At 65.2% G+C, this 48,736-nt stretch carries 49 protein-coding genes and 1 pseudogene; 22 read left to right on the top strand and 28 right to left on the bottom strand.

Translation table 11 applies throughout. From position 1 onward, the window contains the following. Positions 1–188, bottom strand: a 188-nt coding sequence (locus DIE15_RS33560; RefSeq protein ID WP_124835551.1) for an SDR family NAD(P)-dependent oxidoreductase, incomplete at its 3' end; no start/stop codon positions are given. Between the two features lie 51 nt (positions 189–239). Then, a complete protein-coding gene (locus DIE15_RS33555; RefSeq protein WP_057929476.1) occupies positions 240–980 on the bottom strand; it encodes an acetoacetate decarboxylase in 741 nt (246 codons plus the stop codon). 448 nt (positions 981–1,428) lie between these two features. Here DIE15_RS33555 and DIE15_RS33545 point away from each other — a divergent pair, with 448 nt between their 5' ends. Further along, positions 1,429–2,010: an undecaprenyl-diphosphatase gene (locus tag DIE15_RS33545; RefSeq protein ID WP_124835550.1), complete on the top strand. Its 582-nt coding sequence runs from the start codon at positions 1,429–1,431 to the stop codon at positions 2,008–2,010. A gap of 39 nt (positions 2,011–2,049) precedes the next feature. Here the strand turns inward: DIE15_RS33545 and DIE15_RS33540 are convergent, their stop codons facing one another. The 3 genes from DIE15_RS33540 to DIE15_RS33530 all read right to left on the bottom strand — a co-directional run bounded on the left by DIE15_RS33540 (position 2,050) and on the right by DIE15_RS33530 (position 3,967). Further along, positions 2,050–2,274 carry a hypothetical protein gene (locus tag DIE15_RS33540; RefSeq protein ID WP_057929519.1) on the bottom strand — a complete coding sequence of 75 codons (225 nt, stop codon included), beginning with the start codon at positions 2,272–2,274 and terminating at the stop codon, positions 2,050–2,052. 119 nt (positions 2,275–2,393) lie between these two features. Beyond that, positions 2,394–3,215, bottom strand: coding sequence for a siderophore-interacting protein (locus DIE15_RS33535; RefSeq protein WP_124835549.1), 822 nt, complete (start codon positions 3,213–3,215; stop codon positions 2,394–2,396). 38 nt (positions 3,216–3,253) lie between these two features. Beyond that, positions 3,254–3,967 (bottom strand): PadR family transcriptional regulator, encoded by a 714-nt coding sequence (locus DIE15_RS33530; RefSeq protein ID WP_057929520.1) that lies wholly within the window; start codon positions 3,965–3,967, stop codon positions 3,254–3,256. A 184-nt stretch (positions 3,968–4,151) separates the two neighbouring features. Here DIE15_RS33530 and DIE15_RS33525 point away from each other — a divergent pair, with 184 nt between their 5' ends. After that, positions 4,152–4,349 carry a UvrD-helicase domain-containing protein gene (locus tag DIE15_RS33525; protein WP_057929479.1) on the top strand — a complete coding sequence of 66 codons (198 nt, stop codon included), beginning with the start codon at positions 4,152–4,154 and terminating at the stop codon, positions 4,347–4,349. 69 nt (positions 4,350–4,418) lie between these two features. After that, positions 4,419–4,676 (top strand): DUF2875 family protein, encoded by a 258-nt coding sequence (locus DIE15_RS33520; protein WP_260428415.1) that lies wholly within the window; start codon positions 4,419–4,421, stop codon positions 4,674–4,676. Here the strand turns inward: DIE15_RS33520 and DIE15_RS33515 are convergent. Continuing rightward, a complete protein-coding gene (locus DIE15_RS33515) occupies positions 4,673–5,656 on the bottom strand; it encodes a helix-turn-helix domain-containing protein (protein ID WP_124835548.1) in 984 nt (327 codons plus the stop codon). The genes DIE15_RS33520 and DIE15_RS33515 overlap by 4 nt on opposite strands. A 422-nt stretch (positions 5,657–6,078) precedes the next feature. Here DIE15_RS33515 and DIE15_RS33510 point away from each other — a divergent pair, with 422 nt between their 5' ends. Both DIE15_RS33510 and DIE15_RS33505 read left to right on the top strand, forming a co-directional pair. Continuing rightward, positions 6,079–7,677, top strand: a complete 1,599-nt coding sequence (locus DIE15_RS33510) for a GMC family oxidoreductase (protein WP_057929482.1) — start codon at positions 6,079–6,081, stop codon at positions 7,675–7,677. 41 nt (positions 7,678–7,718) lie between these two features. Then, positions 7,719–9,206, top strand: a complete 1,488-nt coding sequence (locus DIE15_RS33505) for an NAD-dependent phenylacetaldehyde dehydrogenase (protein WP_124835547.1) — start codon at positions 7,719–7,721, stop codon at positions 9,204–9,206. A gap of 201 nt (positions 9,207–9,407) precedes the next feature. On the opposite strand, the gene DIE15_RS33500 is transcribed toward DIE15_RS33505, so the two are convergent. Together DIE15_RS33500 and DIE15_RS33495 are read right to left on the bottom strand one after the other, a co-directional pair. After that, the gene (locus DIE15_RS33500; protein WP_057929484.1) at positions 9,408–10,355 is read right to left on the bottom strand and encodes an aldo/keto reductase; all 948 of its coding nucleotides are present in this window, start codon (positions 10,353–10,355) and stop codon (positions 9,408–9,410) included. A gap of 377 nt (positions 10,356–10,732) precedes the next feature. Continuing rightward, positions 10,733–11,353, bottom strand: a complete 621-nt coding sequence (locus tag DIE15_RS33495; RefSeq protein ID WP_124835546.1) for a LysE/ArgO family amino acid transporter — start codon at positions 11,351–11,353, stop codon at positions 10,733–10,735. 106 nt (positions 11,354–11,459) lie between these two features. On the opposite strand from DIE15_RS33495, the gene DIE15_RS33490 reads away from it, so the two are divergent. After that, entirely contained in the window at positions 11,460–12,353 is an 894-nt protein-coding gene (locus tag DIE15_RS33490; protein ID WP_124835545.1) for a LysR family transcriptional regulator ArgP, read from the top strand. Positions 12,354–12,402: 49 nt separating this feature from the next. Here the strand turns inward: DIE15_RS33490 and fnr are convergent, their stop codons facing one another. The 3 genes from fnr to DIE15_RS33475 form a co-directional block, all read right to left on the bottom strand. After that, positions 12,403–13,149, bottom strand: a complete 747-nt coding sequence (gene fnr / locus DIE15_RS33485) for a fumarate/nitrate reduction transcriptional regulator Fnr (protein WP_057929487.1) — start codon at positions 13,147–13,149, stop codon at positions 12,403–12,405. 158 nt (positions 13,150–13,307) lie between these two features. Next, complete coding sequence (locus tag DIE15_RS33480) at positions 13,308–13,775, bottom strand: universal stress protein (RefSeq protein ID WP_057929488.1); 468 nt, start codon at positions 13,773–13,775, stop codon at positions 13,308–13,310. A 629-nt stretch (positions 13,776–14,404) separates the two neighbouring features. Next, positions 14,405–14,815, bottom strand: a complete 411-nt coding sequence (locus DIE15_RS33475) for a DUF3005 domain-containing protein (protein ID WP_057929490.1) — start codon at positions 14,813–14,815, stop codon at positions 14,405–14,407. A gap of 279 nt (positions 14,816–15,094) precedes the next feature. On the opposite strand from DIE15_RS33475, the gene DIE15_RS33470 reads away from it, so the two are divergent. Both DIE15_RS33470 and epsC read left to right on the top strand, forming a co-directional pair. Continuing rightward, entirely contained in the window at positions 15,095–15,328 is a 234-nt protein-coding gene (locus tag DIE15_RS33470) for a hypothetical protein (RefSeq protein WP_011659947.1), read from the top strand. A 137-nt stretch (positions 15,329–15,465) separates the two neighbouring features. Then, positions 15,466–16,386 carry a serine O-acetyltransferase EpsC gene (gene epsC, locus DIE15_RS33465; protein WP_057929491.1) on the top strand — a complete coding sequence of 307 codons (921 nt, stop codon included), beginning with the start codon at positions 15,466–15,468 and terminating at the stop codon, positions 16,384–16,386. 102 nt (positions 16,387–16,488) lie between these two features. Here epsC and DIE15_RS33455 read toward each other — a convergent pair whose 3' ends face one another. The 3 genes from DIE15_RS33455 to DIE15_RS33445 all read right to left on the bottom strand — a co-directional run bounded on the left by DIE15_RS33455 (position 16,489) and on the right by DIE15_RS33445 (position 18,955). Continuing rightward, on the bottom strand, positions 16,489–17,292 hold the full coding sequence (locus tag DIE15_RS33455) for an SDR family oxidoreductase (RefSeq protein ID WP_057929492.1): 804 nt from the start codon (positions 17,290–17,292) through the stop codon (positions 16,489–16,491). Then, positions 17,292–17,927 (bottom strand): GTP cyclohydrolase I FolE, encoded by a 636-nt coding sequence (gene folE / locus DIE15_RS33450; protein WP_057929493.1) that lies wholly within the window; start codon positions 17,925–17,927, stop codon positions 17,292–17,294. Before folE ends, DIE15_RS33455 begins: the two co-directional genes overlap by 1 nt. A 101-nt stretch (positions 17,928–18,028) precedes the next feature. Then, positions 18,029–18,955 (bottom strand): LysR family transcriptional regulator, encoded by a 927-nt coding sequence (locus tag DIE15_RS33445; RefSeq protein ID WP_124835544.1) that lies wholly within the window; start codon positions 18,953–18,955, stop codon positions 18,029–18,031. Between the two features lie 164 nt (positions 18,956–19,119). Between DIE15_RS33445 and pobA the strand changes: the two genes are divergently transcribed. From pobA to DIE15_RS33410, 7 genes are all read left to right on the top strand, one after another. Continuing rightward, a complete protein-coding gene (pobA, locus tag DIE15_RS33440) occupies positions 19,120–20,352 on the top strand; it encodes a 4-hydroxybenzoate 3-monooxygenase (RefSeq protein ID WP_124835543.1) in 1,233 nt (410 codons plus the stop codon). Positions 20,353–20,496: 144 nt separating this feature from the next. Next, positions 20,497–21,210: a 3-oxoacid CoA-transferase subunit A gene (locus tag DIE15_RS33435; protein ID WP_057929496.1), complete on the top strand. Its 714-nt coding sequence runs from the start codon at positions 20,497–20,499 to the stop codon at positions 21,208–21,210. Positions 21,211–21,229: 19 nt separating this feature from the next. After that, positions 21,230–21,886, top strand: coding sequence for a CoA transferase subunit B (locus DIE15_RS33430; RefSeq protein WP_124835542.1), 657 nt, complete (start codon positions 21,230–21,232; stop codon positions 21,884–21,886). 88 nt (positions 21,887–21,974) lie between these two features. Continuing rightward, positions 21,975–23,333, top strand: coding sequence for a 3-carboxy-cis,cis-muconate cycloisomerase (locus DIE15_RS33425; RefSeq protein WP_124835541.1), 1,359 nt, complete (start codon positions 21,975–21,977; stop codon positions 23,331–23,333). Positions 23,334–23,346: 13 nt separating this feature from the next. Next, complete coding sequence (gene pcaD / locus DIE15_RS33420) at positions 23,347–24,132, top strand: 3-oxoadipate enol-lactonase (protein WP_124835540.1); 786 nt, start codon at positions 23,347–23,349, stop codon at positions 24,130–24,132. A 10-nt stretch (positions 24,133–24,142) separates the two neighbouring features. Next, positions 24,143–24,529 (top strand): 4-carboxymuconolactone decarboxylase, encoded by a 387-nt coding sequence (gene pcaC, locus DIE15_RS33415; RefSeq protein WP_057929499.1) that lies wholly within the window; start codon positions 24,143–24,145, stop codon positions 24,527–24,529. A gap of 194 nt (positions 24,530–24,723) precedes the next feature. Further along, positions 24,724–26,082, top strand: a complete 1,359-nt coding sequence (locus DIE15_RS33410; protein WP_057929500.1) for an MFS transporter — start codon at positions 24,724–24,726, stop codon at positions 26,080–26,082. Positions 26,083–26,205: 123 nt separating this feature from the next. Here DIE15_RS33410 and DIE15_RS33405 read toward each other — a convergent pair whose 3' ends face one another. The 3 genes from DIE15_RS33405 to DIE15_RS33395 form a co-directional block, all read right to left on the bottom strand. Beyond that, positions 26,206–26,454, bottom strand: a complete 249-nt coding sequence (locus DIE15_RS33405) for a hypothetical protein (protein WP_057929522.1) — start codon at positions 26,452–26,454, stop codon at positions 26,206–26,208. A 110-nt stretch (positions 26,455–26,564) separates the two neighbouring features. Continuing rightward, positions 26,565–27,182, bottom strand: coding sequence for a LysE family translocator (locus DIE15_RS33400; protein WP_124835539.1), 618 nt, complete (start codon positions 27,180–27,182; stop codon positions 26,565–26,567). 174 nt (positions 27,183–27,356) lie between these two features. Continuing rightward, a complete protein-coding gene (locus tag DIE15_RS33395) occupies positions 27,357–28,289 on the bottom strand; it encodes a LysR family transcriptional regulator (RefSeq protein WP_124835538.1) in 933 nt (310 codons plus the stop codon). Between the two features lie 120 nt (positions 28,290–28,409). Between DIE15_RS33395 and DIE15_RS33390 the strand changes: the two genes are divergently transcribed. The 6 genes from DIE15_RS33390 (at position 28,410) to DIE15_RS33365 (ending at position 33,422) form a co-directional block, all read left to right on the top strand. Then, positions 28,410–29,123, top strand: coding sequence for a type 1 glutamine amidotransferase domain-containing protein (locus tag DIE15_RS33390; RefSeq protein ID WP_124835537.1), 714 nt, complete (start codon positions 28,410–28,412; stop codon positions 29,121–29,123). A 9-nt stretch (positions 29,124–29,132) separates the two neighbouring features. Beyond that, positions 29,133–29,987 carry a type 1 glutamine amidotransferase domain-containing protein gene (locus DIE15_RS33385; RefSeq protein ID WP_244104975.1) on the top strand — a complete coding sequence of 285 codons (855 nt, stop codon included), beginning with the start codon at positions 29,133–29,135 and terminating at the stop codon, positions 29,985–29,987. A gap of 56 nt (positions 29,988–30,043) precedes the next feature. After that, positions 30,044–30,838 (top strand): SDR family NAD(P)-dependent oxidoreductase, encoded by a 795-nt coding sequence (locus tag DIE15_RS33380; protein WP_057929505.1) that lies wholly within the window; start codon positions 30,044–30,046, stop codon positions 30,836–30,838. A 100-nt stretch (positions 30,839–30,938) separates the two neighbouring features. Continuing rightward, positions 30,939–31,142, top strand: a complete 204-nt coding sequence (locus DIE15_RS33375) for a putative quinol monooxygenase (protein WP_242431922.1) — start codon at positions 30,939–30,941, stop codon at positions 31,140–31,142. Between the two features lie 30 nt (positions 31,143–31,172). Further along, positions 31,173–32,423, top strand: a complete 1,251-nt coding sequence (locus tag DIE15_RS33370) for an L-dopachrome tautomerase-related protein (RefSeq protein ID WP_260428411.1) — start codon at positions 31,173–31,175, stop codon at positions 32,421–32,423. 96 nt (positions 32,424–32,519) lie between these two features. Further along, a complete protein-coding gene (locus tag DIE15_RS33365) occupies positions 32,520–33,422 on the top strand; it encodes a LysR substrate-binding domain-containing protein (RefSeq protein WP_124835553.1) in 903 nt (300 codons plus the stop codon). A gap of 123 nt (positions 33,423–33,545) precedes the next feature. Here the strand turns inward: DIE15_RS33365 and DIE15_RS33360 are convergent, their stop codons facing one another. The 5 genes from DIE15_RS33360 to DIE15_RS37260 all read right to left on the bottom strand — a co-directional run bounded on the left by DIE15_RS33360 (position 33,546) and on the right by DIE15_RS37260 (position 40,349). Further along, positions 33,546–34,940 (bottom strand): efflux transporter outer membrane subunit, encoded by a 1,395-nt coding sequence (locus DIE15_RS33360; protein WP_124835536.1) that lies wholly within the window; start codon positions 34,938–34,940, stop codon positions 33,546–33,548. Continuing rightward, positions 34,937–38,128 carry an efflux RND transporter permease subunit gene (locus DIE15_RS33355; RefSeq protein WP_057929509.1) on the bottom strand — a complete coding sequence of 1,064 codons (3,192 nt, stop codon included), beginning with the start codon at positions 38,126–38,128 and terminating at the stop codon, positions 34,937–34,939. The genes DIE15_RS33360 and DIE15_RS33355 overlap by 4 nt, the downstream gene beginning before the upstream one ends. Continuing rightward, positions 38,125–39,324, bottom strand: a complete 1,200-nt coding sequence (locus DIE15_RS33350; protein ID WP_124835535.1) for an efflux RND transporter periplasmic adaptor subunit — start codon at positions 39,322–39,324, stop codon at positions 38,125–38,127. The genes DIE15_RS33355 and DIE15_RS33350 overlap by 4 nt, the downstream gene beginning before the upstream one ends. Before the next feature lie 294 nt (positions 39,325–39,618). Beyond that, complete coding sequence (locus tag DIE15_RS33345) at positions 39,619–39,960, bottom strand: DUF4148 domain-containing protein (RefSeq protein WP_124835534.1); 342 nt, start codon at positions 39,958–39,960, stop codon at positions 39,619–39,621. A gap of 215 nt (positions 39,961–40,175) precedes the next feature. Further along, the gene (locus DIE15_RS37260) at positions 40,176–40,349 is read right to left on the bottom strand and encodes a hypothetical protein (RefSeq protein WP_175827231.1); all 174 of its coding nucleotides are present in this window, start codon (positions 40,347–40,349) and stop codon (positions 40,176–40,178) included. 297 nt (positions 40,350–40,646) lie between these two features. Between DIE15_RS37260 and DIE15_RS33335 the strand changes: the two genes are divergently transcribed. Beyond that, positions 40,647–41,762, top strand: a complete 1,116-nt coding sequence (locus DIE15_RS33335) for a branched-chain amino acid ABC transporter substrate-binding protein (protein ID WP_260428410.1) — start codon at positions 40,647–40,649, stop codon at positions 41,760–41,762. Between the two features lie 249 nt (positions 41,763–42,011). Here DIE15_RS33335 and DIE15_RS33330 read toward each other — a convergent pair whose 3' ends face one another. The 6 genes and pseudogenes from DIE15_RS33330 to DIE15_RS33305 form a co-directional block, all read right to left on the bottom strand. After that, positions 42,012–43,115: a porin gene (locus tag DIE15_RS33330; protein ID WP_057929514.1), complete on the bottom strand. Its 1,104-nt coding sequence runs from the start codon at positions 43,113–43,115 to the stop codon at positions 42,012–42,014. A gap of 346 nt (positions 43,116–43,461) precedes the next feature. After that, positions 43,462–44,580: a hypothetical protein gene (locus DIE15_RS33325; protein ID WP_260428409.1), complete on the bottom strand. Its 1,119-nt coding sequence runs from the start codon at positions 44,578–44,580 to the stop codon at positions 43,462–43,464. Continuing rightward, on the bottom strand, positions 44,556–46,028 hold the full coding sequence (gene zwf / locus DIE15_RS33320; RefSeq protein ID WP_124835532.1) for a glucose-6-phosphate dehydrogenase: 1,473 nt from the start codon (positions 46,026–46,028) through the stop codon (positions 44,556–44,558). Before zwf ends, DIE15_RS33325 begins: the two co-directional genes overlap by 25 nt. Then, positions 46,025–46,960 carry a carbohydrate kinase gene (locus DIE15_RS33315; RefSeq protein ID WP_057929516.1) on the bottom strand — a complete coding sequence of 312 codons (936 nt, stop codon included), beginning with the start codon at positions 46,958–46,960 and terminating at the stop codon, positions 46,025–46,027. Before DIE15_RS33315 ends, zwf begins: the two co-directional genes overlap by 4 nt. Positions 46,961–46,973: 13 nt before the next feature. Next, on the bottom strand, positions 46,974–48,572 hold the full coding sequence (gene pgi, locus DIE15_RS33310; protein WP_124835531.1) for a glucose-6-phosphate isomerase: 1,599 nt from the start codon (positions 48,570–48,572) through the stop codon (positions 46,974–46,976). 33 nt (positions 48,573–48,605) lie between these two features. Then, positions 48,606–48,736 (bottom strand): annotated as a pseudogene (locus DIE15_RS33305) (ABC transporter); the annotation flags it as partial.

The raw sequence follows: 48,736 nt of genomic DNA, 5'->3' as shown, positions 1-48,736 counted from the left end.
TCCATCGCGACGCCGATCGCCTTGCCGCCCGCCTTGTTGATCTCGTCGGCAACCGCATTCGCGCCATCCTGGTTCAGGTCGGCGATCGCGACGGCCGCACCCGCCTTCGCGAGCTCCAGTGCGATTTCCTTGCCGATGCCGCTTGCGGCGCCCGTGACGACTGCGGTCTTGCCATTCAGGTTGCTCATTTCGAATTTCCCGTGGTGAAAGGATTGACAGGAGAAAGGACTGCGGACGTGTTACTGAGCCAGGTAATCGTAGACGACTTCGCCGAGGCCGAGTGTCAAATCCGCGACGATATGGCGGGCTTCGACGATCTCCAGCACCGGCAGGTCGGCTACCGGCGCTAGTGCGTGCGGTGCCAGTTCGAGCGAGGCAGGGCCCGTCCACGCGCCCTTCATCTTGATGTCCTGCATGTAGTAGCGCACCAGTTCGCATACGCGCGCGGTGCCGTCGACGTGCGGGATGATCTTCAGCAGGAAGTTCGGGCCGGCGAGGCGCTTCGTCTGCTCGTCGATGTCGAGTTCCTTGTGCTTGTAGCCCATCGTGCCGGTCGCGACGCGCACCTTGCCGTAGTCGAGCGTGCCCAGGATGTGATCGGTGTTCACGTGCAGCGTGGGCGACGCGAGCTTCTTCGGGAAGCCCCACAGCTCGCGGCCGCCGGCGATCGGCGGGTGATCGTCGAGATACATCGCGAGTGTGTAGCCGCCGGCCTGGCCGTTGTATTCGACGGGGATCACCTGGCCGCTCTCGGTGTAGTCGCCGAAGCCGGTCGAATCGGCCATGCGAATGAATTCGTAATGCACGAGCGGCTCGGTGATCTGCAGCGGCTCGGGGACTATCTCGCGCAGACGGTCCGGATCGGTGCGATACGTGATGATCAGGAACTCACGATCGACGAAACGGTACGGGCCCATCGGGAACGCAGGGCTGGTCAACGGCATCGCAAACGCTTTCGATCGGACATCGCTCGGTTTCATGCGGACTCCTTGTTGTTGATCGCTTCGTGGATGAGTGCTCGTAAGCTCGTAATCCTATGCCTGTGCGTTGCCGTTGTGCGATGCCGCATATGGAATTAATTGTTGCCGATTTCGAATCGTTTGCCGCGTAAATATTGAGGCGACCGGCACAAACGACGTCGACGGCGCCCGGCGGCCCGATGCTCGCACGTGCCGATGACGCCACGATGTGAAAAAGGTGAGCCTTTACAGGACGGGTGGTGAGCTTTTACGGGAGGCAGTCGCGCTGGAATGTGACAATTGTGTGAACTTGTGTTGCAGTGCAGGTTCTAAGTGCGTTCGCGCGCGACGCACGGGGGCGGTTCGGATCACCGTCGCCCCCCGTATTAAGCAACGCTTAAGCGAGTGAGCACTAACATCGTTCGCATCCGACCGGCCTGCCCGGTCCAATCATTAGGCCCCCGGATTCATGCAGAACCTCAATCTCACCCTGTTTTCCGCCATCAATGCCGGCGCTGCACCGCACCCCGGCGTTGCCCACCTCGCGGTCCTCGCCGCCGACTGGCTCGTCTATGCGCTGCCCGTGATGCTGCTGCTGACCTGGATCTTCGGCGAGCGCTCGACGCGGCGACAGGCGATCGAAGCCGGCGTCGGCACGTGCGTGGCGCTCGCGCTCGCGCAGGTGCTCGGGCATTTCTGGTTCTCGCCACGGCCGTTCATGGCCGGCGTCGGCACGCAACTGATCCCGCATGCGCCGGACAGCTCGTTTCCGAGCGATCACATGACGTTCGCGTGGAGTCTCGCGGTCGGCATGATGCTCGCCGGCACCACGCGGCTGACCGGATTCGTGATGGCCGCGATGGCTGTCGCGATTGCCTGGGGTCGTGTGTATGCGGGTGTGCACTGGCCGTTCGACATGGCCGGCGGCGTGCTGGTCGGCACTGCCGGCGCGCTGGCAGTGCACCTGTACGGGCAACGCGTGGTCGAGCTGCTCGAACGGATCGGCGACGTGGTGCACGCGGTGATGATGGGACATGAGCGCACGCCCTGAGCGGGAGAGCGACTCGGGTAAAACTTCGGCCGGACGCCGTCAACCAGGCGTCTTGGCCGTTTCGGCCGATCCCGACGTGCCGCCGCCTGCTTCATGCAGTTCAGGCGTTTCGCCTGGGTGCTGGGCGGTGTCGCGTTCGAGAGAACTTTCCTTCAGGATCGCGCACATCGCGACGAACAACGCGAGCGCGACGGCCGCCAGGCCGCAATAGCCGGCGATCTTCAGGTTGCGAAGGAAAGGCGAAGCGTGGCTTTCTTTTGTCATGACCGGGCGCTCCTGGGCGGGCTGCGGTGGCTGTCGTCCGACAGCGGCGTCGCAGACATACATATATACCAGCCACGCCGCCGATGCCAAGCCCGCCGATGCGCGGGCGCCCATTCGCGTCAGTCTTCCAGCGTTTCATGCACGGCCGCCGCGCCGCGCTTCCAGTATGCCGCCGCGCGGATGCGCGATTTGTCCACGCCGCGCTCGCCGGTCAGGTGCAGGCGCACCGCGCGCATCGACTGCGCTTCACCCGCCGCCCAGACGTAGCCGTCGCCGGAGGACGGCAGCGGCAGCTCGCGTATCGCATTGAGCAGCATGTCGCCGTCCGCCGTGTCGGCTTCGGCGCGAAAGCGCCAGATTTCATGCACGTCTGCGCGCGTATCGAATGCGATCTGCGCGGTGCGATCCGCGACTTCCAGCACGACCGCCGCACGCGCGCCGGCCGGCAATTGCCCGAGACGCCGCGCGACCGCCGGCAGCGCCGTATCGTCGCCGATCAGCAGGTGCCAGTCGAAATCGATTGGGACCACGAATGAACCGCGCGGGCCGCCGATGCCGAGCCACTGGCCGACGCGCGCCTGCGCCGCCCACTGCGATGCGGGACCCGGATGGTTCAGCACGAATTCCAGATCGAGTTCGCAGGCGGCGCGGTCGAAGCGACGCGGCGTGAAATCGCGTGCGATCGGCTTCGGTTCGCCTTCGGGAAACTCGGGGCCGTTCGTGCCGAGCGTCGGCATTGCGGGCCGCTCGGTGCCGGGCGGCGGGAAAAACACCTTCACGTGATCGTCGAACGAAGACGATTCGAAATCCGCGAGGTCGGGGCCGCCGAGCGTGACACGCAGCAGATGCGGCGTCACGGCGTGCACGCGCACGACCTGCAGCAGGCGGAACTTGAGGGTATGGCGCACGCGGGTGACGGCGCGTTCGGATGTGTTCTGCATCAATCCGTTCTCCTATGGTTTCGACGGAGCGGCGCGCGTTACGCGCCCGCGCCGCCTTCGATTTCGGCCGTCGCGCGGCGCATGATCGCCGCGATGCGCCGCTGTTCGTCGGCATCGGCGGCGCTCTTGTGGAGCAGCGCCCGCTTCAGCGCGAGGCGGGCTTCGACGAACTCCGGCAGCCAGCCGGGTTGCGCTTCGTCCGGTGCCTCGCTGCCCGCCGATTCGCCGGCGAACGCGCGGCGCATGAATTCCATCTTGCGTGCGAGGTGCGTGAGGCGCGCGAACAAGGTATCGACGCGTTCGCGCTGCGCATCGAGATGCGCGCGGCCGGCGTCGGTCAGCGCATAGCGCTTGCGGTTGCCTTCCGCCTGCGACGCGACGAAGCCGACTTCCTCGAGATACGTGAGCGCCGGGTACACCATGCCGGGGCTCGGGCTGTAGAAACCGCTCGAGCGGGTGTCGAGCGCCTTGATCAGTTCGTAGCCGTGGCTCGGCTGCTCGGCGACCAGCGCAAGCAGCAGCAGCTGGAGATCGTCGGAGCTGAACTGGCGGCCGCGCGGCATGCCGTCGTCGCCGAAATCGCCAAAGCCGCCGCGTCCGCCACGGCCACCGAACGGACCACCGCCGCCAAACGAGTCGTGGCCGCGACGATGGCGGCCGATCGCGTGCCAGAGGCCGGCGAACCAGTCAGGGCCGGCATGCGCACCATGACCGTCGCATCGGGCATGGCCGCGGGAGGGGATGTGTCGCATGATCGTGTCCTGTATGTCGTAAAACATATCTAAAGATATATATCGAAAGATAGGGTGTCAAGGACGATATTTAGGGGAGGATCGTGACGAGCGTAGCCACTCGCCGGCGCAGCTATTGTGAGGAGCGAGGGGCAGCATCTTTGCGAACGCGTCGCAGATCAGGTACAGATGGTTTGCATTCGCCATGGTATTCATCGACGAGATGCAAGACACATCATGGGACCAGGAATCCTTCCTGAACCGCATTTTCGATGGCAAGTCGGTGATGCAGCGGTTCGGAGATATCGACCAGAAAATTCTCCTGGATGGAGGAGAACGCAGACCAACTCACGTTCCCTCGTCAGGGACACGGATGCATCAGCACGAGCAAAAGATTCGGTGACGCAATTGCGCACGCCGTGGGCAGCGTCGGCATGAGTGAGTGGCGAAGCGGTTATCGGGGAAGGTGCGGATGCTTGAAAGCGGGACCGTCGGCATCGGTGACGATCCCCAAAATACGTTCGATATGCAGCGCCGCATCGGCGGCGATACAGGAACGAGTTCGATTGGGGGCCAATCCGCGCTGGCGTTGATGATGGACTACGGCGACGGCAAGACCAGCGCGTTGATCGACCTGCGCGCTCCGTTGCACGCCACGATCGTCATGCTGACGCCGCCGAATGTCGCGTCCCGGCATACGTATCCGCAGACATTCAGTTGGAGCTTCTAGGGAGCGCCAGCAACCACGTTTGAGTCCGGCCGATCGTCCCCCATGTTCCGATGCGCGCCACGATACGCCCCCGGACTACACCCGAACCGCACCTTGAACGCGCGCCCGAAATGCGTGATGTCCGAAAACCCGCACGCGATCGCCAGTTCCAGCAACGTGCGATTGGTGTCGGCCGGATCTTCCAGCGCGCGGCGGCTTGCCTGAAGCCGATATTCCTGAATCAGGCTCTGCGGTGTCCGCTCGGTTGCCGCCAGCGCGCTGTACAGCGTGCGCCGCGACACGTTCAGCGCGCTTGCCAGCTTGTCCGGCGACAAGTCGGGATCGCTGTAGTGGTGCGACAGGTAGATTTCCGCGTTCATGCGCAGGGTAGCGCTGCGCGCATCCGCGCCGGTCAGCGAATCGCTCGCCTCGCGTCGAATCACCGAATCGAGCAGCATCAGCGTCGACTGCTCGAAGCCGAACAGGCTTTCCGGGTCATTCGGCACCTGCCCATCCATCAGGTAATGGATCGATTGAAGGGCCAATTGTGCATTGCCGACGGTCCTGCGCACCTGCACGCCCGCGCGCTCCACGAACCAGCGCCACATCGTGCCGCTTCTCGGCGGCGTCAGTGCGGCGACGAAGCGCGACGCGTTCGTTGATTCGATCATGTACGGCTGCGTCGCATCGTAGATCACCCACTCGCCGGGATTGACGGTCGACGTCGCGTTACGCTGCGTGACGCGGCTTTGTCCGGCGATCTGGAACAGGATCTTGTAGCAATCGCTGTCGGCGCGCGACGCGAGCGAGCGGTCGCGATCGACGCGGATCGCGGTGGTGTCGACCTCCGCCATGCGCAGGCCGCCAACCGTGGCAACGCGCACCGACATCCGGAACTGCGGGCCGGTATCGTGAAAGACCAGCGGCAGGAAGCTGTCCGCGATCAGGTCGCGCAGATTCGCGCTGCTGTTGCTGGCGTCGACGACGAGTTCGTGTGCCATTGCCGGATGAGGGGGAGAGCCGGGGAACGCGTCAAGGTTAATGCAAATGGCCGGGACGCGCGTTCAGACGCAGCCATTGTCGGGAGCCCGGCCCCGCAACGTCAATCGTGGTTTCTCCACGTTCCCCAAGGTCGCCGCCGCGCGGCACCGATCTGCACGCTGAAGCCAAAAGTATGCACGCAACGCCGATCGGCGCTTGCGGCGCGTCCCTAGAATCGAAAGGCGATCGGCAAGCTGTCCTGTCGAATCGGGTGTGCGCTTGCACGCAGCCCGTCGGCGCGTCGAATCGCACGGGCTGGCTCGCGCCATGAAAAACAACCACCGATTTTCAAGGAGACCCCGCCGAAGGCTGGGCGACGAACGCATGCGGCGGCAGCACGCGCCGGCGAACGTCGTGCGGACGACAGCGGGCGCATACCAGGATGTCCGATAGAACTTTCGACTACATCGTCATTGGCGCCGGCTCGGCGGGCTGCACGATCGCGACCCATCTCGTCGAGCGCCGCAAGGGCACTGTGCTGCTGCTGGAGGCGGGCGGCCACGACAAGGATCTGTTCATCCACATGCCGGGCGGGCTCGCGAAAGCCATTCCGCGCCACACGTGGCCGTATGCGGCCGAGCCGTCGGACGACGTGAAGGGTCGCTCGATCGCGGTGCCGCAGGGGCGCGTGCTCGGCGGCTCGAGCTCCGTCAACGGGATGCTGTACGTGCGCGGGCACCGCAACGACTACGATCGCTGGGAGACCGAGTTCGGCTGCAAGGGCTGGGGCGCGGACGACATGCTGCGCTACTTCGCGAAGGCGGAGAACAACGAATCGCTGACTGCGCCCTATCACGGCAACAACGGGCATCTGCAGGTCACCGAGATCCGCTATCGCCATCCGCTGTCGCAGGCGTTCGTGCGGGCGGGCCAGCAGATGGGGCTCGACTACCTGGTCGACTACAACGGCGAGCGGCAGGAGGGCGTCGGGTTCTATCAGGCGACGATCTTCAACGGCGAGCGCGGCTCGACGGCGGCGACCTACCTGCGCTCGATCCGCAACCGTCCGGAACTCAGCCTCGAAGTCGATGCGCTGGTCGAGCGCGTGGAAATCGAAGGCGGCCGCGCGACCGGCGTCACGTATCGGCAGGGCAACCGTCGCGTGACCGCGCGCGCCCGGGCGGAAATCATCGTGTCGGCCGGCGCGATCGGCTCGCCGAAGATCCTGCAGTTGTCCGGCATCGGGCCGCAAAAGGTGCTCGAGGACGCCGGCGTGCAGGTCCGGCACGTGCTGCCGGTGGGCGAGAACTTTCACGATCACCTGCACATGTCGGTCAATGCGACGATCCGCACGCCGGTGTCGCTCTATGGCCAGGACAAGGGATGGCGTGCGCTGAAGCATGGCATCCAGTGGAAGTGGTTCCGCTCGGGCATCCTGACCTCGCCGGTGCTCGAAGGGTTCGCGTTCGTCGATACCTGCGGGCAGGGGCAGCCGGACGTCCAGTTCCATTTCCTGCCGACGATCGATTCGTTCGACGATCCGATCGGCGTGACGGCGGGTCGCACGCACGGCATCACGATCAAGACCGGCCATCTGCAACCGTATTCGCGCGGCCGCGTGACGATCCGCTCGTCGAACCCGCAGGCGCTGCCGCGCATCGACGGCGGCTACCTGGCCGATCGCCGCGACGTCGACGGCCAGATCCGGGCCGCGAAGCTCGCGCTGAAGATCCTGCGCCAGCCGGCGCTCGCGGATCACGTCGACGAGATCTTCTCGCCGGACTGTCCGCCCGACGACGACGCGCGGATCGAGGACTGGGTGCGTGGCGCGGCGAAGACGGTCTATCACCCGGTCGGCACCTGCCGGATGGGCACGGATGCGGCGTCGTCCGTCGTCGATCCGCAGCTGCGCGTGCACGGTATCGCGGGGCTGCGCGTGGCCGACAGCTCGACGATGCCGAGCATCCCGAGCGGCAACACGAACGCGCCGACCATCGCACTCGCCGAGAAGGCGTCGGACCTGATCGCCAGCGCGGCCTGATTGGGCCTTTCACGTTCAATTCAATTTCGGGAGGAGTACAGATGGCATTGGTTCGGATGCTGGATGAAGTCAACGCGTTTCTCGCGCGCGAACACGGTCATTACATCGACGGCCGCGCAGTGGCCGGCCGCGGCGAACGGATCGACGTGCGCGATCCGGCGACGTGTGCTGTGATCGGCTCCGTCGCGCAGGCGACCGACGACGACGTCGAGGCCGCGATCGCGTCTTCGCATCGCGCGTTCCGCGGCGCGTGGGCAAACCTCATGCCGGCCGATCGCGAGCGCATCCTGCTGCGCTTCGCAGACCTGATCGAAGCACACGGCGAAGAGATCGCACAGATCGAAACCGCGCAGTCGGGCAAGCTGATCGGGCTGTCGCGCGTGATCGAAGTCGGCTGGTCCGCCCGCTGGTTGCGCTATTACGCGGGCTGGGCCACGAAGATCGCGGGCGAAACGCTCGCCCCGTCGTTTCCGAGCATGAACGGCGAGCGCTACACGTCGTTCACGCTGCGCGAGCCGCTGGGCGTCGTGTTCGGGATCATTCCGTGGAATTTCCCGGTGATGATCCCGGTGTGGAAATTCGGTGCGGCGCTCGCGACCGGCAACACGGTGCTCATCAAGTCGTCGGAGTTCACGCCGCTCACGATGCTGCGCATCGCCGAGCTGGCGACGGAAGCGGGGTTGCCGCCCGGCACGCTCAACGTGATCAACGGCACAGGCCGGGTCGGCTCGAAGGTGATCGGCGATCCGCGTGTGGCGAAGGTGTCGTTCACGGGTTCGGTGCCGACTGGCCGCATCATCGGCGAGGAAGCCGTCAACGCGAACTTCACGCGCTTCACGCTCGAGCTGGGCGGCAAGAATGCGGCGGCGTTCCTGCCGGATACGCCGGTCGACAGGATCCTGGACGGCATCGTCGAGGCCGGGTTCCTGCATAGCGGGCAGGTGTGTGCGTCGGCCGAACGGTTCTTCGTGCATCGTTCGAAGTTCGATGAGGTGGTCGAGAAGCTGAAGGCGCGCCTGGACAGCTTCCAGCCGGCCGATCCGATGGACGACGCCGGGATGATCGGCCCCGTCTGCAACGAGCCGCAATTCCGCAAGTGCGTCGACGCGTTCGACCTTGCGCGCTCGGAAGGCGACACGATCGTCACCGGCGGCGGCGCGTATGCGCGTGACGGCTTCTACGTGAAGCCGACGATCGTGCTGCCGCGCTCGCTGGAATCGGCTTCGTATCGCAAGGAGATCTTCGGGCCGGTCGGCGCGTTCGTGCCGTTCGACGACGAGGAAGAACTGATCGCGATGATGAACGACACGCCGTTCGGGCTGACCGCGAGCCTGTGGACGAACGATCTCTCGAAGGCGCTGCGCTACGTGCCGCGCATCGAAGCCGGCACCGTGTGGGTGAACATGCATACGCTGGTCGACCCGGCCGTTCCGTTCGGCGGCGCAAAGGGGTCCGGTGTCGGCCGCGAATACGGATCGTCGTTCATCGACGCTTATACCGAGCCGAAATCGGTGACGATTCGGTTCTGAGGACGCAGCACCCCACGTACAGCCCGCTCGGCGTGGACCGGGCGGGCGTTACCGTCCGAGGTCCAGGTGCCTCGGAGTCGCGAGCCAGGCGCATTTCAGCCGCGCGACGGGCTCGTCGCAGGGCGTGGTCAATCGATGAAGGACCCGGGCGGGCGAACCACCGACTGCGCGATTTCACCGACCGGCCCGTTGCCGGCGACGTCAGACCGCGCTGGCCTCGTCGATCTTGCGGATATCTTCGTCATCGAGCTTCACTCGGATTGCTTCGCCGAGCAGTGCGAGCTGCGAGAGCGACGTCGCACTCGCGATCGGCGCGGTGATCGTCGGCCGCGCGATTTGCCACGCGAGCGCGATCGCGGCCGGTTGCGTGCCGTGCTTCGCCGACACGTCGTCGAGCGCCGCGAGAATGCGCAGGCCGCGTGCGTCGAGATAGCCGGCGACGCGATCGCCGCGCACGCTCTTCTTCAGGTCGGCCTCGCTACGGTATTTGCCCGACAGGAAGCCGCTCGCGAGCGCGTAGTAGTTGACGACGCCAAGCTTCAGGTCGCGCACGACCGGTTCGAGATCGCGCTCGTATTCGGCGCGATCGATCAGGTTGTATTCCGGCTGGATCACCTGGTACGCGGGCAGGCCGTCGCGCTTGCTGATGTCGGCGGCTTCGCGCAGGCGTGCGCCGCTGTAGTTCGACGCGCCGATGATGCGCACCTTGCCCGCGTCGATCAGCGTCTGGTAGGCGGCGAGCGTTTCTTCGAGCGGGGCCGTGTCGGCGAGATCGCGGTGCGAGAAATACAGATCGATGTAGTCGGTCTGCAGGCGGCGCAGCGAATCGTCGGCGGCCGTCAGGATGTTGTCCTTCGTCAGGCCGGCGCGCGCTTCGAGCAGACCGACTTTGGTCGCGATCACGACCTGGTCGCGCTTGCCGGAACGCTTGAGCCACTTGCCGATGATCGTTTCCGATTCGCCGCCGCTGTTGCCGGGCGCCCAGGCCGAATAGACGTCGGCCGTGTCGATGAAGTTGATGCCGGTGTCGGCGAGCGCGTCGAGCAGCGCAAACGATGCGGTCTCGTCGACGGTCCAGCCGAAGACGTTGCCGCCGAAGGCGAGCGGGGAAACCTGGATGTTCGACGTGCCGAGGGTACGTAGTGCCATGTTGCTCTCCGAAATCTGCGGGGTGAGGGGATCGAACGACGGGACCGGCCGAGTTGAGGGTGACGGGACGGGCAGATGGGTGAAGCGCCTTCGCCGTGGTCGCGGGACGCTCGAATATTCTCGCCGATCGATCGGAATCGTGCAGCGGACACGCGGCTGCCTGGACGGAGGACTTGCAGCGGATGGCGGATGCGTCATCCGCTATATCGATGATCCGTGCGGTTGCGTTCGATCGGGAACTGAATTTTGCTGTGGCAGGGCGCGGCAGGGAACGGGGGAGAGGCGAGTGGAAACCAGGCTTGCTGCGACGCTGCGTCGGAGCGGAACGAAAAACGGGCGGCCAGTCGCCGCCCACGATCGGTCGATGACCAAGCGCGTTACCGCAACTGCACGGCCGCCAGAAACAGCACCATGCTGCCGATCGCGCCGTCCAGCACGCGCCACGCGACGGCTTTGCGGAACCACGGCGCGAGCAGTCTCGCACCGTATCCGAGCCCGAGGAACCACACGACGCTGACCGACATCGCGCCGATCGCGAACGCGACGCGTGCGCCTTCCGGCTCGCGCGCGCCGGCCGTGCCGATCAGCAGGAACGTGTCGAGATACACGTGCGGGTTGAGCCACGTGAATGCGAGCGTCATCAGTACGATCGCGACTGCGCCCTGCGGCGGCGGCGCGACGGCGTCGCCGCGGACGTCGAGCGTTTCGTGTCCCGGCTTGAACGCACGGCGCAGCGCGTTCAAGCCGAACCATGCGAGATAGGCGAGGCCGACGTACAGCACCATGTGGACGAAGGTCGGATAGCGTCCGACGAGCACCGATGCGCCGCCTACACCCGCGCCGATCAGGATCATGTCGGACAGCGCGCACAGCAGCACGATCTTGCCGACATGCGAGCGCATGATGCCTTGCCGGAGCACGAAGGCGTTCTGCGCGCCGATGGTGACGATGAGCGACCCGCACAGGGCGGCGCCGTGGGAAAAAGCGATCCAGTTCATGATGGGAAGAGGGGAAGCAGTAGACGGGCGAATCGGTTGGCGCTAGTCTGCGGTCAGCGGCAACATAAGAGAAGCTAATTAAGCTAATGCAGATTAAGGAAATCTAATGCTCGACTACGCGTTGCTCGACGCCCTCGCGGCGGTGATCCGGCACGGTTCGTTCGAACGGGCAGCCAAGGAGCTGAACATCACGCCGTCGGCGGTATCGCAGCGCGTGAAGCTGCTGGAGGAGCGCGTCGGCAGCGTGCTCGTCAAGCGCGGGCAGCCGTGCGTCGCAACGACGTCGGGCGCGCTGCTGTGTCGGCATACCGAACGCGTGCAATTGCTCGAGGCCGAGCTGGGCGGCCGGATGCCGGCATTACCGGGCCAGATTGCGAGTGCGTGGCCGACGTTGCGCGTGGCCGTCAACGACGACAGCGTCGCGACCTGGTTCATCGACGCGGTCGGGCCGTTCTGTACCGAGCGCGAGACCTTGCTCGACCTCGTGATCGACGACCAGGACTACACGGCCGCGCGCATTCGCGACGGCAGCGTGCAGGGCGCGGTGACCGCGCAGGCCGAGCCGATCCAAGGGTGCCGGTCGACGCGGCTCGGGCGCATCCGCTATCGCGCGGTGTGCTCGCCGGCGTTTTACGAACGTTATTTCGGCGCGGGTATCACGCGCGATGCGCTGCGCCGCGCGCCGTGCGTGATGTTCAATCCGAAGGACGGTTTGCAGGCGCGCTTCATCCGGCGCGTGACGCGCGCGGATCTCGATCCGCCGCAACACTGGATTCCGCACGTCGCGGGCTACCTGCGCGCGTGCGAAACGGGATTGGGATGGGGAATGTGCCCGGACCGGATGGTCGATCGCCAGCTGGCGGCGGGCGAACTGGTCGACATGTCGCGCGGGCGGACCGTCGATATCGAGCTGTACTGGCAGAGCTGGCGCCTGTCGATCGGCTGGCTCGACGATTTCAGCGCGGCGCTCAAGACGCGTGCCGCGCTGTTTCTCGACTGATCGAAGCGGGAGAGGCGAGGGCGGCGCGTATCACACGCGCCGCGTGGGGTCAGACGTGGTGCAGGCCGTCGAAGTCGACGATCTGCACGAGGCGGCCGTGCATTTCGATCAGGCCGCGCTTCTGGAACTTCGACAGCGTGCGGCTGACCGTTTCGAGCGTCATGCCGAGATAGCTGCCGATGTCCTCGCGTGTCATCCGCAGGTTGAATTCCGACGGCGAGTAGCCGCGCTTCAGGTAGCGCGACGACACGTCGAGCAGGAACGCGGCGACGCGCTCTTCGGCGTTCAGCGAACCGAGCAGCATGGTTTGCGACGTTTCGCGCACGATCTGCTCACTCATCAGCTTGTGCATGCGCAGCTGCATCGAGCCGGCTTCCGAGCACAGCGACTTGAGCGCGCTGTACGGAATCACGCAGACCGAGCTGTCTTCCAGCGCGACGGCGGTGCGCGGGTGGGTATCGTCGCAGATGCCGTCGAGGCCGAGCGCTTCGCCCGCGAGGTGCAGGCCGGTGACCTGCTCGCGGCCGTCGTGGCGCGTGGCAACGGTTTTCAGCGAACCCGAGCGCACGGCGTACAGGTTGTCGAACGTGTCGCCTTCGCGGAACAGCGCCTCGCCACGCTTGACCGGGCGCGCCGCGCAGATGACCGACTCGAGGCGGCTGAGCGCTTCGGGTGCGAGGCCCTGCGGCATGCACAGGTGCCGCATTGCGCACGACGAGCAGTGCGGGGCCTGACGGGGCGCCCAGTTGCCTGCATGGGACGGGGCGGCGGGGCGCGTGGCGACGGGCGTCAACATGATCGTTTACTCCGGCATTGAATCGACGGAATCATTGTCCCACCGCAAGTTGCGGCTGTCGGGTGACAAAACGTCGCGACCGCGCGCCCATGCCGCGTGGCGTCGCAACGGCATGCGTGCATGCCGCCGCGCATCCACGGTACGCGCGCTAACGCCGCTCAGCCTTCCTGCTCGTCCGTATGCGCGGCGGCCGGGATCAGCAGCACGGGCCGTGTCGCATGCCGCACGCATTGTTCGGCGATGCTGCCGAGCACGAGGCGGCGGAACCCGCGGCGGCCGTGCGTGCCGAGCACGAGCAGGTCGGCGTCGAATGCTTTTGCACCATCGAGTATCAGTGTCGACACGTCGTTGAGCGACGACGCCTCGCTCATCACCGTCTCGCCCTTCACGCCGGCCGCCTGCATCAGCTTCGTGAAATCCGCCGCGAGCGCATTGCCCTGCGCGACGAGCTGGTCGCGCAGCACGGACGGATCGTAGCCCGGCACGTTGTAGTAGATCGCGGCGTTCTCGACGACGTAGAACGGTTGCAGTTCGGCACCGTGCTCCTTCGCGAGTGCGAGGGCCGCATCGAACGCGTGGCGGGACGTGTCGCTGCCGTCGATGGCAACCAGAATGCGCTTGTACATAGTGTCTCCGTGTGGCGGGTTGAACGGAAGTCGGCCGAACGGCCGAGCGGGTCGTGCGTTGTTGGGAGGCAGAGTAAACCAACGGCAGGGGCTTTGCAGCGACGTGCCGGTCGCCGCGACCGCGGCGCTTCAGCCGTCGCCGCGGCGCGCAGCGATCGCCGGCCATGCGCGCGCGGCATGCTGCGTCGGGCGATGTGCACGACGGATCGCGACAGTTGCCGCGTAGTGACGATGCGCGAGCGTCGTGCGGATCCCGGATCGTCGCCGATAACGGTTGCGCGGGCATCGTCCGACGGTGCGGCGCACGAGCGCGCTCGAATCGCGCACTCCGCGTCGTCGACGTATGTCGATGACCGCCCCGCAAACCGCGAGCCTCACCGTCCATTGAATCGCATCCGCGTCGCACCGGCGTGACTTCGATCAACGTCTGTGCATCGACGTCGCTCGGGATCCGACACCGGGCGTTGCGAAACCGTGACGAGTGCAGAACCCGAACCGGTGCCGATATCAATACCGGCGCCGATTCGGAAGATCACGCTGTCGACACACCGATCGAGCAACCGATGCGCATCGGCCGTCGGCCCTGCTTCAACCCGGCAATCGAACGACCGATTCAAACGCCGCGCGCGCTATTTCGGCACCGCCGTGATTTCGATCACCCGTTCCGGCCGGCGTCCGTGGCCGGGCCAGTACGCGCTGCCGTACATCCGGTGAACCGGACCGAACCGCGCGTCGGCGGCGTGCGACGGCGCGTCGAACCCCTTCTCGATCACCATGTAGCCGGCACGCAGCGCGAACGCCGGGTGATTGCCGCCGGGCCGGCTGTCGAAGCCGGCGAAGCCGTCGCCGGCCTCGGGCATCGCGTTGACGAGCGACGCGTTGCTGCGCGTGATCTGGTCGGGCGAGAACGCGCCGCCGCTCGCGAGACGCGCGGCCTCGCGATTCTTGCCGTCGGTGTCGACGGTGCTGTCGTGCGTGTCGTCGTTGTCGAGTTCGATGCTGCGTGGATGCGCGGCGTGCGCTTGAGCTGACGTTTCCATCACGGCTCTCCTCGCGGCGAAGCGCTCCGGATCGAAGCAAATCCCGTTCCGGGCAAGACGGGGAAAACGGCGCGCGGGCGATCGCCGCAGTCGCACGGCGCGAACTGATTTGTCATGATTTATTTAAGCTAGAACACCCGTTTTCTACAGAGTATGATTCTTTTCCTGCGAAGCGGCGACAGGGGAAGCAGTCTCGCCGCCTCTGCCCGCGCCGGGGCGCCGCAGCACCCTTAAGACGGGTAGTGAACAACAAATCAAGGGACTAGAGGTGGCGGATTCATGCAAGCGACTACTGCTTTCACGCACCGCGGATATCTGTTGAATTGCGCGCCCGCGCGCGCCAGTGACGGTTCGTTCAAACCCTACGTCGTGATCTCCCGATCGAGCGATGGGGAGCTCGTTGCGAACCGTTTTTTCCCGACCGAGCTCCAGTTCAACGACGAAGGCGATGCGATCGCGCATGCGCGCGACTGGGCCGTGCGCTGGATCGACGCGAGCAGCATCACGATCTGACGCCGTCGCGTGGCGCCAGCATCGGCCGTCCGGCCGATCCTCCGGCGTGCCGCTGCCGGACGAAAACGCGGTAATCTTGCGGAACCCGTCACTTTATTAGCGGCCGTGCGATCGAGCGCGGCTGCCTGCATTTGCATATGTCGACATCACCCGTCCGTCAGTGGGGCCTCGAAGAAATCGTTGCCGGCTTGCGCGAGTCGCGCGAGGAACTCCATCGCACGCGTCATCCGCGCGGCATCCGCGAGTTGCCGTCGCGCGACGCGATCTGCAAGATTGTTACCGGTCTGCGCGCGTCGATGTTTCCGACGCACTACGGCGCGCCGGATCTCACCGACGAAAGCGTCGACTATTACGTTGGCCATACGCTCGAAAGCACGCTGCGGATCCTGTCCGAACAGATTCGCCGTGCGCTGCCGTTCCTGCCCGAGCATGCGGACACGCCGTTCGCCGAGCTCGACGAACGCGCGTTCGAGATCGCGCGCGAGTTCGGCCGGCAGTTGCCGTCGGTTCGCGCGCTGCTGGTCAGCGACATCCAGGCTGCGTATGCGGGCGATCCTGCCGCGCAGCACATCACCGAGATCCTGCTGTGCTATCCGGGCGTGCTGGCGATGATGCACCATCGGCTTGCGCACGCATTGCACCAGCTCGGCGTGCCGCTGCTCGCACGTTTCATCAATGAAATCGCGCACTCGGCCACCGGCATCGACATCCACCCGGGCGCACAGATCGGCCCGAGCTTCTTCATCGACCACGGCACCGGTGTCGTGATCGGCGAGACCGCGATCATCGGCGAGCGCGTGCGCGTCTACCAGGCCGTCACGCTCGGCGCGAAGAGCTTCCCGGCCGATGGCGAAGGCGCGCTGGTCAAGGGCAATGCGCGGCATCCGATCGTCGAGGACGACGTGGTGATCTATGCGGGTGCGACGATTCTCGGCCGCGTGACGATCGGGCGCGGCTCGGTGATCGGCGGCAACGTGTGGCTCACGCACAGCGTGCCGCCCGGCACGAGCGTCGCGCAGGGCAAGGTCCGCGAAGGCGGCAGCGCCGAGAAGCCGTAACGCGGCGTGTGAACGGCGCGGGGCGTCGTTCGCACAACGCAGGCAACGCAGGCAACGCAGGCGAAGTGGGGCGGCGCGCGGCCGCTCCCGTACAGCCGGCCGTCAGTGCCTGCCGGCCGGCGAGCGATGCTTGTACAGCACGTCCTGGTCGACGCGGATCAGGTTCTGCCCCGCATCGACGACGAAATCCACGCCGTTGTACGCGCTGCCCGTCAGCAGCAGGATCGCGCCTGCGACGTCGTCGGGGCCGGCGATGCGCGCGAGCGGCGTCGATGCGCGGCTCGCGTGTTCGAAGTCGGCTTGCGTCTGGTCGTCGCTTGGCAGCATCAGCCCGGGGAACACCGCATTCACGCGGAGCACCGGCGACGACGACAGCGCGAGCATCTGCGTGAGGTTGCCGAGCGCGGCCTTCGCGACCGTGTAGCTGAAATGGTCGCGGTGGAAGTTTTCCTTGATCTTCTGGTCGACCACGTTGACGACGACGCCCTGCGTGCCGGCCGCGCGGGCCCGTTCGTAGAACGCGCGCGTGAGCAGGATCGGCGCGCGGCAATTGACGGTCCACGCCTGGTCGAACGCCGCGAGGTCGAAGCTCGGGAAATGGTCCTGCCAGAACACCGACGCGTTGTTGACCAGCACGTCGAGGCGGCCGAAGCGCGCATACACCTGGTCGATCAGCGCGGTGATCTGCGCGGCATCCGACAGGTCGGCCTGCAGCGCGGCCGAATCGTGCCCGCGTTCGGCGATCGTACGGGCCGCCGCATGCGCGGCATCGGCGGAGCGATCGTAGTGGACCGCGGTGCGATAGCCGTGCGCGGCGAAATACTCGGCGAACGCGCGTCCGGCCCGGCGCGCGGCGCCGGTCACGAGCACGACCGGTGCGTTCGCCGCTTGCTTCGTGGACTGCATTACGTATTCGTCAGGTTGACTGAGGAAGGATTCGCGACGATCGACAGGAATTCGCGCCGCGTCGATGGATCGGTGCGGAACGTGCCGAGCATGCGCGACGTGACCATTTCGACGCCCGGCTTGTGCACGCCACGTGTCGAGATGCACTGGTGCGCCGCTTCGAGGATCACGCCGACGCCTTTCGGCTGCAGCACGTCGAACAGCGTGTCGGCGATCTGCACGGTCATCTTTTCCTGGATCTGCAGGCGCTTCGCGAACGCATCGACGAGCCGTGCGAGCTTCGAGATGCCGACGACGCGATGGTTCGGCAGATACGCGACGTGCGCGCGGCCGATGATCGGCACCATGTGGTGCTCGCAGTAGCTCTCGAAGCGGATGTCCTTCAGCACGATCATTTCGTCGTAGCCGTCGACTTCGCTGAACGTGCGCGCGAGGATGTCGCGCGGCTCCAGCGCATAGCCGGCGAAGAACTGCTCATAGGCGCGCACGACGCGTGCCGGCGTGTCGATCAGGCCTTCGCGGGCGGGATCGTCGCCGGCCCAGCGCAGCAGCACGCGAACGGCATCCTCGGCTTCTTCCCGGCTAGGCCGGGATGCGGCCGGCTCGGGCCGCGTGTTTTTTTTACCCTTACCCATCTAGTCGCTCCATCGAATGCGCCCGCCCGCGGCGGCGCGGATATCCGGCCATTGTTTCATGCTTTCGCGGGGCGTGCGTGCAGCCCGCCGCTCGCCTGGCTTCACTTCGGCCACTCGTCCTGCTCGTCGTTGAACAGCGACGCGACGACGCCGCGCAGCCATGCCGTGCGCGGATCGTTGTGGAACTTGCGATGCCAGTGCTGCTTCAGGTCGAAGCGCGGCAGCGGCAATGGCGGCTCGACCGGCACGATGAACGCGTGCTCGGCCGCATATGCATAGCCGATCGCATGCGGCACCGTCGCGATCAGGTCGGTGCGGCTCAGGATGAACGGCAGGCTCATGAAATGCGGCGTCTCGAGCACCGCGCGCCGGTGCATGCGCTGCTTCGCGAGGTATTTCTCGAGCACTTCCTGGCTGCGTCCTTCGGCGCGCACCACCGCGTGCCCGCAACCGAGAAACTGCTCGACCGTGAACGGCGGCGCCTGTTCGAACGGATGGCCGCGCCGCATCAGGCAGACGAACCGGTGCGTAAACAGCCGCTGCTGGAAGAAGTTGTTACCGTCCAGATCGGGGAAGTAGCCAACCGCCAGATCGATCGAGCCGGCTTCGAGGCCGCGGCCGACTTCGTCGTGCGCGGGCGAGACCGAGCGCAGGTTCGCATGTGGCGCCTGCGTCGCGAACGCCTGCAGCAGCTTCGGCAGGAACACGATCTCGCCGACATCCGACAGCGCGATCGAGAACGTATGCGTGCTCGCCGCCGGATCGAAGTCGTGCGGCGCGACGAGGCCGCGCTCGATCTGCGCGAGCGCGTCGCGCGCGGCCGGCAGCAGCGCGAGCGCACGCGGCGTCGGCTCCATCCCGCGCGACGTGCGCACGAACAGCGGATCGCCGAAATACTCGCGCAGGCGGCCGAGCGCGGTGCTCACGCGCGGCTGGCTCACGCCGAGCAGGTCACCGGCGCGGCTGACGTTGCGCATGTCGTCGAGCGCGACGAGGTAGGGAATGAGGTTCAGATCGAGCGGATCCATCGCCAGGGCGGTATCTTCAAAACGTATACAAGATATCTCCTGAATCGCGTTGCCGCATAGTCGGGAAAGCGCTCAAATGGGTTCCATTACTCGAACCAATTTGCTTTGCATGGGGCCCGAGTAAGCGCTAAAGCGCTAACTCGGGCCGACACAGGAGACGAACAATGCGCACCCAGGTCGCCATCATCGGCGCCGGTCCGTCCGGCCTTTTGCTTTCCCATCTGTTGCGCCTGCAAGGCGTCGATTCCATCCTCGTCGAAGCGCGTTCGCGCGAATACTGCGAGAACCGCATCCGTGCCGGCGTGCTGGAACAGGGCACCGTCGACACGCTGAACGAAGCCGGCCTCGGCGAGCGGATGCGCCGCGAAGGGCTCGAACATCACGGCATCGAGCTGCTGTTCTCCGGCCAGCGCCACCGCATCGACCTGAGCGGGCTCACCGGCGGGCGCGCGATCACCGTCTACAGCCAGCACGAAGTCGTGCGCGACCTGATCGCAGCCGGCGACGCGCATGGCCACCCGATGCACTTCGAAGTCAGCGACGTCGCGCTGCACGACGTCGAAAGCGAGCACCCGTTCGTCACGTTCAAGCACGCCGACGGTCACGAGGACCGCATCGACTGCGACTACATTGCCGGCTGCGACGGCTTCCACGGCATCGCGCGCCAGACGATTCCCGCCGAGCGGCTGAACACGTTCGAGCGCGTCTATCCGTTCGCCTGGCTCGGCATCCTCGCCGACGCGGCGCCGTCGCTCGACGAGCTCGTCTATGCGCATCACGACAACGGCTTCGCGCTGTTCTCGATGCGCTCGCCGACGGTCACACGCCTCTACCTGCAGTGCAAGCCTGACGAAGACCTCGCCGAATGGTCCGACGCGCGGATCTGGGACGAACTGCACACGCGCTTCTCGAACGACACCGGCTGGACGCCGACCGAGGGCCGGATCACGCAGAAGAGCGTGACGCCGATGCGCAGCTTCGTGTCGGAAACGATGCAGCACGGCCGCCTGTTCCTCGCCGGCGACGCCGCGCACATCGTGCCGCCGACCGGCGCGAAGGGAATGAACCTCGCGGTGGCCGACGTCCGCGCGCTGTCCCGCGCGCTCGGCGAGCGCTACCGCAACGGCGACGCGGCGCCGCTCGAGCGCTACTCGGCGACCTGCCTCGAACGCGTGTGGCGCGCCGAGCATTTCTCGTACTTCATGACGAACATGCTGCATGCGTCGCCGGACGACTCGCCGTTCGTCAATCGCCTGAAGTTTGCCGAACTGAAATACGTCACGCGCTCGCGGGCCGCCGCGCAGTCGCTGGCCGAAAACTACGTCGGCCTGCCGTTCGACGACCAGACGACCCCCGAGGCATCCCGCCTTGACAACGCGCTGTGCACGACTCTATGATCGGCCATCGTTCGCTAATCGAATCTAGGTTCGAATAGCGAACAAATACCGAAGGTCGACAACGGCCTCCGGCGCGGCACGCGACACGCGCGTGCCCCCTCGACAGGCCGCGCATCGTGCCGCGGGTTCGTATCAGGAAGAGACATGGTCAACAAGATTTTCGAATCGCTTCAATCGGCGGTCGCGGACGTCCACGACGGCGCGACCATCATGATCGGCGGCTTCGGCACGGCAGGCATGCCGTCCGAGCTGATCGACGCGCTGATCGAGCAGGGCGCGCGCGGCCTGACGATCGTCAACAACAACGCGGGCAACGGCGAGACGGGTCTCGCGGCGCTGCTCAAGGCGAAGCGGGTGCGCAAGATCATCTGCTCGTTCCCGCGCCAGAGCGACTCGCAGGTGTTCGACGCGCTGTACCGCGCGGGCGAGATCGAGCTCGAGCTCGTGCCGCAGGGCAACCTCGCGGAGCGGATCCGCGCGGCGGGCGCCGGCATCGGCGGCTTCTTCACGCCGACGGGCTTCGGCACGAAGCTCGCGGAAGGCAAGGAAACGCGCGTGATCGACGGCAAGTCGTATGTGTTCGAGACGCCGATCCACGCCGATTTCGCGCTGGTGAAGGCGTACAAGGGCGACCGCTGGGGCAACCTCGTGTATCGCAAGACCGCGCGCAACTTCGGGCCGATCATGGCCAGCGCCGCGAAGGTCGCGATCGTGCAGGTGTCGGAAGTCGTGCCGCTCGGCGGGCTGAATCCGGAACACATCGTGACGCCGGGCATTTTCGTGCAGCGTGTCGTCGAAGTGCCGCAGGCCGCGCATGCGGCCGAGCTGGCCGCCGAACGTGCAGCGCAAGCCGCCTGACCGCCAGAGGAGACCCGAAATGAAACGATTGACCCGCGATGAAATGGCCAAGCGCGTTGCCCTGGACATCCCCGAAGGCGCGTATGTGAACCTCGGCATCGGCGTGCCGACGCTGGTGGCGAACCACCTCGATCCGAGCAAGGAAATCTTCCTGCACAGCGAGAACGGCCTGCTCGGCATGGGCCCGGCGCCCGCGCCCGGGGAGGAAGACGACGAGCTGATCAACGCCGGCAAGCAGCACGTGACGCTGCTCACTGGCGGCGCGTATTTCCACCACTCGGATTCGTTCGCGATGATGCGCGGCGGCCACCTCGACTACTGCGTGCTCGGCGCGTTCCAGGTGTCGGCGAACGGCGATCTCGCGAACTGGCATACGGGCGCGCCCGATGCGATTCCGGCCGTCGGCGGCGCGATGGACCTCGCGATCGGCGCGAAGCAGGTGTTCGTGATGATGGAGCACCTGACGAAACAGGGCGAGAGCAAGATCGTCGCGCAGTGCTCGTATCCGGTGACCGGCGTGCAGTGCGTGAGCCGCATCTATACCGATCTCGCCGTGCTCGACGTGACGGCCGATGGCCTCGCGGTAAGCGAGATCTTCACCGACCTGTCGTTCGACGAGCTGCAGAAGCTGACCGGCATGCCGCTGATCGACGCGACGCGCAAGGCCGCGGCCTGAACGGCAAGCGAGCCGGCGAGCGCGATCGAGCGCACGCCGGCTCGCTTGGGTAGACAATAGGCGCACGCCGTTTCCCCAATCTGACGCCATGCTCGAAGACAGCGCCCGCCTGACCTCCCTCATCTGCGGCACCGAGCCGCTCAACCGGATCTGGTCGCCCCGCGCGACGATCCAGCGCATGCTCGACGTCGAAGCCGCGCTTACGCGCGCGCTTGCCGCGCAGCAGGTGATTCCCGCCGCGGCGGTCGCGCCGATCGAACGCGCGTGCGACGCCGGCCGGCTCGACGCCGACGCGCTCGCGCACGGCGCGGCGCTCGGCGGCAATCTCGCGATTCCGCTCGTCAAGCAGCTCACCGCGCAAGTGAAGGCCGACGACCCCGAGGCCGCGAAGTTCGTGCACTGGGGCGCGACGAGCCAGGACATCATCGATACCGCGACCGTGCTGCAGCTGCGCGACACCCTCGACGTGCTCGAACCGCTGCTCGACGAAGCGTGCGCGTCGCTCGCGACGCTCGCGCGCACGCATCGCGCGACCCCGATGATCGGCCGCACGTGGCTGCAGCAGGCGCTGCCGATCACGCTCGGCCTGAAATTCGCGCAGTGGCTCGATGCGCTGCTGCGCCATCGCGCGCGCTTCGCCGAATTGCGCGAGCGTGCGCTGGTGCTGCAGTTCGGCGGCGCCGCCGGCACGCTGGCGAGCCTGCGCGAGCACGCGACCGGCGTGAGCGCCGCGCTCGCGGCCGACCTGAAGCTCGCGTTGCCGGCCGTGCCGTGGCATACGCAGCGCGACCGCATCGCGGAAGCCGCGTCGTGCTTCGGGATGCTGACCGGCACGCTCGGCAAGATCGCGCGTGACGTGTCGCTGCAGATGCAGACCGAAGTCGGCGAGCTCGGCGAACCGGCGGCTGCCGGCAAGGGCGGCTCGTCGACGATGCCGCACAAGCGCAACCCGGTCGGCTGCGCGGCCGTGCTGACCGCCGCGGTGCGCGCGCCGAACCTCGTTGCGACCGTGTTCGCGGGGATGGTGCAGGAGCACGAGCGCGCGCTCGGCGGCTGGCAGGCCGAATGGGACGCGCTGCCCGAGCTCGCGCGCCTGACCGGCGGCGCGCTCGCGCAGATCGCGCAGATCGTCGCGGGCCTCGACGTGAACACCGAACGCCTCGCCGCGAACCTCGACCTGACGCACGGGCTGATCCTCGGCGAAGCCGTGATGCTCGCGCTCGGTGACCGGATCGGCCGGCTCGACGCGCACCATGTCGTCGAGCATGCGTCGAAGGAAGCCGTGCGCACTGGCGCGACGCTGTTCGACGTGCTCGCCGCCGATCCGACCGTATCGGCCCATCTGTCGCGCGACGCGCTCGCGCGGCTGCTCGATCCCGCACATTACGTCGGCGAGGCGCAGGCCTACGTCGACGCCGTGCTCGCGCTGCACGCGAGCGCGCAATAACCAGGAGAACAAGATGCCTTTCGCCACTGTCAACGGCGTGAAACTGCATTACCGGATCGACCGTGCCGCGCGCGACGACGCGCCGTGGCTCGTCTTCTCGAACTCGCTCGGCGCCGACCTGCAGATGTGGGCGCCGCAGATTCGCCCGCTCACGCAGCACTTCAACATCCTGCGCTACGACACGCGTGGCCACGGTCATTCCGACGCGCCGGCCGGCTCGTACACGGTCGATCAGCTCGCGGGCGACGTGATCGGCCTGCTCGACCACGTCGGCATCGAGCGCGCGTACTTCTGCGGGATCTCGATGGGCGGTCTGACCGGCGCCGCGCTCGCCGCGCGCTTCCCGTCGCGCATCGTGCGCGCCGTGCTGGCGAACACCGCCGCGAAAATCGGTTCGCCCGAAGTGTGGGCGCCGCGCGCGCAGAAGGCGCGTGCCGAAGGGATGGCCGCGCTCGCCGACGCGGTGCTGCCGCGCTGGTTCACCGACGCGTTCGTCGAGCGCGAGCCGCGCCTGTTCGACGCGATCCGCGACACCTTCGTGCATACCGACAAGGACGGTTACGCGGCGAACTGCGACGCGCTGAACGCGGCCGACCTGCGCGAGGAAGTGAAGGGCATCGCGCTGCCGGTGCTCGTCGTGACCGGTGCGAAGGACATGTCGACGCCACCCGACCAGGGTCGTGCGCTGGCTGCCGCGATTCCTGGCGCGCGCCACGTCGAATTCGACGCCGCGCACATTTCGAACATCGAGTGCACCGACGGTTTCAACCGCGCGCTGCTCGACTTCCTGACCGCGTGAGGCATCGACGATGGACGACCAGCAACGTTATGAAGCAGGCATGAAGGTGCGTCGCGCGGTGCTCGGCGACGCGCACGTCGATCGGTCGATCGAGAACCGCACCGAGGTGACCGAGGAATTCCAGAACCTGATCACGCGCTATGCGTGGGGCGAGATCTGGACCCGCGACGGCCTGCCGCGCCACACGCGCAGCCTGCTGACCATCGCGATGATGGTCGCGCTGAACCGCGGCGAGGAGCTCGCGCTGCATCTGCGCGCCGCACGCAACAACGGCGTGACGCGCGACGAGATCAAGGAAGTGCTGCTGCAGACCGCGATCTATTGCGGCGTGCCGGCCGCGAACTCCGCGTTCCATCTCGCGGACAAGATCTTCAAGGAACAGGATGGGGCCGGCTGAGCGCCGGCGGTGATCCGATCGCGCGGCCCGCTGATGCTGGCGGGCCGTGGCGATCAACGAGCGCGCCGGCAGCGAATCGGTGCGTGAACGAAGGAAAGGCGCGGCCACGAGGCCGCGCTTGTTGCATATATCAATGTTGGATGGGACCGGAGCAAGCGCTGCAGCGCCAGCCTCGGCCGACAAGGAGACTAGCGATGAATCGCACACCCGTGGTCGATGTCCAGACCTTCATCAACGAGCAGCCGTTCGGCGGCTTTCAATGGCTCGTATTCCTGATGTGTTTCGTGATCGTGCTGCTCGACGGCTTCGATACGGCCGCGATCGGCTTCATCGCACCGTCGCTGCTCGGTGAATGGAACCTCACCAAGCCCGATCTCGCACCCGTACTCAGCGCCGCGCTGTTCGGCCTTGCCTGCGGCGCGCTCGTGTCGGGCCCGCTGTCCGACCGTCTCGGACGCCGTTGGCTGCTGCTCGGCTCGGTGTTCCTGTTCGGCGTCGCGTGTCTCGTTTCCGCATTCTCGACGACCGTCGGGCATTTGACGGTGCTGCGTTTCGTCACGGGTGTAGGCCTCGGCGCCGCGATGCCGAACGCGGTCACGATGATGGGCGAGTTCTGCCCGGACAAGCGCCGCGCGACCGTCATCAACCTGATGTTCTGCGGCTTCCCGCTCGGCGCCGCGTTCGGCGGTTTTCTCGCCGCGTGGATGATCCCGCATTTTGGCTGGCGCAGCGTGCTGATGCTCGGCGGCGTGACGCCGCTGCTGCTCGGCGTGCTGTTGCTGCTGAAGATGCCCGAATCGGTGCGTTTCATGGTCGCGCAGGGCCAGAGCGTCGACCGGATCCGCACGACGCTCGCACGGATCTCGCGCGACGCGCTGAACGCAACCTCGTTCGCGATGACCGAAGCCGCGCCGCAGACGGGCAGCAAGGGGCTCGGCGTCGTGCTGTCGCGCTCGTACATCGTCGGCTCGGTGATGCTGTGGATCGCGTACTTCATGGGCCTCGTGATCTTCTACGCGTCGATCAACTGGATGCCGATCCTGCTGAAGGATGCCGGTCTCACGCCGAAGAGCGCGACGCTGATCTCCGCGCTGTTCCCGCTCGGTGGCGTCGGCGCGGTGCTGTGCGGCGTGCTGATGGACCGCTTCAACGCGAACCGCGTGATCGCCGTGTGCTATGCGCTGACCGCGATCAGCGTGTATGCGATCGGGCAGGCGGCGGGGAATGTGGGGCTGCTCGTGCTGGTCGTGTTCATCGCCGGCGTGCTGATGAACACCGCGCAATCGTCGATGCCGGCGCTCGCCGCCGCGTTCTATCCGACCGAAGGGCGCGGCACCGGCGTCGCGTGGATGCTGGGAGTCGGCCGCTTCGGCGGGATCGCCGGGTCGTTCCTCGTGGCGGAGCTGACGCGCCGGCACTTCTCGTTCGCGGGCGTGTTCGCGACGATCGCGGTCGCAGGCTTGCTCGCGTGCCTCGCGTTGCTGATCAAGCAGATGGCGCGGCCGCATGGCGTCGCGCAACCGGCAGGGAAGATCGAGTCGCTCGGGCATTGAGCGCGATCGGGGCCGGGGCGATGCGCCGGCCCTCCGCGTGCAGCGGTTGGCCGCAAGACGGCTGACACGCAACAGCAGATCGGGCCGCTTCGGCGGCCCGTTGCCATTGCGGCCGTCGCGCCGCTACTCCTCCGCGTCGTGTTCCTTCACGAAGTTGCGCAGATACGCGCGCAGCGCGGCCTCCCGGCTGCGATGATCGGCGAGGTTCGCGGCGCCCATGTCCTCTTCTTCGCCGAACATCGTCGGCGGCGCGCAGTAGGTGCCGATCTCGATGTCTTCGCGCAGCACGCGGATGTCGTGGGTGAGCGGGTGATATTCGGCGATCCAGTGCATCCCCTCGATATGCTCGCCCGCTCTCAACATTGGCTTCAGCATCGGTAGTCTCCCGACAGCAGCGGCGCACCCGGCGAAGCGGTCGCGCGCGCCCGGACTTCAAGCCTACGCTTGCAAGGCGTGAATCTCAACGGGCGCGCTGTGAGCGCTCACTGCGGCAACAGGTGCGCGACGAGCGGATACAGGGACAGAATCAGCAGCACGGCCATCGTCACGTTGAAGATGCGCAGCGCGCGGCGGTTCGACAGGAAGCGGCGCAGGCCGAGGCCGAACGCGGCCCACAGGCTGATGCACGGAAAGCCGATCAGGATGAATACGACGGCCATCCATGCGGCGTTCATCCCGTAGTCGGCGGACAGGCGGATCGTCGTCGCGGCGGTCAGCACCATCATCCACGCCTTCGGATTGACCCACTGGAACGCTGCGGCCTCGAGGAACGTCATCGGCCGCGGCTTGGCGCCTTGCGCCTTCACCTCGCCGGACGTGCCGATGCGCCATGCGAGGTACAGCAGGTAGGCGACGCTCGCGATTTCGAGGACCGTGTACAGGACCGGCACGCGGTGGAACGCTTCGCCGAGACCGAAACCGACGCACAGCATCAGGATCGCGACGCCGATGCTGATGCCGAACAGGTGCGGTATCGTGCGACGGAAACCGAAATTGACGCCGGACGCGAGCAGCATCGTATTGTTCGGGCCGGGCGTGATCGACGTGACGAGCGCGAACAGCATGCCGGCGGGCAACGCGCTGAGGGTGAGGAATTCCATCGCGGATTCTCCATTCGTATTCGAGACTGGGATGGAGTCAGTGTAGCGACGGTTTTCGGTACAGTACCGGTACAGTTTGTCGGGCGATTGCCGGTACGGGGTTGGTGGCGATCGGCGAGAGGGTTGGCGTTGTTGTTGGCCTTCTGCATGTTCACAGCTAGTCGAGAGCGCCCATCAACCACCATTCTGTTTCCACTTCGATGAATCGGAGGTCGACGCGACAATCATGTCGATCAGGGCCCGTGACGCCGCAGACAAGCGACGATGAGGCGCATAGATCACCGAAAACGGCCGTGTGCGGCCACGGAAGTGGGGCAGCAGTTCGATGAGCGTTCCGGCCTGAATCCGGTCCCGAACAATAAAATCATAGGTCTGGCAGATGCCGGCGCCGCTCTGCGCCATTGAAACGACCCCCAGCACATCGTCGGAGACCGCGATGTTCGACGGCGGCAGCCAATCGATGTCCTGCCCGCCGTCCTGGAACACCCACGGTGCGATACGGCCGCTGCTGGGCAGCATGAAAGGCAAACAAAGGTGACGCTCCAGGTCGGCCACGGTTTCCGGCATGCCGGCATGGGCGATGTAATCGGGCGACGCGACCAGGCACAACGCTGCATCTTCGAGCTTGCGCGCGACCAATCCACTGTCGGGCAATTCGCCTAGCCGGATCGCCAGATCGAAACCCTCGGCCACCAGATCCACGTTCCGGTTCGCGATGTTCAGCTCCACGCGAACCTGCGGGTGTTGCTGCGTGAACCGCCGAAGCAGCGGCGGCAGACGATAGTGTCCGTACGTCGTCGGCACGCTGAGCCGGACATGACCTGTCAACGTGCCGCCGTGCCCCTGAATGGCACGCTCGGCGTCGTCGATCAGCAAGAACGCCGCTCGCGATTGTTCCAGATAGAGCCTGCCTTGCTCCGTCAGGCTCAACCGCCGAGTCGAACGACGCAGCAACTGCGCGCCCAGCCGAGTCTCCAGGCGTGTAATGGCTCGGCTCAAAACGGAAGGTGTGCTGCCCAGGGCCACCGCGCCTGCGGTCATCGAGCCTTTTTCGATAACCGTGATGAATGCTTCCACATCACCGAGATGGTCGAATCTTCGCCCCATCTTGTCCTCCAGAGAACAGAAGATTTACTTTTGACTGAGTTTATCTCCTCCATTGAGCCAAATAAAGTGGGCGCGTTGTGATCCGTCGTCGGGTCACCCACTGAAATCGAGGAGCGAACCATGAATAGTGAACATCGCGACCGGCAGGACTTGTCCGTGCTGTTCGTACTCACGAGCCACGCGACGAAAGGCTCGACCGGCGAGCCGACCGGGTTTTATCTCGGCGAAGTGACGCATCCGCTTGCCGAACTCGACGCGGCCGGCATCCCGGTCGAATTCGCGTCGATTCAGGGCGGCGAGCCGCCCGTCGATGGGCTTGACCTGACGGATGAAATCAACGCGCGCTATTGGAACGACAGTGCTTTCCGCGACGCGCTGCGCCATACGCAGCGACTGGGCGATGTCGACGCGTCGAAATATGCCGCTGTCTTCTTTGCAGGCGGCCACGGCGCGATGTGGGATTTTCCGGGCAATGCCGACGTGCAAAAGGTGACGCGCGCGGTCTATGAGGCGGGGGGTGTGGTCGGCGCGGTATGTCATGGCCCCGCGGCGCTGGTCGATGTGACGCTCGGCGACGGTACTTACCTGGTCGCCGGCAAGAACCTCAGCGCATTCACGGATGAAGAGGAACGCGCGGTCCAACTCGATCGCGTCGTGCCTTTCCTGCTCGCGAGCACGTTGACGCAGCGCGGTGCGCTTCACCATCCCGTGCCGAACTGGACGGCGAAGGTCGTCGTCGACGGACGTCTCGTGACCGGCCAGAACCCGCAGTCGGCTTCCGGCGTTGGCGCGGCGATCCGCTACCTGTTGCTGAACCGTTCAGGACAGGCCTGAAATTCCCCAATGGAGAAAGCGATGCATTCGATGCGCAAGCTCGCCGTTGCCGCCATGCTCGGCATTGCAGCGTACAGCGCTCACGCTGCCAACGTGCTCGTGGTGTTGTCGGATTCCGATCACCTCGATCTGAAGGACGGCAAGGTCTTCGCGACCGGCTTCTACCTGAACGAACTGATGCAGCCCGTGAAGGCCTTGCTTGATGCCGGCCATCAGGTGACCTTCGCCACGCCCGAAGGCAAGGCGCCCACGATGGATGCCACGTCTGCCGACAAGATGTACTTCAACGGCGACGAAAAGGCGATGCGCGACTACCGGGCTTTGCTCGACAAGCTGCAGATCACGTCGCGCTCGCACTCTCCCGTGATCAGTCTGTCGCGGGTGGAGCAGATCGGTTACGGGCACTTCGATGCCGTCTATGTTCCCGGCGGCCACGCGCCGATGCAGGATCTTCTGACGAGCCCCGCGGTCGGCCGACTGCTGGCCGATTTTCACGCGCGCGGCAAGACCACGGCGCTCGTTTGTCATGGTCCGATTGCGCTGCTGTCGACCCTGCCCGATGCACAGGGCTTTGCACGAAAGCTCGCCTCGGGAAACACGAGCGACAGCTACCCGAAATGGATCTATGCCGGTTACCGCATGACGGTGATCAGCAACGCGGAAGAAGCGCAGGCGAAAGGTCTGCTTGGCGGCGGGGTGATGAAGTTCTATCCGCAGACTGCGTTGCAGCAGGCAGGCGGAATCTATAGCAGCAACGAGGTGCCGTTTACCGCGCACCTGGTGACCGATCGCGAATTGATCACCGGCCAGAATCCGGCCTCCGCACTCGACGTCGCCGGTGAAATGCTGAAGCGGCTGAAGTAATGCCACGCAATGGACCGGCGTGGCCGGTCCTTCGACGAGTAAAGGAGAAGCAAACAGTGGATCTGCAACTTGAAGGTAAAACCGCCATCGTCACCGGCGCCACTGCCGGCATCGGCATGGCGATTGCACGAACGTTGGTCGGCGAAGGCGTGTCGGTCACGATCACGGGGCGTCAACGTGACAAACTCGACACGGCCGTCGCCGAGATCTCCGCTGCCGCGCAGCGCGGCAGCGTGCGCGGAATCGTCGCTGATGTGAGCGGCGAGCGAGGTGTTGCGGAACTGATCGAGGTGCAGCCGGATACGGATATTCTCGTGAACAACCTCGGCTACTACGAAGCCAGGCCATTCACCGAGATCACCGATGACGATTGGCGGCGAATGATCGATGTCAACGTGATGTCGGGTGTCCGGCTGTCACGTCATTACTTTCCTCGCATGCTCGCGAAGAACTGGGGGCGTGTGATCTTCATGTCCAGCGAAGTCGGGGCGTTCACGCCGCCGGACATGGTGCACTACGGTGTCAGCAAATCGGCTCAGCTCGCGGTCTCGCGCGGAATGGCCGAACTGACGAAGGGGACGGGTGTGACGGTCAACAGCGTGCTGCCGTCCGCTACGCGCTCTGAAGGCATCGTGGCGTATTTGCGGCAGACCGCGCCACGACCCGATATGACCGATGCGGAAATCGAGTCCCACTTCTTCGACACGTACCGTCCGAGTTCCCTGATCGCACGCATGATCGAGGCCGACGAGATCGCCGCGATGGTGGCGTTGCTGGCCAGTCCTTTGGGTGCGGCGTCCAACGGCGCGGCGGTGCGCGTCGAAGGCGGCACCTTTCGGTCGATTCTCTGAACAGGTGCCTCGATATGTCCGCCCACGTCATCGTCGCGCTCGTCGAAGCGAAGCAAGGTTGCGAGGGGGGCTGGTGCAAGCCCAACGAGCGCTTGTCGAAATGGCGTGCCACCAGCCCGGCTGTCTCAGCGACGAACTGCATGAATCGCTGGATCAGCCCGGGACGGTGGTCTTCTTCGAGCAATGGCTGGACCGCGCCGCCTGGGAGCACCACATGCGCAGCCCGCTGATGGACGCATTCCGCGCGACCGCCGGTCAGTGGATCGGCAACTTCAAGTTGCTGCATCTGCATCAGATCGCATAACCCCATCCAACGCACTGGCCAACCTTCATCATGTTCAAGCGCTCGAATCGAGTTGCGGCATTTGCTTTCGCCATTGCCTTCATCCATTGCGCGACCGCAGCGACTGCGGTGGCCGACACCCGGCTCGAGCGCTGGCGAAGCTATGCCGGCGTGAGCTGGGAGATTTCGAAAGACGGCCGGGATCCCGCGCCGTTCGCAGGCTCGGTCAATGCACCGATTGCCGGGCTTCATTTCGACGCACGCGGCGCCGCATACGTGAGTACGCCGCGCTTCGTCGCGGCATCGACGCCAGCGACGCTCAGCAGGCTGGATACGCGATCGACTACCGGCCCGGCGCGGCTGACGCCATTCCCATCAATGAAAGGCAATGCCATATCGACCGCGCCAGGCGAACATTTGCGCAACGTGCTGGGCTTTTACGTCGACCGCGGAAACGATTGGTTATGGGCGCTCGACATGGGGTTCGTTGCCGGCGAATCCGAGGCACCTGCGGGCGCCCAGAAAATCGTCGTGTTCGATTTGAAATCGGGACGAATCGTGAAGCGCATCGGCCTCGATGGCGTAGCCGATCGTGCCGGCAGCTTCCTCAACGACATCGTCGTCGACGAACGCAGGCGCATCGCCTACGTTTCCGACAGCGGCTCGCGCAGTGCGCCCGATAACAAGGTGGGCCTGATTGTTGCCGACTTCGCTTCAGGTACGGCACGGCGTGTGCTGGACAGGCATCCGGGTTTGCAGGTCGAAGCGGGGGTCAAGGTCGTTGCCCACGGCGTTGAAGTATGGCCGGGAAAGCCGCTGTCGATCGGTATCAACGGTATCGCGCTGTCGCCGGACGGCGCGACGCTGTACTGGACGGTGACGACGGGGACACGCGCGCGCTCGGTTCCGACCGCCGTTTTGAGACGGCACGGTTCGACAGATGCGCAGATTGCCGCGGAGATTCATGATCTTGGCGCTGTTGGCGGCAACACGGACGGAATCGTGATGGATTCGCGGGGTGTGCTCTACATGACCGACGTTACGCATAACGGCATTGTGAAGTACGAGCCGCGCACGAAGTCGATGTCGTTGATCGCATCCGACGACGGCGTGCACTGGCCAGATACGCCCGCGATTCATCCGAACGGGGATCTGATCTTCACGTCCAGTGCGCTAAGCGATCACGTTGCGGGCATCGTGGAGCGCGGCAGCGAGCGTTACGACTTGTGGCGGATCGGCGCTGCCACGCCGGTTCGACCAGGGTCGACATCCGCATGTGGTGAAGCTAGCCCGATTTATTGATCGAAAATCAAAAATGATTCGTTCCGACTCGTGGTTATCAACGGAACGAAGCCGCACTATCGTAGCGGCTTACGATTGGTGCTCGACTCTCTTCCCATGAAGACCACACTAGACGAAATGCTCGCGTTCGTAACGATCGCAGACACCGGTTCGCTGACAGGTGCAGCGGACCGGTTGCATCAGCCGACCTCCGTGATGAGCCGAATCCTGCGGCGCCTGGAAGATAAACTCGACACAACGCTGATCAGGCGCACGACACGCCGGCTGGAGCTCACGGAAGAGGGCAACGTCTTCCTCGACTATGCGCGAGACATTATTGCGTCGGTCGAGTTTGCCGAAGACCAGATCGCCCGGCAGCGCGAAACGCCGGCGGGCCGTCTGCGGATCAATGCTGCGATGCCGTTCATGCAGCACGTGATCGCGCCGATGATGCCGGGGTTTCGCGAAGCCTATCCGGCGATCGAGGCCGAGCTTCATACGAGCGACGAGATCATCGACTTGCTCGAACAACGCACCGATGTCGCGATCCGGATCGGTGAGTTGCGCGACTCGACACTGCACGCGCGCAAGCTCGGCAGCAGCAGGCTGCGTATTCTCGCCAGCCCGGCCTATCTGGAGAGGGCCGGAACACCCGAGAGCGTGGACGATCTTGCGATCCATACGCTGCTCGGCTTCGTCCAGCCGGAGACGCTGAACCACTGGCCGTTGCGCACCTCGGCCGGCGATGGATACCGGGTACAGCCTGCGCTGCAGGCATCGAGCGGCGAGACGCTGCTGACGCTCGCGCTCAATGGCGCCGGCATCGTGTGCCTGGCGGATTTCATGACGGGTACGCATCGCCGCGACGGCAGTCTGGTCGAACTGCTCGTTGACGACACCACTGAATTTCGCCAGCCGATTCATGCGGTCTACTATCGCAACGCGACGCTGTCGTCACGCATCGTCAGTTTTCTTGACTACGTCGGCGCACAGTTGAAGGAAAGCGGCGACATCGACTGAGCGAAGTCGGTGAATGGCCGCTCATGTTGCGGCGTCAGGGCGGCCTGTTCGATCGATATCGGACAGGTCGCCCTTTTTTCCATCGACCGATCCGCTGCCTCGATCGAATCCCGGGAGCAGTGTCTACTGCCCCAGTGCGCTCATCAGCCTGACGTGGCTGAGCACTTCGTCGGTCCGTGCCTGCGCGAGCGAGTCTTCGGCCGCGAGCAGCGAACGCTGCACTTCCAGCGTATCGATGAACGCCGATTCGCCGCTGTGCCACGACTGGTTGATCTGCGTATATGCACCGCGCGCGTTTGCCACCGCGCGTTCGAGGCGCTCGGTGCGACTGTGATCGCGGGCAGTCGCCGCCACCGACGTCTCGACATCGCTGACCGCCGTCAGCACCGTCGCGCGATAGGCGGCGAGCGCCTGATCCGCCTGCGCACGGCGTAGCGCGACGACGCTGCGCCGCCGCCCGCCGTCGAACAGCGGTGCGCTCGCGCCGGCGCCTGCCATCCACGCAAGCGACCGCGCGAGTGTGGCACCCGAGAAGCCGTCGATCGCCGCGCCAATCACGCCGATCAGTTGCAGGTGCGGCTTCAGGTCGGCCTCGGCCACGCCGATTCGCGCATAGGCCGCGACGACGCGTGCCTCGGCGGCGCGGACGTCCGGCCGTCGGCGCAGCAGGTCGGCCGGCGTGCCGATGCCCGGCGTGGCGGCTGTCCACGCTGGCCCTGGCGCGGGCGGGTCGAGTTGCGCGTAGATGTCCTGCGGCGTCGACGCGGTGATGATCGACAGCCGATGAATCGCGGTCTGCCGCTGCAGTTGCAGCGCGGGCAGTTCGGCCAGCGTCGTCTCCGTCTGCGCGGCGGCGCGGTCGACGTCGGCGACCGGCACGACACCCGCGTCGAATAGTCGCCGCGTCGATTCCTCGGTGCCGCGCTGGCTCAAAGCGTTGGCCTCGACCAGTGCGAGCCGCTGTTCGAGTCCGCGCACCGTCACATAGGTGCGCACGGTTTCGTCGATCGTTGCGATCCGCACGGCCGCCGCATCATTTTGCGCGGACGCAATGTCCGCGTCGGCAGCCGAGACGCCCTGGCGGATGCGGCCGAAGATGTCGATTTCCCATGCGAGGCTCGCGTTCAGATCGAACGCGTTGCCTGTCGTCGGCGTATCGGTCGGAAACGCCTGCGACGCGGACAGCCGCTGGCGGCCGGCGCTCGCATTCAGGTCGAGCGACGGGAACCACTGCGACGCCGCGCCGATCCGCACCGCGCGCGTCGCGTCGATGCGCGCGACCGCCGCCCGCAGGTCGAGGTTGTGCGCGAGCGCCGTGTCGACCAGCCGGTCGAGAATCGGATCGTGAAAGCCGTGCCACCACGCATCGGTGTCGGCGGCCGGGCCGCTGGCCGCGAGGTCGGCATTCGCATAGGTCGCGGCCAGCGGCGGCGGCGAAACGGTGGCGACCGGCGCGCTCGTGCACGCGGTCAGGACGGCCGCCGCGGACAGCGCGGCCACGAGTCGAACGAATTTCATTGCACCACCTCCGTCGCGACGGCCGCGACAGCGGTCTTGCGCATCGCGAGCCGGCGAACCATCACATAGAAGACGGGCGTAAACAGCAGCCCGAAGAACGTCACGCCGATCATCCCGAAGAACACGGCCGCACCGACCGCCTGGCGCATTTCCGCGCCGGCGCCCTCGGAAATCACGAGCGGCAGCACGCCGAGAATGAACGCGAGCGACGTCATCACGATCGGGCGCAGCCGCTGCACGCATGCTTCGACGACGGCCTCGACCAGTTCGATGCCGTCGGCTTCCAACTGCCGCGCGACCTCGACGATCAGGATCGCGTTCTTCGCGGCGAGTCCGACCAGCACGATGAAGCCGATCTGCGTGAGGATGTTCACGTCCTGGCCGAGCGCGCGCACGCCGAGCGATGCGGCAAGCAGGCACATCGGCACGATCAGCAGGATCGAGACGGGCAGGCTCCAGCTGCCGTACTGCGCGGCGAGCACCAGATACACGAGCAGCACGCACAGCGGGAACACGAGCAGCCCCGTGTTGCCAGCTGTGGTCTGCTGGTACGACAGATCGGTCCATTCGAACGAGATGCCGGGCGGCAGCACCTGCTTCGCGAGCGTTTCCATCGTCTTGATCGCAAAGCCGGAGCCCAGGCCCGGCGCGGTATCGCCGTTGATTTCGGTGGCCGGATACAGGTTGTAGCGCGGCGCGCGATCGACGCCGAGCGTGTCGTCGATGCGCGTGACGCTGCCGATCGGCACCATCTCGCCGTCGCGGTTGCGCACCTTCAGCCGCGCGAGATCGGACGCATCGACGCGGAACGGCAGGTCGGCCTGCGCGGTCACGCGGTAGGTACGTCCGACGATGTTGAAGTCGTTGATGTAAGTCGAGCCGAAGTACGTTTCGACCGCATCGTTGATTTCCTGGCTGGGCACGCCGAGCATCTCGGCCTTCTCGCGGTCGAGTTCGACATGCACCTGCGGGCTCGTCGCGGAGTAGGGCGTATAGACGCCGACCATGCCGGGCGTGCGGTTTGCGGCGGCCACCAGATCCTGCGTCGCCTTCGCGAGCGCGGCGGTGCCGAGGCCGTTGCGGTCTTCCAGCCGCATCGCGAAGCCGCCCGTGCTGCCGAGACCCTGCACCGGCGGCGGCATCGCGACGACGATCGACGCTTCCGTGATGCTCGCCAGCCGTTGACGCATCTCGGCTGCAATCTTCTCGATCGTCAGGCCCTGCTTCTTGCGTTCCGGCCACGGTTTGAACACCGGGAACAGGCCGGCGCTGTTCGCCGAATTCGTACCGGTCGCCGCATTGACGCCGGAAAACACCGGCACGCGGGCGACACCGGGCACCGACAGCGCGATGTCCTCGATCTTGCGCGCGACCGCGCTCGTGCGTTCGAGCGTCGCGCCGTCTGGCATCCGCACGAGTACGACGAGGTAGCCGCGATCCTGCGCCGGAATGAAGCCCTTCGGGCTCGATACGAGCAGATAGCCGGTCGCGGCGATCAGCACGACGTACAGTGCGGCCATCGCAGGGATAATCCGTACCACTTTCCGGACCAGCCTGCCATACGCATCGGACAGGCGCTGGAACACGCGGTTGAATGCGTTCGCGAAGCGCTGCACGACGCGCATCGCAGGCGCGAACCACGCGGCAACCCGCGACACGGGCGCGGCGGTATCGTGTTCGTCGGCATGCGCTTTCAGGATCATCGCCGACAGCGCGGGCGCGAGCGTCACCGACGTAAAGAACGAAATCGCGGTCGACACGGCGATCGTCACGCCGAACTGGCGGAAGAACTGGCCCGAGATGCCCGGAATGAACGAAGTCGGCACGAACACCGCGCAGAGCACGAGCGTAATCGCGAATAGCGCGCCGCCGACTTCCTTCATCGTCAACAATGTCGCGTCGCGCGGCCCAGCACCGGTCGACAGGTGCCGCTCGACGTTCTCGACCACGACGATCGCATTGTCGACGACGATCCCCACCGCGAGCACGAGACCGAACAGCGTCAGGTTGTTGATCGAATAACCGAGCACGGCCATCGCCGCAAACGTGCCGACGAGCGACACCGGAATCGACAGGATCGGGATGATCGACGGCCGCCAGCCCTGCAGGAACAGCAGCACGACGAACACGACGAGCACGACGGCCTCGTAGATGGTCTTCACGAGTTCGTGGATGCTGTCGCCGATGAACGCGGTCGGGTTGTAGCCGATGTTGTAGACGATGCCCTTCGGGAATTCCTTGCTCAGCTCGGCCATCTTCTTCTCGACCGCATCCATCGTCGCGACCGCATTGGCGCCGGGCTGCTGCAGCACCTGCAGCGCGATCGTCGGGTGGCGCAGCATGTAGCTGTCGGTCGCATAGGCGAGTGCGCCCACTTCGATGCGCGCGACGTCTTTCAGCCGCACGAGCCGACCGTCCTTGCCCTGCTTGACGACGATGTCGCTGAAATCCTCGGGGCGCTTGAGCCGTCCTTCGAAGATCAGGTTCGGCTGGAAGGCCTGGTTCGTGATAGGCGCCTGCGCGACCACGCCGCCCGCGAGCTGCGTGTTTTGCGCGCGCACCGCGGCGATCAGGTCGCTCGGGCTCAGGCCGAACGACGCGACGCGCTCGGGATCGAGCCAGATGCGCATCGAGTATTCGCGCGCGCCGAGCGGGTTGATGTCGCCGACGCCTTCGATCCGCTTGAGCACGTCCGCGACGTTGCGGATCGCGTAGTTCGATACGTACAGCGGGTCGTAACGCTGGTCGGGCGAGTACAGGAAGATCGTGCCGAGCTGCGTCGGCGACGATTTGCGCACCGACACGCCGCTGCGCTGCACGGGCTCGGGCAGGCGCGGCGTCGCGAGCGCGACGCGGTTCTGCACGAGCACCTGAGCCTTGTCGACATCGGTGCCCGGCTTGAACGTCACGGTGATGTTCAGGCTGCCGTCCGACGTCGCCTGGCTGTACATGTACAGCATGTCTTCCACGCCGTTGACTTCCAGTTCGATCGGCGTCGACACCGTCTGGGAAACCGTTTCCGCGGAGGCGCCCGGATAGGTCGCCTGAATCACGACGGTTGGCGGCGCGATGTCCGGATACTCGGACACCGCGAGCGAGAAATAAGCCAATGCGCCGGCGATCGTCAACACGATCGACAGGACGATCGCGAGCACCGGTTGCTGCACGGACAGGCGGCCGAGGTTCATTGTGCACTCCCTGTCGTAGCGGTTGCGGGACCGGCGGCATTGGCCGTCTCGATCGCGCGCGGAACGATCTTGACCTTGTCGCCGGCCTGCACGCGCTGGAAGCCATCGACGATCACGCGGTCGCCCGCATTCAGCCCCGCGTCGATCTCGCGCAGGTTGCCGTACAGGCGGCCGGGCGTCACCGGGCGGATCGCGACGACGCCGCTCGCGTCGACGAAATACAGCACGCGGCGTGTCGCGTCGGTTGCGACGGCCGAATCGGGAACGAGCAGCGCGTGGTGCGCGACGCGGCTCGACAGATACACGCGGCCGAACTGGCCGGGGCTCAGGCGCCGGTCAGGATTCGCGACGCGCGCGCGCTGCCGCAACGTGCCTGTCGAGTTGTCGAGGCGGTTGTCGACGAAATCCATCGTGCCCGTCAGCGATGGCTGCGTATCGCCCGGAAGCGCGATCGCAACCTGCCGCGACGACGCGTTGCCGCCGCTTTTCTGCGCTTCGCGCGTATAGCGCAGGTAGCTTTCCTCGTCGACGTCGAAGTAGATGTCGATCGGATCCTGCGACACGATCGTCGTCAGCACAGTCGCGTCGCTGTCGCCGCCTTTCACGAGATTGCCCTCGCTGACGAGCTTGCGGCTGATGCGGCCGGACATCGGTGCGACGATGCGCGTGAACGACAGGTCGAGCCGCGCGCGTTCGAGCGCGCCTTGCGCGCTCGTCACCTCGGCCTGTGCGCTTTGCACGGCCTGTCTGCGCTGGTCATAGAGACTTTGCGCGATGGTGTCGGTCTTGATCAGGATGCTCGCGCGCTCGAAATCCTGCCGGCTCAGCTTCAGTTGCGACTGCGCGCGTTCGAGCGCGCCCTGTGCAGCGGTGACGGCCGCCTGGTATGGGCGCGGATCGATGACGAACAGCAAGTCGCCTTTGCGGACGGTCGCGCCGTCCTGGAATGCGACCTTGTCGAGATAGCCGCTCACGCGCGGGCGCACGTCGACCGTGTCGACGGCTTCGAAGCGGCCCGTATAGACGTCGACGTCGTTGACGTCGCGCGCGACGGGCGGGCTGACGATCACGCTCGGCGTCGCGGCCGGTGCGTTGTCGTCCGACTTGCAGCCGGACAACGCGAGCAGCGCGGCCAGCGGAACGGCGGCCAGCACGGCCGGTAGCGCGATGCGCTTCAATCCTGGATATCGGTTCATGTGCGTGCGAAATATCGAGTGAGGCGCATCGCGCCGGATGGTGCGCAGTATCGTGCGCGGCGCACGGCGGATAAACAGATGAAGCGGTATAAGAACTTGTACTGCGCAGTCACGAATCGCCGCGCGGGGCGACGATGTGCGAGCACGGTCGTGCTGGATGGAGGGACAGGCGGGACGTTCAGCGACGACGCGCGGCCCGAATGCCTGTTCAGGCGGTTCGGGCCGGCAATGCGGAGGGACGGGACGGGCGTATGCGTGTGTCGAGAGGCCGGCTCTCTTGCGCGTCGATGCGAATCAATGGCCGCGATAGATCGAGTCGCGGCCGTTGACCATCATCGCGCGGCCGGATTCGCTGGTGGAGCGGCCTTCGCTGCCGTAGCCGGCCGTCGCGGCGGCCGGTGCAGTGCTCGGCGCACTCTGTGCGACGGCGTTTTCGCGGACACGCTTTTCGGCGGCGAGGATCGCTGCCGGATACTGGTTGTGATCCATCGCCGGACGATAGCCGGCGGCGACGAGTTGCGCGAGTTCGGCCTTCACCTCCGCACGGGTCAGTTGACGGTCGGACTGTTGCGCGAAAGCGAGGGCCGGGGCGAAAAGAATCAGCGCGACAAGGGTACGAGAGCGGAACGATTTCATGACAGGAACCTGTATTGGTTGAGAGGACCGCAGCGACCTTCGTGTCGCTGCGGTGATGCCAATATAGGGCGGGTGATGTCGATGAAAAATGGCAGATGAACAAATTGACTTTTGATCTTATGTCATGAGTCGCGCATCAGGTTTCACATGTACCCCCCTGGATTTATGGGCTGTGCCTTGTCTAATCGACTGGCTTTTTGGAACCGTATCCAGGCTCATTCAATATCGTCCAGCTTGACTCCGGTGTTGTTCTTCCATGTCAGCACGGCGCAACTCGCGACTACTGCCACCACGATGAGATAGACATTGAATAGCTGCCCCTTGTTGATGGAATACAGCCATGCATTCAGATATGAGGCGGTGCCGCCGACCGACTGCGTGACGAGCAACGTCCACGGCTCGCTGGAAATCAGGCTCCAGAGCGGAAAGAGGGTGATCTAGATGCCGAGCAGCGAGATGAGCGTCGTAACCTTGCGTCCAGCGAAATCGAAAAGGCGCCCGATGAGCGGAAGCGCGATCAGATAGATCGCCTGGGCGATGCAACTCAATGTGAACGCGCTTCGCAGACGACGGTTCGTCGAAATTGGCTACCCAAGCTCGGCGCCGCTGGACGATGCGACCTCTGCCATGTTACGAAGGGAGGCGCATGCCAGTTTTCCCTTGATGAGGTGACGTAGCTAATGAGAATGCAACTCAAATCCGTATTTGCACTGTCGGTGCTCGCATGTGCCGTCGCAGCACAGGCCGAGGTGGTCAAGATCGGCGTGGCAGGCCCGCTGACCGGCCCGCAGGCGCTGTTCGGGAAGGATGACGAGCGCGGTGTAAGGCTGGCGATCGACGACCTCAACGCGTCGAACCTCAAGATCAACGGACAGCCGGTCAAGTTCGAGTTGCTCTCGGAAGACGATCAAGGGGATCCCAAGACCGGGATGTCGATTGCCCAGAAGCTCGTCGATTCGGGCGTCAAGGCCGTGATCGGCCACTACAACTCCGGCGTGATGATCCCTACCGACAGCATCTACAACAACGCGCACATCCCGGTCATCACTGGCGCTGCCTCGAATCCGGCGATCACGGCGGCTGGACTGCCGTACGTTTTTCGCCTGGCGGCAAACGACAATGTGATGGGCGCGCGGATGGCCGAGTTCGCGCACAATCAGCTCAAGGCAAAGAAGGTCGCGGTGATTGATGACCGGACCGCGTACGGTTCGGGCGTCGCCGATGTTTTCGTGGCAACGGCGAAGAAGCTGGGGATGACTGTTGCGACCCGCGAGTACGCGACGGATAAGTCGGTCGACTTTACCGCGATTCTGAACAAGATCAAGGGAACGAAGCCGGACGCGGTCTTCTATGGCGGCTACTACGCGCAAGCCGCGATCGTCGGCCGCCAGTCGCGAAAACTTGCGCTCGATGCGCCGATCCTCGGCGGCGACGGGATCTGCTCGGTCGAGCTGCCCAAGCTGGCCGGAGGCGCACTCGACGGGCGTGGCTATTGCGCTCAGGGTGGCTTTCCGCTTGATCAACTGGCGAAAGGCCCGGAGTTTGCCGCTCGGTACACCAAGGAGTTTGGTGGCAAAGCCGACATTTACTCACCGGCGTTTTATTCGGCCACGATGCTCGTTGCCGATGCCATGAAGCGCGCCAACTCGACCGAGCCGGAGAAGTTCGTTCCGCTGTTGAAGAAAGATGCTTTCTCGACGTTGGTCGGCACCGTGCGTTTCGACGCTTCCGGCGAATGGGTTAACGCGCCGGTGACGCTCTACAAGATCGTCGACGGAAAGCTGAAGCCAATCCGGCAGTAAAGAGCTGCCGTCTCCAGGAACGCGAGGTAGCTGTTCCGCATTGCCGGTGTGGACATGAGTCAGACGACGGGATCGCGACTGCCGGGCAGGAACTCGACACCGTTCGTCTGACACGCGCGATATCTGTGCCACGAGGTCGTCGCCATCAAACCGTCGTGACACGGTGCGATGCCCTGACCGTGCATCGCACCGGAACCCGCTTCGCGAAGCAGCACGGAGAAGCGTTCCTGTCCCTTATGTGAGATCGAATCAGAACAGGTGCTGGATGCCCGCGTAGACGCCCGTCTGGCTGTGGCCGGGCGTCGGGTTGTCGTTGTATCCGCCGCCGGCAATGGGGCCTCCCGCGCCTGCCGCGTTCGACTCCAGACCAAAGTTCGCATTCTTGCTATTGCGAATCGTGGCGATCTGCATGTCGAAGAGCGTGCGCTTCGAGATGTTGTATGTGCCGCCGATCGTGTAGATGTTGGCGTTGCCGCCGCCATGATTGGCATTGACGTGATAGACGGCACCCGTCAGGGCCGCGGCCGGCGTAGCCTGCCAGGTGACGCCGCCCCAGACTTGCTGCGTCGACGTGATGCCGTTGTTGGCGGCCGGCGCGCCGTTCGCATGCGAGGTCTGATAGGCCGCCTGCAATTTGAACTGGCCGAGGAACACGTTCACGCCGGCGAAGTACTCGCGGGAATAGTTGAACACGTCCGAGAACTTGCCGTTGACGTCGCGCGCTTCGTCATAGATGCCGCGAACCTGGAAGTACGAATTCGTGTAGGTCAGTTGCAGGCCGTCGGCACGACCTTGTGCGGTTGTGCCGTTACCATTCCAGCTCGTTGCGTTCGACAGCGAATACTGGCCATATACGTCGAAACCGTAGAGGCTCGGCGACTGATAGGAGATGTTGTTGCTGGTCTTGTTCCAGTTGCGCCCGCGCACGAGCGAACCGGACGACCAGGACGTCTGGCCGAGCGGATCGAAGTCCCACAGCCCGTTCGAGATCGAGAGCTCGCGGCCGAGCAGCAAGGTGCCGTATGAGTCATTGGAAAAACCGACCGTTGCCCAGCGATCCCAGATGGAGCCGGCGCCGCCGAGGCCGCCGTTCATCGCATTGAACGAGCCTTCGAGGTGGAAGACTGCCTTGTTGCCACCGCCAAGATCCTCGGAACCTTTCAAGCCCCAGAGGCTGGTACCCCAGTCGCCGCTTTCGGCACGCCAGCGGCTTGTCGTGCCGCCATTGCCGTTGGCCATGCCGTTCAGGTACTCGATGCCCGCGTCGAGGCGGCCGTAGAGCGTGACACTGCTTTGCGCGTGGGCGAGGATACCTGCGGACATCAACGTGGCGGTGAGTATTGCTTTTTTCATAATTGGCTCCAAACCTGTCAGAAAGAAAAACGCGTTACTGCGGTACAACAGCTCCGGCACGTACTATCACCGGATTAAATAAGGAAAACGAAATTATTTATTTTTGGAACGCCTGTCGTGTCCAAACAGGCAGGCGGATGGGCCTCGGTTTGCGAAGTGTCCAGCCGGGTAAGCTGGACGAGGTCTCCTTGGTCGCCTGGAAAAGAAGCGAAGCTTCAGGAAATTCAGGTAGTACGACTATTCATGGATAAGGTGCCGGATGATCGAGCGGTCGTTGAGCCAGCATCTGCCTCGGAGCAATTGCCTGAGGATCTGAAGCAAGAGCGGTCCGATGTGCGATACCCACTTAATTTTCGGCGAGTACCTCGAATCGGTAAGCGATTTCGGTTGGCGTGTCCGGGTTCAGTGCGAGTGCCGTTCGGACGCCTCGCGAGTTGATCGGATTGGGGCCGAGCGAGATCGCGCGGCCAAGCTCGAATGCGCTCGCAACCGGCTCGATGCCCACGCAGAGGTTGCGGCCGTTCCATGGCGCGTAGGCGCGTCCGCGGTTGCTGATCCACAACAGCAGTGACGGCAGCGCGTCGGCATCCCACGTCAGCCGGTAGCGTGTGCCGGTGGCGGTGTCATTCATCGTGACCGAACCGTCGATTCCGCAGAGCTGGAGGATTTCTTCCGTGGACTGCGCGAGCGGTAGCCGGTCAAACGCGCCGACGCCGCCGGCCGCCAGGGGTACGGACTCGAGCGTTTCGAAGGTCGCACCGGCGAGTGCGGTCGATACGCCGGGTTCGGGGCCTGCCGGATGCACCATCCCGAAACGGTACGTGCCCGGCTCGATTCGAAATGCGCCGGTAAGCGTGGGCAATGCGAGATTCGGATGGAGTCCGACGGGCAATGGAATCGATCTGCGCGCTTCGATGCGGAGCGTGATGTCCAGGGCGGCGCAAGCCGGATCGGCGCGCACGATGCGGGTGAGTCGCGCGATTGCCGACGTTTCCGGATATTCGATGCCGATTTCGATCTCATGCGGCGTCCGTCTGACGAGCGACCACGTGCCGGTGCACCCATAACCATGCTGCAGATCGTCGCTCGCATCACGTGCGGCGTCATGCGGGGTCGACGGCGTCGCAGCGGTTTCCCGCCAGCCGGCGGGCAGTTGATCGGGGGAGTATGGGACACCGAACGGTACGCACGGGAATTCGCTGCGCATGACGCCCAGCAGCCCGGAGGGTTGTGGTTCGGCTCGGCCGATCCACGGGGCTTCATAAAACGGACGGATCGTTCGGTTGCCTTGCTGAAGCGCAACGCCGCCAAGCATGCCTCCGGCTGCATGGAGATCGAACGCACCGTGCGTCCATTCGAGATGCCAGACTGTATCCATAGCTTCGTCAGGTGTAATCGGATAGGGCGTTGGGTCGATAGGAAGAGGCATGCTCGCGCGGATCAGTTCTCTTCCTCGCTCCAGCATGTGCCGTGTCTCGCCAGCAACGCGCTTGCCTGTGCGGGGCCCCAGTTTCCGGCGGAATACGGTCTGGGCTCCGTCTTCAAGCCGAGAATCGGCGCGACCCAGCGCCATGCGGCCTCCTGTTCGTCGCGACGCACGAACAGGGCGAGTCGGCCGGCGATCACGTCGAGCAACAGGCGCTGATACGCTTCCATCCGGTCTTGCTGAAAGAAGCGGTCGAACGCGAGGTCAAGGGAGACGCCTTGCAAGGTCATGCCGAGCCCCGGCCGCTTCGCGAGGGTGCTCAGGCGAATCGATTCGTCCGGTTGCAGCTGAATCGTCAGCCGGTTCGGCCCCGCCCAAAGTGCCGTCGGGCCGAGCGTCGAATGCGGCGGGCGCTTGAACGTAACGACGATCTCGGCCACGCGTCGCGCCAGTCGCTTGCCGGTGCGGAGGAAGAACGGAACACCGGCCCAGCGCCAGTTTTCGACCTCGGCCTTCAGCGCCACGAACGTTTCGGTCGTGCTGTCGGCCCGGATCCCGGATTCGTCGCGGTAGCCCGGTACCGGCTGCCCGCGGACCACGCCCGCGCGATACTGTCCGCGCACGACGTTCTGATGCAACGTTTCTTCGGTGAGCGGCTTGAGCGCGCGCAGCACGCGCAGCTTCTCGTCGCGGACCGCGTCGGCTTCCATCGAATGAGGCGGTTCCATGGCGACGATCGCGAGCAACTGCAGCAGATGGTTCTGCACCATGTCGCGCAGTGCGCCAGTCTGGTCGTAAAACCCGCCGCGCCCGCCGACGCCGAGTTCCTCGGCAACCGTGATCTGAATGTTGTCGATCCATTCGCGACGCCACAAAGGCTCGAACATCACGTTGCCGAACCGCAGCGCGAACAGGTTTTGCACGGCTTCCTTGCCGAGGTAATGATCGATACGGTAGATCTGCTCTTCCGAAAAGATCTGGCCGACCGCGTCGTTGATCGCCGTCGACGAGGCGAGATCGTAGCCCAGCGGTTTCTCGAGCACGATGCGCGAGGTCGGCTGGGCGAGCCCTGCCTGTGCCAGCGCGCGGCAGATCGGCACGAAAAGCGACGGCCCGGTCGCCAGATAAAAAATCTGGCGCGACGATGTCGGCGAAAGCACGCTGGCCAGGCGCGAGAAGCTGCCGGGCTGGCTTGCGTCAAGTGCCACGTACGAGAGCCGTGCGCAGAAATCGCGCCATGCGCTTTCGTCGAACCGGGCCTCCGTCAGGTGCGGCCGCACCGACGCGTCGACCCAGTCCAGGTAGCCGGCGGTATCGAGCTCGTTCTGCGCAACCGCGATGATGCGGCCTTCGGGGGCGAGCAGGCCATCGCGATGAGCGGAATAGAGCGCCGGCAGGATCTTGCGCATCGCGAGATCGCCGGTGCCGCCGAACAGCACGAATTCGAACGGCGCCGGGGTAGAGGAAGACGGGGTGTGCGCATTCATTGGGCTGCGCTCGCGGTTGCGATTGACGCTGCGATCAGAGCTTGTACTTCGGCTTCCGTCGGCGCATAGGCGCCGGCGCGCGAGGCGACGAGCGCCGCACAGGCGGCAGCGAATCGCAGATGCTCGGCCGCGGCGGCTTCCGGGTGCGTCAGCAGGCTTGCCATCCAGCTGCCGACGCATGCGTCGCCGCAGCCGACCGTGTCGGCGACCGTGACCTTGAATCCCGGCTGCACCACCGTTTCCTCGCCTGCGAAGAGTTCCATGCCAGCCGCTCCGCGCGTGACGAGTACCGCAGCCTGCGGTGCCCATGCACGGATTCGCGCGAGCGCAGCTGCCTCGTCGAGCTCGGGGAACAGGCCGGTGAGATCCTCGTCGGACACCTTGATGTAGTCCGAGAGACCTACCATCGTGCGCAAGGTGTCGCGGTACGACGGATCGGCCATCGGCGCGCGAAAGTTGGGGTCGAACGAAATCCGCTTGCCGGCAGCACGCACGACACGCGCAATGTCGATCAGACGCGACGCGAGGGGCTCGCGCACCAGGCCGAGGCAGCCGAAATGAACGATTTCGACGGCCTCGAGCCAGTCCGGAGGCAGTGCGGTCGGATCGAACGCGAGATCGGCGCTATTCTCGCCGACGAAGAAATACTGCGGCGGCCGCGTCGCTACCACCATGGCAAGAAGCGGCGGGCGGTCGACCTGCTGCGTGAAACGCATGTCGAGGCCGGCTTCGGCGCTCTTTCGCATGAGTTCGTCGCCGAATATGTCGGCGCTCACGGCACCGGCAAAGCCGGTCGGCGCGCCGAGGCGCGCGCCGACGCGCGCGACGTTCCAGCATGCGCCGCCGGCAACGCTGTGCCAGCGGTTCGTGTCGTCTCGAATGAAATCGGTCAGGGCTTCGCCGAAGATGACCAGTCGCGGTAACTTCATCATGGGATCCGGGATGTCAGGCCGCGGCGTGACGCTGCGTCTTGAAGCGGTTGATCAGTTGGTTCGTCGAACCGTCGTGCGAGTGAACCTGCCCTGGGGTGAGCAACTCGTCCTCGATCGCCACCGCGAGCTTCTTGCCGAGTTCGACGCCCCACTGGTCGAACGAATTGATCCGCCATACCACGCCTTGCACGTACACCTGGTGTTCGTACAGTGCGATCAGCGCGCCGAGCGACGCCGGATCGAGCGTGTCCAGGCAAATCGTGTTGGTGGGCCGGTCGCCTTCGAAATTGCGGTGCGGCTCGGTCGTCGAGCGCGATCCGTTCATCAATGCCTCGGACTGTGCGAAACAGTTTGCGACGAGGACGGCATGGTGATCGTCGAACGCGTGATGCGGCCGCATGCACACGATGAAGTCGGTAGGGATGATGGCGGTACCCTGGTGCAGGAGCTGGAAGAACGCGTGCTGCCCGTTCGTACCCGGCTCGCCCCAGATGACCGAACCGGTGGCGTAGTCGACGCGCTCGCCGCCGAGCGTCACCGACTTGCCGTTGCTTTCCATGTCGAGCTGCTGAAGATACGCGGGCAGCCGGTGCAGATAGTTGTCGTACGGCGCGATCAGATGGCTCGTCATGCCGAGGAAATTCTGATGCCAGATGCCGATCATCGCGAGCAGGACGGGCAGGTTGCGTTCGAGCGGGGCTTGCGCGAAGTGACGGTCCATCGCGTGCGCGCCGTCGAGCAGCTGCTCGAACGCATCCATGCCGGCCATGATCGCGATGGGCAGCCCGATGGCGGACCATAGCGAGTAACGTCCGCCCACCCAGTCCCAGAACTCGAACATGTTGCCGGTATCGATGCCGAATGCCGAAACGGCCGCTGCATTCGTCGAGACGGCGACGAAATGCTTCGCGATCGCCGAGTCCGGCATACCGCTTTCGAGCAGCCAGGCTCGGGCGGTGTGGGCGTTCATGAGCGTCTCGCGGGTCGTGAACGTTTTCGACGACACGATGAACAGCGTCGTTTCCCGGTTCACGCGCTTGAGCACTTCGGCGATGTCGGCCGCGTCGACATTCGAGACGAAATGCATCTGCAACCGTTCATGCGCGTACGGCTTGAGCGCCTCGCACACCATCTTGGGGCCCAGGTCCGAGCCGCCGATGCCGATATTGACGATATCGGTGATCTGACGGCCCGTATGACCGCGCCATTCACCGGAGCGCACGGCATCGGAGAAGCGCCGCATCCGGGCAAGCACGTCTTTCACTTGCCGCGACACGTCGACGTCGTCGACGATTCTCGGCGTACCCGAACGGTCACGCAGTGCGACGTGCAGCACCGCGCGGTTTTCCGTGCGATTGATTCTCTCGCCGGCGAACATTGCGTTGCGATGCACGTCGACATCCGCCTCGCGGGCGAGCGCGACGAGCAGGGCGATGGTTTCGTCGTCGACAGGGTTCTTCGAGTAATCGACGAAGAGCCCGGCCGCCTCGAGGCTGAAGCGTGATGCGCGCGCCGAGTCGTGGTCGAATCGTGCACGGATCGAGACGCCGGACAACGCGTCCCGATGGCTGGCGAGCGCGCGCCACGCGCGCGTTTGGGTCAATGAGGTCATGTTCGTGTCAGGCCCGGAATGTGTTGGGACAGGTTAGTGCGAGCTCCAGCCCTTGTAGCTCTTCACGTTGTCGCGCGTGACGAGCGTCGGCTCGATCAGGATCATCGGGTTGGCCGGCTTCTGGCCGTTCATGATTCCGTAGCCGACGTTGACGGCCTGCTGCG

This window comes from Burkholderia sp. Bp9031 (genome assembly GCF_003857965.1).
GTDB classification, from domain to species: domain Bacteria; phylum Pseudomonadota; class Gammaproteobacteria; order Burkholderiales; family Burkholderiaceae; genus Burkholderia; species Burkholderia ambifaria_A.
Note: the sequence above shows the minus strand (reverse complement) of the source record. Positions and strands in the feature narration are given on the sequence as shown.

Coding starts and splice junctions, on each gene's coding strand:
- pcaD (WP_124835540.1), top strand. CDS start 23,347: ATGCCTTTCGCCACTGTCAACGGCGTGAAACTGCATTACCGGATCGAC.
- DIE15_RS33330 (WP_057929514.1), bottom strand. CDS start 43,115: ATGAAAAAAGCAATACTCACCGCCACGTTGATGTCCGCAGGTATCCTC.
- DIE15_RS33410 (WP_057929500.1), top strand. CDS start 24,724: ATGAATCGCACACCCGTGGTCGATGTCCAGACCTTCATCAACGAGCAG.
- DIE15_RS33545 (WP_124835550.1), top strand. CDS start 1,429: ATGCAGAACCTCAATCTCACCCTGTTTTCCGCCATCAATGCCGGCGCT.
- pcaC (WP_057929499.1), top strand. CDS start 24,143: ATGGACGACCAGCAACGTTATGAAGCAGGCATGAAGGTGCGTCGCGCG.
- DIE15_RS33365 (WP_124835553.1), top strand. CDS start 32,520: ATGAAGACCACACTAGACGAAATGCTCGCGTTCGTAACGATCGCAGAC.
- DIE15_RS33535 (WP_124835549.1), bottom strand. CDS start 3,215: ATGCAGAACACATCCGAACGCGCCGTCACCCGCGTGCGCCATACCCTC.
- DIE15_RS33505 (WP_124835547.1), top strand. CDS start 7,719: ATGGCATTGGTTCGGATGCTGGATGAAGTCAACGCGTTTCTCGCGCGC.
- DIE15_RS33345 (WP_124835534.1), bottom strand. CDS start 39,960: ATGAAATCGTTCCGCTCTCGTACCCTTGTCGCGCTGATTCTTTTCGCC.
- pgi (WP_124835531.1), bottom strand. CDS start 48,572: ATGACCTCATTGACCCAAACGCGCGCGTGGCGCGCGCTCGCCAGCCAT.
- pobA (WP_124835543.1), top strand. CDS start 19,120: ATGCGCACCCAGGTCGCCATCATCGGCGCCGGTCCGTCCGGCCTTTTG.
- DIE15_RS33355 (WP_057929509.1), bottom strand. CDS start 38,128: ATGAACCTCGGCCGCCTGTCCGTGCAGCAACCGGTGCTCGCGATCGTC.
- DIE15_RS33500 (WP_057929484.1), bottom strand. CDS start 10,355: ATGGCACTACGTACCCTCGGCACGTCGAACATCCAGGTTTCCCCGCTC.
- DIE15_RS33540 (WP_057929519.1), bottom strand. CDS start 2,274: ATGACAAAAGAAAGCCACGCTTCGCCTTTCCTTCGCAACCTGAAGATC.
- DIE15_RS33475 (WP_057929490.1), bottom strand. CDS start 14,815: ATGGAAACGTCAGCTCAAGCGCACGCCGCGCATCCACGCAGCATCGAA.
- DIE15_RS33335 (WP_260428410.1), top strand. CDS start 40,647: ATGCAACTCAAATCCGTATTTGCACTGTCGGTGCTCGCATGTGCCGTC.
- DIE15_RS33425 (WP_124835541.1), top strand. CDS start 21,975: ATGCTCGAAGACAGCGCCCGCCTGACCTCCCTCATCTGCGGCACCGAG.
- DIE15_RS33555 (WP_057929476.1), bottom strand. CDS start 980: ATGAAACCGAGCGATGTCCGATCGAAAGCGTTTGCGATGCCGTTGACC.
- DIE15_RS33350 (WP_124835535.1), bottom strand. CDS start 39,324: ATGAACCGATATCCAGGATTGAAGCGCATCGCGCTACCGGCCGTGCTG.
- DIE15_RS33495 (WP_124835546.1), bottom strand. CDS start 11,353: ATGAACTGGATCGCTTTTTCCCACGGCGCCGCCCTGTGCGGGTCGCTC.
- DIE15_RS33445 (WP_124835544.1), bottom strand. CDS start 18,955: ATGGATCCGCTCGATCTGAACCTCATTCCCTACCTCGTCGCGCTCGAC.
- DIE15_RS33530 (WP_057929520.1), bottom strand. CDS start 3,967: ATGCGACACATCCCCTCCCGCGGCCATGCCCGATGCGACGGTCATGGT.
- DIE15_RS33520 (WP_260428415.1), top strand. CDS start 4,419: ATGCTTGAAAGCGGGACCGTCGGCATCGGTGACGATCCCCAAAATACG.
- DIE15_RS33490 (WP_124835545.1), top strand. CDS start 11,460: ATGCTCGACTACGCGTTGCTCGACGCCCTCGCGGCGGTGATCCGGCAC.
- DIE15_RS33510 (WP_057929482.1), top strand. CDS start 6,079: ATGTCCGATAGAACTTTCGACTACATCGTCATTGGCGCCGGCTCGGCG.
- DIE15_RS33315 (WP_057929516.1), bottom strand. CDS start 46,960: ATGATGAAGTTACCGCGACTGGTCATCTTCGGCGAAGCCCTGACCGAT.
- DIE15_RS33455 (WP_057929492.1), bottom strand. CDS start 17,292: ATGCAGTCCACGAAGCAAGCGGCGAACGCACCGGTCGTGCTCGTGACC.
- DIE15_RS33360 (WP_124835536.1), bottom strand. CDS start 34,940: ATGAAATTCGTTCGACTCGTGGCCGCGCTGTCCGCGGCGGCCGTCCTG.
- DIE15_RS33390 (WP_124835537.1), top strand. CDS start 28,410: ATGAATAGTGAACATCGCGACCGGCAGGACTTGTCCGTGCTGTTCGTA.
- DIE15_RS33525 (WP_057929479.1), top strand. CDS start 4,152: ATGGTATTCATCGACGAGATGCAAGACACATCATGGGACCAGGAATCC.
- DIE15_RS33395 (WP_124835538.1), bottom strand. CDS start 28,289: ATGGGGCGAAGATTCGACCATCTCGGTGATGTGGAAGCATTCATCACG.
- DIE15_RS33325 (WP_260428409.1), bottom strand. CDS start 44,580: ATGCTGGAGCGAGGAAGAGAACTGATCCGCGCGAGCATGCCTCTTCCT.
- zwf (WP_124835532.1), bottom strand. CDS start 46,028: ATGAATGCGCACACCCCGTCTTCCTCTACCCCGGCGCCGTTCGAATTC.
- DIE15_RS33480 (WP_057929488.1), bottom strand. CDS start 13,775: ATGTACAAGCGCATTCTGGTTGCCATCGACGGCAGCGACACGTCCCGC.
- DIE15_RS33515 (WP_124835548.1), bottom strand. CDS start 5,656: ATGGCACACGAACTCGTCGTCGACGCCAGCAACAGCAGCGCGAATCTG.
- DIE15_RS33435 (WP_057929496.1), top strand. CDS start 20,497: ATGGTCAACAAGATTTTCGAATCGCTTCAATCGGCGGTCGCGGACGTC.
- DIE15_RS33370 (WP_260428411.1), top strand. CDS start 31,173: ATGTTCAAGCGCTCGAATCGAGTTGCGGCATTTGCTTTCGCCATTGCC.
- DIE15_RS33400 (WP_124835539.1), bottom strand. CDS start 27,182: ATGGAATTCCTCACCCTCAGCGCGTTGCCCGCCGGCATGCTGTTCGCG.
- fnr (WP_057929487.1), bottom strand. CDS start 13,149: ATGTTGACGCCCGTCGCCACGCGCCCCGCCGCCCCGTCCCATGCAGGC.
- epsC (WP_057929491.1), top strand. CDS start 15,466: ATGTCGACATCACCCGTCCGTCAGTGGGGCCTCGAAGAAATCGTTGCC.
- DIE15_RS33470 (WP_011659947.1), top strand. CDS start 15,095: ATGCAAGCGACTACTGCTTTCACGCACCGCGGATATCTGTTGAATTGC.
- folE (WP_057929493.1), bottom strand. CDS start 17,927: ATGGGTAAGGGTAAAAAAAACACGCGGCCCGAGCCGGCCGCATCCCGG.
- DIE15_RS33385 (WP_244104975.1), top strand. CDS start 29,133: ATGGAGAAAGCGATGCATTCGATGCGCAAGCTCGCCGTTGCCGCCATG.
- DIE15_RS33430 (WP_124835542.1), top strand. CDS start 21,230: ATGAAACGATTGACCCGCGATGAAATGGCCAAGCGCGTTGCCCTGGAC.
- DIE15_RS33375 (WP_242431922.1), top strand. CDS start 30,939: ATGGCGTGCCACCAGCCCGGCTGTCTCAGCGACGAACTGCATGAATCG.